The organism is Oceanobacillus caeni (assembly GCF_042678465.1).
GTDB lineage: Bacteria > Bacillota > Bacilli > Bacillales > Amphibacillaceae > Oceanobacillus > Oceanobacillus caeni.
In genome coordinates, this window is the sequence record NZ_JBHTKV010000020.1 from 1 (window position 1) to 48,049 (window position 48,049).

Here is a 48,049-nt window from a genome sequence, read left to right on the forward strand (position 1 = left end):
TTGCATGTATTAGGCACGCCGCCAGCGTTCGTCCTGAGCCAAGATCAAACTCTCCAAAAAAGTTTGTTTAGAATTAAAATAATTAATTCTAAGTCTTAGCTTTTAGAAGTTTTACCTTCTATTATCAAAAGAAAACGAGTTTCTTTTATCTTAACATACTGGTTGTTTTGTTCAGTTTTCAAAGAGCAAATTTCCTCGTCGCTTATCAAAAGCAACTCTATTAATATATCATATCGCAAATACTTCGTCAAGGACTTTTTTAGTTCCAAACTATGTTTTTTTGCGATGGAATTATATTATATATAAACTACTTTTAAAAGTCAACGGTTTTTTAAGTTAAATAGAATTATTTTATTCACCAACAGGCTTCCATAACTCCTGCCTTTTTGGCGACAAAAACTATCTTAACATCTTGTTGTTAAAAAGTAAATATATTTTTATTCATTACCACTTTTCCCTTTAAAACCACTCTACTCTCATCATATTAACTATAAAGAAAGGTGTTTAATTAGATAGAGTTTTAAACACGTATTTAAAAAGGAGGATAAAGAAGACTTCCATCAGTGAGGATTTCCCTTCATCCCCCACTGATGGTTACAGGAAGTTGATCTCCCACCTACCTTCTTTGTTCCCCAGAAGCTTGAGGCGGGATAAAAATACAAGTATCTTTGTCCAAATACGGTATTTACCTATTGAAGTGAAAAGTCTATTTTGCGATAACAAAGAGAAAAAGATTAATAATCGTTGTTTTAAATCATATCTTGTTATCATTGCATTCATAACTAGCTTAAAAAACGAAAAACTCTTGGCAGCCAATACTAGCCAAACCAAGAGTTTTGGGTTTATCGAATGTTATTTACATGAAACCACCGTTGTGCATAGAACTGTCTAATCTATGATTCACTATCTGCCCATTTTATTCCTGTCCCCTGGAAGCGAAAAGCTTAATAATCGTCAAACACACGTTGAATTTCCGAAACATCATTAGAAATAGAAAGGGATAACATAAGTAGGATCCGTGCTTTTTGTGGATTCAAGTTATCAGCTGTCACGCAACTAAATTCTTGAAAACTTTCAATCGGAACTACTCTCCCGTCCCCAACCCGACTACTGCGCACCACGATTAATCCATTTTCTACCGCTTCTTTAAGTGCTTCTCCTTCCTGAGCTGAACAGCGACCTGCACCCGTTCCAGCAACAATGATTCCATCATAATTACCGCTATTTAAAATATAACGAATCAAGTCACCATTTGCTCCAGCATAGGAATAAACAATTTCAACAGCAGCCAGTTTTTCTAACGAAAGCTTTGAAAACTGAGAGTTCGTTGTATGCCGTCGTTGTGGTGAGCGATAAAATTGGACTGTTTGATCAGCATCTACATACCCTAGCAACCCTAACGTACCAGATTGAAAGGTTTCTAAACGATACGTACTCGTTTTTGAAACCTCACGTGCGCTATTGATTTCATCATTCATTACAACAAGTACCCCTTTTCCAAATGAAGACGAATTCGCGGCTACACGAATAGCAGCAACTAGATTTGTCCCTGCATCTGAACCAAGTGCCGTAAAGGGGCGTTGAGCTCCAACACATACAACAGGTTTTTCACTGTTAACTGTTAGATGTAGAAAATAAGCAGTTTCCTCCAATGTATTGGTTCCATGCGTGATAACTACTCCGTCATAGTCCGCTTCATTTAGCGCCTCTTCAACGAGTTTTCTCAATTCCAACCAATGCTCCGTTTGTATATGTGTACTACTGAAGTTAGTCAACTGCGTAACATCGACATCTGCTATATTCGAAATTTCAGGTATATGTTTTATAAAATCCTTTCCTGTATAATAACCTGATTGGTAATCCTTTAAATCCATTCTATCTGTTCCACGTGCAGAAATAGTCCCCCCTGTTGCAATAAGTTTGATCTTTTTCATTAAAATCCCCCATATTCTACTCTAATAATATGATGAAGGAAAAACTTCTCCTGCTTTCTTACTAATTTATGTTGACGATCATTTTGTACTTTTTCTTTTTTCCCTAAAGTCTTTTACAATTGGAACGAGTAAAGATAGGAAAGCAATGAACAACAAGACAGCTGCGACTGGGCTTGTTACAAAAATAGAAAGACTTCCATTTGAAATGGTTAATGATTGACGAAATGCTTGTTCCATCATGCTCCCTAGAATAAATGCTAACAAAAGTGGTGCTGCTGGAAACTGAATCAAACGCATAACATAACCAATAATTCCAAATGCCAATAATATATATAAATGGAACGTACTAAAGTTAACGGCATAAACACCGATGATACAAAAGAAGATAACTAATGATATTAACAATGGTCTAGGAACTAACAATATTCTCGATATATACGGGATTAATGGTAAATTCAAGATTAATAGAATGACATTGCCAATATACATACTTGCAATCACACCCCAGAACACATCGGTATGATCTGTCATCAATAACGGTCCAGGTTGGATTCCTAGAACGATCAATGCCCCAAGCATAACAGCAGTCGTACCCGAACCCGGGATGCCTAGGCTTAACAATGGAACAAACGCACCGTTATTCGCAGCATTATTTGCTGTTTCAGGAGCTGCTACTCCTTTTATCGACCCTTTTCCGAATTCCTCTGGATTTTTAGATATTTTCTTCTCAAAAATATAAGCGAGAAAAGAAGATATAGTTCCGCCAGCACCTGGTAAAACGCCAACTAGAAAGCCAAGAACTGACTGTCTTCCCATTGTTGGAGCCAACTCTTTATATTCTTTCTTCGTAATCTTAAGACTTCCTATCTTCTTCATATCTTTTAATTTAGCACTTCTGTTCAGAATAAGGGATGTCACTTCAGCAAGAGCAAATAATCCTAATGCGATAACAATAAAGTCTATTCCTTCCATAAGATGTGGGGTACCGAAAGTGAATCTTGGTGTACCAGTTTGGTCATCAATCCCAATTGTTGCAATCATAAGTCCAATGACACCTGAAAGTAGTGCCTTAATCGTCGACCCTTCCGAAAGACTGGCAATCGCCATTAACCCCATCAACATAAGTGCAAAATATTCCGGCGGTCCAAATGAAACGGCAACATTGGCAAGCAATGGCGCAAAAAGCGTTAAAAATATAACACTAATCGTTCCCCCAACAAACGATCCAATGGCAGCAATGGCAAGGGCTTTTCCAGCTTTTCCTTGCTTCGCCAATGGATATCCATCAAACGTTGTCGCTGTAGCTTCTGAAGTCCCTGGGGCATTTAACAAAATCGACGCTGCTGCCCCGCCATAAGCTGCACCATAATAAACACCGGCCATTAAAAGTAGAGCGATTGCCGGATTCATCCCATATGTAATAGGAATCATGACGGCAATGGCTGTAATCGGACCAAGTCCCGGTATCATACCAATAATCGTTCCGGTCGAAACACCGATGAATACAAACAATAAACCTTGCATACTAAAGGCAACTTCAAATCCTTGGACTAGTCCTTGAAAAACATCCATAATGCTACCTCCCTTTTAAAACGGCAATATCCCAGACGGCAGTTGTATTTGTAAGAACGAATCAAATAACAAATAAACGAAAGTAGGGATAACGAGTGAAACGATACCATTTATTACATACTTTTTGTAACCAAGAAACATCGAGCAGAAAAAAAGAAATAGAACACTAACTAGAACAAAGCCAATTATTTCTAAGAGGGAAATATATATTACAATAAGGCCGATAACGCCTAAGACAATGGGTAATTCTTTTTTCGGTATCCGTTCATCGTCTTCTTTCTTTTCCTGATCTTTGGTAAAATAAAGAATGCCAGCCAAAATCAACAATAGAACTCCCAGACAAATTGGTACCAAATCAGAATCAACCGGTACATAAGCATACTTTGGAAGCCGGAAGCTTAGGATGAGATAAATAATTCCAAGAAGAATTAAAAAGATAGATACCTTTTTATTCGTTGTATTGAACATTTTTACACCACCTTATTTACTGTTTTCATGGAAGGTTGTAATTCTCCAAGCATTCTTCGCTAAAGAACAGTTTGTACCACCTTTGAAAAGAAAGAGGCTGGAACAAAAGTGTTTTTTATTAAATAAAATCTGAACATGATTGGTCATATAAACCCCTTCGGAAATATACTCAGCTTAGTGCGTAGTTCGTTTTTTTCATTTAAATTCCTTAGTTATGTCCCGACCTCTTTTTTTAAACTATTATTTTCCAAGCCCTAATTCATCTAACAATTGTTTTGCTTCTTCTCTTTGTTCATTTAGAAATGTTTCATATTCCTCTCCACTCATAAACATTTCATCCCAACCATATTGCTGACGAATATCAGACCACGCCTCGGAATCACTTAATTCTTTAAATTTCTCAACATAATATTGAACAGCCTCTTCGTCCATATCTGAGGGACCGAAGAAACCTCTCCAATTAACAAATGAAGAATCGATTCCTTGTTCTTTAACCGTTGGATAGTCCGAAATAACTTCTCCCTCTAAACGCTCTTCCGAAGTAACCGCTAACACTTTTACCTTTCCTGCTCGAACTTGTTGCACGGTTTCAGCAACCCCTGTGGAAAAAACATCAACACTACCATTCAATAGGGCCGTAAGTTCTCCACCGTCTTGTTCGGATACATATTTAATCTTCTGGATATCAACACCCGCTGCTTTAGCAACTTTTACAAATTGGATATGATCCATACTTCCCGGAGAAGAAGAACCGATTACAGTAATACTGGAAGGATCCGCCTTCATATCCTCGAATAAATCATTTAAGTCTTCCCATTCAGAATCTGCTCTTACAACAAATGCTCCATAGTCCGCAATCAAATTTGCAATTGCTGTGAAGTCTTCATGATCATACTCAGATTGTCCATTCAAGGGAACGTCTATTAATGGTGGTGAGGCTACAAACAAATGATGTGGATTACCTGCTTTTCCCGCAACATATGCCCATCCTACAGCACCACCTCCACCAGTTTTATTAACGACCCCTATATCTTGATCAATAATTCCTTCTTCGTTAAATACCTTCGCAGCCATACGAGCTGTCGTGTCCCAACCGCCTCCTGCACCAGATGGAGCAACAAATTCTATGGATTTTTCCGGAGACCAGCCCTCATCTGAGTCAGAACCCGATTTTTCATTTCCCGTTTTTTCACCTGAGCATGCTACAATGAACAAAGTCAGAAATGAAAAACATAAGATTAAAATAAATCGTCTCACTAAAACTCCCCCTCACTTCATTTTTTTGTAAATGCTTCTCTTTTTTCGAAAAACTATTCGTTTAAAATCTAAAGTTCAATATATTGTAATAATATAATTATAATACTCAATTTTCCCTTTATTACAAAAATATCTCTTGCCCGATAAATAATAAAATCAGAAGCGATTTTTTAACACTAAAGAGAACATCCATTCCATGATTATATAAAAAAGAAGGCATTCGCTATTAGACTTGGCGAATACCTTCTTATTACAGAAAAGAATAATTATTTTTTGTCCCTAAGACCAACACTCTCACACTTAATATGTTTCCACCTTTATATTTGTATTAATTAAGTTCGTACAATTTTCACCAAACGTAGCTTTCCATTGTTGTTTCCATTCACCTACTTCCGCTTCCGTATCCGTAAATGCGAATAACGTTTCAAGCATATGAGAAGGCACGGAGAGCGCTCTTACACCAGCCAACGCAGAATCATAGATTTCACGTTCATGATGAAAACCTTCTGCTATAATTTGACATAGCCATTCATCATGAAGAAACATTTGAACCATATCTTCTATAGCTTGTACACCATTACCAGTTAAGTTATCGAATCGGTTAACATTCAAGGAAACATATTTTGCTCCAGCCTCGGCTGCCATGAGTGCTTGAAAAGGTGTATAAATCGTTGTTGCTAGAGTTGGGATATTTTCATGTGTTAATTGTTTGATTGCCTTTATTCCTTCGTTTGTAGCAGGAATGGTCAGAATTCCATTACCCGAAACAGCCTCCAATAGGTATCTCCCTTCTTCCACCATTTCTTCTGCTATATCACCTAAAGCTTGGACGAAGATTTCCTTTTTATCACCAATCATCGTGCAAATTTCTCTCAACACTTCTAAATACGGTTTTCCTTCATTTGCAAGAACTCTTGGATTTGTTGTTACTCCGGTAATTGGATATTGATCCTTTAATTGTTCAACTTCCTTAACATCTGCTGATTCGATATACAATTTCATTGATACGTACCTCCTAAAATAAGATGGATTTCAACTCTTTTTTCTATTTAAAGTACGTCTTTCTTTTTTCTGTTTACCCAAATAGCAGGTTTGGAAAACGTTTGAATCATTAAAGGTTCTTTTTTAAAATTCCCCTCCACGATATCTTTTCGCTAAGCGGATGATGGCTTCCGCACTCACTTGTGGTCCGGTTAGAACATTATGGAAGGTCTCATTGTCTGATTTAACTGCTCTCGCCATTGAATATTGGGCAAGTACTGTCATTCCTTTGTTTTCATTTTCTTTAATGGCATCACGGATCAGTTGGTCGTGCAGCTTCCCATTCCCGTTTTGCAGAGCATTAAACGCTTGTGGAATAATACGGACTTGAACCGTAACATCTTTGCCTTTTTTTAGAGCTATTTCCTGAATGACCTTTTTGGTAGTAGGCCCAGCTGCTTTGACCGTAGCAATAACAAATATGTTCTTACTTAACTCGACAGCTTTTTCTAACATACTAATATCAGAACTTAATACTGGAACTGGTACTAATTCAGCAATTTTGGGAACATATGGAGTAAAGGTTGAGCACGTAAACTGAATAGCGTCTACTTGACTCTCAACAGCTTTTCCTGCTAATTCACTCAGACGCATAACCATTCTTGTTGTTACCGTATTTGTTTCGTTAAGTTCGTAAATGATCCCCTCATCCATGAAATTCACAAGTTCAAAATCATCTTCAATAGTAGAAAATGCGTCAAGTATAGGTCTTACAGAATTGATTGTCGCATGAATGAGACCGATTCTTAATTTCTTCAATAGACTCTCCCCCTTCTCATTTAATCAAACTCACAACCTTTATTAAACCTATCCAATGAAAAACTAGAGATATCTAAAGCGAATGATCCATTTTCTATCATTTCACTAAGAATCTCTCCAATCACACTTCCAAACTAAGGCATTCGCCCAAAAGTTTGGCGAATGCCAGGTTTTCCAATATCTAGAAATTATTCGGACCCTTCCCATACCTCATTCATTTCTAATATCCCATTGACTTTTTAACATAGAAAGCGTAAACTAAAAAATCATAACATACTAAATTGATAGGGATTAGGGGTGTTTAAAATGTCTACACAGGCACAACCAATTTCCGAACAAACAGCAACAACGGAAAAGGCTCCAAATCTGAATCCTCCACAGAAAAAACTGGTGGCAGGTGGAATCACCGTTGCATTCATTCTTACCATTTATTTAGCAGCCACGCAACATGTCGTTCAGCCATTGTTATTATTGATCGGGCTGCTGCTTGGATATACGTTGTTTCATGCACGTTTTGGCTTTACATCCGCTTTTCGGAGACTCGCTTCGGTAGGTAATGGCCAGTCCCTTCGTGCGCATATGTTCATGCTGGCGATTGCATGTACATTATTTGCACCTATTTTGGCATTTGGGTATTCCTTTTTCGGTGGAACGCCTTCTGGTAATATTTCGCCAATCGGTATCAGCCTGATTGTCGGAGCCTTTATGTTTGGCATCGGCATGCAGCTTGGCGGGGGCTGTGCCTCTGGTACGCTTTACTCAGTTGGTGGTGGCAGAACCGTTATGTTTATTACCCTGTTGTTTTTTATTATCGGTTCGACCATTGGTGCTGCTCACTCCACATTTTGGATGGAAGATTTACCATCGGTAGAACCTTTCTCACTTGCAACGTCAACAGGGCTAGGTTACGGGGGAGCTTGGGCAGTTTCCTTAATGATTTTTGCCATCATTGCCTGGATAACCATTTTTATTGAGAAAAAACGGAAGCCTCCTAAAATGGCGCCACTTCCTTCTGAAAAAGGATGGAAACGAATTTTCCGAGGTTCTTGGCCTCTTTTCGCAGCTGCTGCAGCACTAGCTGTTTTAAACGCTCTTACATTGCTCACCCGTGAGAAACCATGGGGCGTTACTGCAGCATTTACACTGTGGGGTTCGAAAGTAGCAGAAGCACTTGGCTTTAATGTGGAAAGCTGGGGCTACTGGGCGGGAAATACAGAAGCTCTCCATGCTTCTATTTTCGCTGATACGACAACCGCTCTTAATTTCGGTGTTATCTTAGGAGCTTTCATTGCTTCCGCAGCAGGAGGATTATTCAAGTTTACGAAGATTACCAAAGGAAACACTGCTGCTTCTATTATCGGCGGTCTTTTGATGGGTTATGGCGCACGTCTTGCTTTTGGTTGTAATGTCGGCGCTTATTTCAGCGGTATCGCTTCCTTTAGTGTCCATGGTTACATTTGGGGTGTGATGGCACTTGCGGGCACCTTCCTTGCTTTATATTTGCGTCCGTTATTTGGTCTTTCGGTGCCAAAACCACACGATTCATTTTGCTGAAAACTGGGACGATACAAGCAGATTCCTGTAGTTATTTCAACAAATGAAGCCAACGAACTTCATAAAGGGCAGGAAGCTCTTCTTCCTATTGATAATAGAAAAACACGGGAATCCCCGTGTTTTTTCTATTTTAAGTATTGTTTGACATCTTCTATTATTTCAAATTCACCCATACGATTCATGATTGTTTTCCAACGTACTTAATCCTTGTTCGTGTATTTTTTTCTTTATAGGTACATGGCGAACATCATGACCCCCCTCACAAACGAAGAGTTTGAAACCATTTTCAGGATCTCCACAATCATGAAATCCCTCTACCTTCTTAGTGACAATTGACGAATTCTCTCTCCATATTTTAATATCTACCACAGCCAAAAAGACTGTGGTAGGGGGAAATTTTTATACTATCTTTTTAAAAAAGAGCATCCTATCAGGAAGCTCTTTAATATTAATCCACCAATTTAACTTTAACTGGCACTCCAGTTTTTAAAGATTCATTCGCTGCAGCTGCAATACGTTGAGCCATGATTCCATCTCGGAATGAACATGAAACCTCTTTGTCATTGCGGATAGCATCGAAGAATTCAGAAGTCTCTTTAATATAAGCGTCATTATATCTTTCTAGGAAGAAATGTAGTGGATTGTCACCTTTCACTCCATCTTTAGAAGATACTTCAACCGTTGATTCTAGTTCATTTTGAGCTGTTGCAGCACCGTTTGAACCGAATGCTTCAATTCGTTGGTCATACCCATAAACCGCTTGACGGCTATTATCGATAACACCCATTGCACCATTAGCAAATTTCAATGAAACAATTGCAGTGTCAATATCTCCTAGTTTACCAATTTCAGGGTTTACTAGAGAAGCACCTTGTACGTAAACCTCTTCTACTTCTGAACCCGAAATGTAACGTACGATATCAAAGTCATGAATAGCCATGTCCATGAACAGGCCGCCAGAAGTTGGAATATATTCTAATGATGGGGGCTCAGGGTCTCTTGATGTTACTTTAAGGATGTGAAGATCTCCAATTTCTTTTGTTTCTACTAACCTGCGAACCTTGGAGAAGTTACGGTCAAATCTTCTGTTAAATCCGATTTGGAATTTAACTCCAGCTTTTTTAACTGCTTCATATGCCTCAAGAGTCTCTTCATCAGAGAAACTAATTGGTTTTTCACAGAAAATGTTTTTGCCAGCCGCTGCAGCTGCTTTAATAATTTCAATATGTGTATTGGTTGGAGAACAAATCATAACTACGTTGATTTCAGGGTCATTGATAATATCCTCGTAGTTCTTCGTTATTTCTTCCACACCAGAGGTTTCGAACCATTCCCCTAAATGATCGGCGAATACATCAGAAACCATTTTCACGCGAACATTTGCCATATTTCTCATGTTATTTATATGTAGTTTACCGATTCTACCAGCACCAACTACGCCAACAACGATATCTGCCATTCTCATTTCTCCTTTTGATAGAGTTACAGCTTTTTTAGTAAATATATGGCTGTTTCTCTCCTGTTTATCAAATTATTATTTTTTGATTTAACTTAGGTAGTTTATTCATAAGGGATACACTTTCAACTTAAGTTATGATTATATTTTAATACTGTTAGCGCTTTCGGTCAAGATTAATTGTTAGATTACGATAAACTTTTCATTGTTTTTGATTAACAGTTTATCAATTCGTAAGTTTATTTCAATATTGGATGTTCCTTTTTTGAAAAAATAGATGGAAAAGCAAATTCATGTTGTGTATAATTTCTCTTAATAATTGAAAGATTCCCGTTTGTATAAGAGCGGAAGATATAAAGAAGACTTCCATCAGTGGGGGTACCTTCTTTGTTTCCCATGAAGCTTGAGGTGGGATAAAACTATATACCTATTAAACTAAAAAGGAGAATTCGATGATTAAAGCTGTTATTTTCGACTTTGACGGTCTAATTGTAGACACGGAGACTGCTTGGTATGATGCGTTTAAAGAGACCATGGAATTGTACCATGTAGAGCTACCCCTTGAGCAATTTGTCAAAGGGATCGGTTCAGATGATATTGCTCTCTTTCAATATTTCAAAGAACAACTAGGCGAAAGATACAATCCAGAAGAGATACAAAGTAAAGCTGACCGTATACATAAAGATAAAATGACAAGTCCGCACACACGAGAAGGAGTACGGGATTATTTGGAAGAAGCAAGAAAATTAAATTATAAAATTGCCCTTGCTTCCAGTTCTCCTAAAGATTGGGTAACTCATTATTTAAAAGAACTTCAACTCTTACACTATTTCGATGAATTGATCACTCGAGATGATGTTGAAAATGTGAAACCTGAACCAGATTTATACCTTAAGGCTATAGAAGCTTTAAACATTAGCCCGAAAGAAGCTGTTGCATTTGAGGACTCACTTAATGGGCTCAAAGCTGCCCTGACTGCAGGATTAAAGTGTGTCATCGTTCCAAACCCCGTAACGGATGCATTGCCTTTTGAAAATCATCACCTACGCCTTACATCCATGGCGGAAATGAGTCTATACCGAGTCATCCAACTTATAGATAAAGATTAGTATAAACTAGCAACCGGCCTAGCTCGTTATGAACTAGGCCTTTATTTATTCCTTCACTACGACGTCACTTGCACGGATTAAGGAACAAATGTATCATTTATGAAGATCAAATCATTCTTGTGAGATTCAATTACGAGAAATTATAATGATAGAATCTTCAAGGTATAAACATAAACGAGGTGGAACTATGACAGAGAAAAATGTCTGCTGTATTGGGGAATTATTAATTGACATGTACTGTACAGATGTCGATGTTGCTTTAAAAGATGGTGATAATTTTAAAAAGATGGCTGGTGGCGCCCCAGCTAATGTTGCAGCAACCATAGCTAGATTAGGTGGCAGCGCTTCTTTCGCTGGGAAGGTAGGTAAAGATTCCTTTGGCGACTTTTTAATAGAAACGCTAGAGCAATACGATGTGAATACAAACATGATTAGTAGAGATGAAGCCCTGCCTACAACGATTGCTTTTGTTTCGTTGACAGCTGATGGAGAAAGAGACTTTCAATTTAACCGTGGGGCTGATAAAAACTTAACGATGGCTGATTTGTCAGAGGATCAGATTCTACAGTCAAATGTCATTCATTTTGGTTCGGCAACAGCACTCTTAGAAGGTGAAACACGAAACACTTATTTGAAGTGGATGGATAAAGCGAGTGAAACAGGAATCTATATTTCTTTTGACCCTAACTTTAGACAAGACCTATGGAATAAGAATGAGGAAGAATTTGTGCGTTTATCGAAGGAAGCTATCTCACGTGCAAACTTTGTGAAAGTTAGTCATGAAGAATTAGAGTTAATTACAAATAAAAAGGATGTATCCGAAGGGGTTGCAGAACTTCATCGCCTTGGGGCAGACCTTGTAACTGTAACAATGGGGAAAGAAGGATCGTTCCTATCTAATGGTAAAGAACAAGAAATTGTTCCTAGTATTGAGGTTAAAGCTATTGATGCAACAGGTGCAGGTGATGCCTTTATCGGTGCAGTATTGTATAAGTTTGCTAATTCCGAAATTGACATGGGAGATTTCTCTCAGTTAAAAGAAGTAGTTCGGTTTGCGAATAAAGTTGGGGCAGTTGTTTGTACGAAAATCGGATCCTTGACCGCACTACCAACAATGGAAGAGGTTAAATAGCTTGGATTACAAGAAACACGTTGGGAAAACCTCAACGTGTTTTTTTATTTTCGTAACTAACGGACTGAAATCACTGTGGATGATAAAATGTTCACTTTAATCAGGGTAAAAAATTCATTTGACAAATAAACGTATTGACAACCTTTTTGAATCCCTTTACAATAATAAAAGTAAACGATTACGTAAACGATTACCTAAAGAACACAGTAAATTCCTAAAATAGGAGGGAAAAATGTGAAAACTTTTTCTAATAGTAAATACTGGTTTTCGTCTGGCTATTTATTTTTATTCTTTATAACCTGGTCAATCTGGTGGTCTTTTTATGCAATATGGTTAAATAATACGCTTGGCTTAACAGGATCACAGGTAGGAACCATTTATTCTTTTAACTCTGCTGCTGCACTAACTTTCATGTTACTTTATGGCATCATTCAGGATAAATTGGGCATCAAGAAAAATTTAGTCTGGTTTCAAAGTATCATTCTTGTTTTCATAGGGCCCTTCTTAATTTACGTGTATGAACCGTTACTATTAAACAATTTCTATCTAGGAGCGATATTAGGCGCAATCTACCTAGGAGCCGGATTTGTAGCAGGGGCTGGATTTTTAGAATCCTATACGGAAAAAATCAGTCGGGAATACAACTTTGAGTTCGGAAAAGCTAGAATGTGGGGTTCTCTGGGCTATGCCGTGGCTGCGTTTGGTGCAGGGACACTGCTAAGCATTAATCCACATATTAACTTTTGGCTCGCTTCGGTCGCAGGGGTAGCTTTCTTTATATTAAATTTCATATTTAAGGTTGATGCATCAGTTAAGGAAGAAAAAAATTCTAGTAAAATTTCTAAAAAGGATTTCATGTTAATCTTTTCAAATAAAGTATTTTGGTTTTTATTGATTTATTTATTCGGTACAGTCTGTATCTATACCGTGTATGATCAACAACTATTTCCTGTCTATTTTGTTCAACAGTTCGCTGATCAAGCAACTGGGAATCAAATTTATGGTTACTTGAATTCTTTCCAAGTATTTGTGGAAGCGCTGTTCTTATTCTTGGCACCATTTATTGTTAATAAATTAGGAGTTAAGCGATTCTTAATATTTGCAGGAAGTATTATGGCAATTCGAATTGTCGGCTCTGCTTTTGTAACGAGTACATTCGGGATTTCATTTGTGAAGTTACTTCATGCTGTAGAACTTCCAATTCTATTAATTGCCGTGTTTAAGTATATTGCTATTAACTTTGATTCCAGATTATCGGCTACAGTATATCTCGTTGGCTTCAAAATTTCTAGTGAGCTAGGCGTCATTGTTTTTTCAGCACTGGTTGGATATATTTATGACTTAACAACCTATGAAACTACCTTTTATATACTCGGTTCCATTGTATTTATTTTTGTCATCATGGCTGTTTTTACATTAAGTAAAGATGATAAAACTTCAACAGAGAAAATAAATAAAACTATAAATAAGGGAGAGAACTTAGCTTGAATAATCACAAAAAAGCAATCGACAAGGCAAACACATATATCGAAGAAAAAATAAAGGAAAAACAGGAAAGAACATTTCAACCGTCTTATCACTTTACAGCACCTGTTGGTTGGCTTAACGATCCAAATGGATTAATCCAACATAAAGGTATATATCATTTATTTTATCAGTTCCATCCATATTCAGAAGACTGGGGACCTATGCATTGGGGACATGCGACTAGTAAAGATTTAGTCCATTGGGAACATCAACCCGTTGCACTAGCACCATCCGAAGATTATGAACTAGGGAAAGCTGGAGAAGGATATGGCTGTTTCTCGGGAAGCGCAGTTACAAACAATGACCAACTAGTACTCTTTTATACAGGACATATTGATAGTAAAAATCCAAAAGAAGTCCAATGCATGGCGACTACAGAGGACGGGATTCATTTTGAAAAACCTGCAATAAATCCAATCATTCCAAACCCACCAGAAACACTAAGTGCAGATTTTCGTGACCCTAAAGTTTGGGCTTATGATGGAGTTTGGTACATGGTTGTTGGAACAAGTGAAGAGGGTCACGGCGGTGCAGCTCTTTTCCAATCAAAGGATTTAATGGATTGGCAGTATTGTGGACTTGCCGCTAAAAGTGACGGAACATTAGGAGATATGTGGGAATGTCCGGATTTATTTCCTATCCAACATAAACATGCCTTGGTTGTGTCGCCAATGAATATGAATGGTGGAAAGAATATTATGATGGTTGGTGACATGGATTATAAACTCCACCGGTTTACGAAAGATTATTTTGTTGAAGTTGACGAAGGCTTTGACTTCTATGCCGCTCAGACGTTTTTAGATGAAAAAGGAAGACGTATATTATTTGCATGGATGGATCAGTGGGAAACAGAATTCCCTACTAAGAAAGAGGGATGGGCTGGTGCTATGACAGTACCTCGTGTCGTTTCGCTTAATGATGAAGGGGAGGTGCGGTTCCAACCAGTGGAAGAGTTACAGCTTTTACGGAAAGGAAAGGAACAGCACAAACATGTGGAACTAACTCATTCCTTTACACCTGAGACTAGTGGCCAATCATTAGAACTGAAAGTAAACTTTGACCTTTCTAATACGAATAGTGAAGGAATTGGATTACATGTATTAAAGTCAGAAGATGGGAAAGAGTACACCGAGATCAAATATGATACTAGTTCTGGCGAAGTACTGGTTGATTTAAATAGAGCGGGACAAATTTCAGGTATTGCTTCAGCTAAGATAAAGGAATGCGATGAACTATCACTTCACATATATGTCGATCGTTGTTCAGTAGAGGTATTCATAAATGATGGAGAAAAAGTGATTACAAATCGCGTTTACCCGGATAAAGGAAGTAATCGTATAGAACTTTTTGCAGACAGTACAGTGAATGTTAGTGACCTGCAAATATGGAGCCTTGAGAAATAAAAGATTTTAATAAAAGTAGCCAGTTTTACGTATAAACTGGCTACTTTTATGTTGATTTTCTTTTAATTAACGTTGGCTTTAAAACCGTTTGTATAGGTTCATTATCTGGTGATTCAATACGTTCAAGAATGATGTTTGCTGCCTCTACTCCCATTTGATAGGCTGGTTGTTCTACTACTGTTACGGATGGGGAGATGATTTGTGTCCATTCCGTATTATCAAAAGTTATTACCGCGATATCTTCGGGAATCGAGATATCATGTTCTACTAAGTAGTGCATAATTCCTGTTGTAAGAACATTATTTGCCGAAAAAACAGCATCCAAACCTTGCTCGATTAATTTAGAAGCTATTTGATAACCGTCTTCATAAGTAGGTCTACTTATAAAGATTCTATCTTCCAAATCTGCTTCAGGTTGTAGTATGTCCCGGAATCCCTTCAAACGTTCTTTAGCTGTGCTAATCGATATATCAGCCCCAGCAAAACCAATACGACGATAACCACTTTCCTTCAGATATTGGATAGCTTCAACAGTTCCCCTATAAGAATCAATAGTTACAGAGTCTCCATCATATCCATTTGGGATTCGATCAATGAGAACTAATGGATGGTCTTCTTCTAAATAGTCCTTTAGTTCATCAAAATCATGACATGTTGTAGCTAAAATAATCCCATCTGTAATTTGATGATTTAATAACTGAACCTGCTCTATTTCATGCTCAAAGTCTTCTTTTGAGTTACTGATAATAACATGATAACCTCTTTTTCTCAAAGTCTCTTCTAGTCCTTCTGCAATGGACATGAAGAATGTCTTTGAAGTATCTTCTTTATGAACAGGAATGATAAATCCAATTGTATTCGTTTTTGAACTTCTTAAACTCCGTGCTGCATGGTTAGGACGATAGTTTAATTGTTTCATTGCATGTAAGACTCGATCTGTTGTCTCATCTGAAACATAACGGGTCTTATTTATAACATGAGAGACTGTTGCTGTTGAAACACCAGCAACTTTAGCTACGTCTTTAATTTTAACTTTTGACAATTGAATTACCACCTATAAATATATGTATGCATTCTGCTGAAATGGTCGTTCCTATAACGCGGAACTACTTATATTATTATACGTCAAAAATATTTGTTTTCCATCAAAAAGAGATTGAGAATCATAGAATTTTTAATCGAAGGGACATAAAGAAGACTTACTTCAGTCGGGGGGTTCCTCCCCCCCACCGATGGTTAGGCGCACTTATTGGACCTTTAGGGGGAAATTAATCTCCCACCAACCTTCTTTGAGATGGTAAAAAAAAGCAAGATATCCCACAGTCTCGCTTTCCATCAGGTAGAAGAACCTACCCTACTATTTCTTGAAGATATAATCACAAGTGAAATCACCAACAAAATACCTACAACCTGCACAACGACTGGATAATGAAAAACCTTGATCGTATAAAATTCAATTACAATCGCAAGGCTAGTGATTTGCAGCAAAGTAAATAAAAGCTTATGAATTGGTTCACGATTCGTTTCCTTTTCGATCACCGTAAAGGCTATATAAGAGAATCCACAAGCTGCAAGTAACATGATGATCCCTATGTTACTATAAGGATAATAAAAGCTCGGTACACTAGTGAAATCATATGCCATGAGATAATTTTTGCCGATTACATACATCACAGCGAAAACAATAATTCCAATTAACTGGTACATTACTCTTCTATTCAACATCTATACACTCCTTATCATAAAAGAACATAAATTTCCTTCATGTCCTATCCTATTTTTGATAACAGTTTTCCCTATTACATTAGAATCGATACTTTAAGGATTTAAGTTATCCCATTATATGACACAAGTTTTTTCCTAGAATGACTTAATTTTGTGGTACCTTCTATGTCCACCCAGAAGATTGAGGTGGAAGTCAACTCATTTTCTTTCAAAAAAACTAAACCGAAATCGGGTAAAAAGTACTCTATTCCTTCTTCTAACATTGGTGTTAAACTAGTAAAAGTGAAAAACTGACTTAAAGGAGTAGGAGATTTTGAAAAAATTACGAAACATCATTGCCCTTTTTATCATTCTATTAGCCGGATGTAGTATGGAAGGGGCTGGGTTAGATACCGATTTTACGAATCAAACAGAAAAAGCAGAAACACAGGAAGAGCCGGTAGTAGAGAATGAAACCTCTCCAGCCGATTCCAAAAATGCCCAAGAAACTAGCACCGACAAAAAATTAGTAAACGTCCAATTAGTCAAACCAATTGATGGCGATACCATCAAAGTTAACATCGATGGCAAAGAAGAAAATGTACGATTTTTATTAGTTGATACACCTGAAACAAATCACCCACGATTAGGGGAACAGCCCTATGGACAGGAAGCGAAAGATTTTACTAGAAAAATGGTAGAAAGTGGACAAGTGCAATTAGAATTTGATATTTCGCATCGAGATAAATATCAAAGATTGCTAGCTTATGTCTATGTCGATGGCGTTTCCGTGCAAGAGGAATTATTAAAAAATGGATTGGCGAGAGTCGCATATATTTATGAACCTAACACGAAATATGTGGACCAATACAACGAAATACAAAAAGAAGCGCAGCAACAAGCTATTGGGATATGGAGTGTAGAAAATTACGCAACAGACCGTGGCTTTGATGCATCTGTTATCAACTCTCCTAAAGAAGAGAAAGAACCTTCTAGTAACTCAAGTAGTTGCGACATTAAAGGAAACATAGCAAAAGATGGAGAGAAAATCTATCATATGCCAGACCAACAATTTTATGAGGTGACGAAACCGGAAGAAATGTTTTGCACGGAACAAGAAGCTGTAGATGCTGGGTTTAGGAAATCAATACGGTGATAACCCCTACTTCATAAACAAGCCATGGCCTCTCATGGCTTGTTTTCTTACTTTATTTCTTCTCCCCTATTTTATTTTGGTGATCATAGTACAATTTTACCATGATACTTTATGCATATTTTAATATAATAGTATTGTATGATGGTTTTTATGGTAGTTTTTGACTTTTTAGCAGATAGGACAACCAAATTTATGTCGTGGGATAATCACCGTCTTATTGTCCCAAAGGAGAACGTATGAAATATTACGGTAGGTTTATTTTATTAATTTTGTCGTTGACTTCTACATTGGTATATTCGATAGTAGGAAGAGTTGATATCATTCTTTTCACTATCTTTACATTCATACATGCAGGTTTTTCATGGTTTATTGGAAGTTGGTATGATAAGTTCAGATACCTATCCTATCATGACCCGCTAACCGGTGTTTATAATCGCAGGTATGCCTACATCTATTTTGAAAAGCAGTTAAAACGGGCAAAATGCAAGAATGAAAGAATCGGAATTTTAAATATTGATATAGACAATTTTAAAATGATTAATGATTCCTATGGCCATCATTATGGTGACTTCATTTTGCAACAATTATGTAGGTCGATTACGAAAAATATTCGTAAAGAGCACATACTTGTTCGCTGGGGCGGAGATGAATTTATTGTATTACTCAACCATATGGATTGTACTTCTGCACAAAATCTGATTAATCAAATGAACGAGTCGATTAGGGCCGAGTTGAACCATTGTCAAGAATCTAGTAAATCAGGTGTAACTTTATCCATCGGTCATGCCATCTATCCAGAAGACGGGCAAAATATTTCAGAATTATTATTGATTTCCGATAAACGAATGTATCAAATAAAATCCAATACTGTGGAAGTTAGCCCATCATGAGTCAAGTATACTCCCATCGTCCTACAGTCAATCGGAACAACATTCATCCGGCCACTCCATCGTTGGTTAGTGAGGTAAATAGATGAAAAATACGTCATTATTACAAGAAGAAAAAAGGGCTACCTTATTATTTATGTGGTTATTTTATATTGTATTCTTTTTATATGATATATTTTATTATAATTTTTTGCCCTTTTTTCCATGGGCATTAGAATTACCAGATAAGATTTGGTACTATTTAAGTTTCGTTAAACATTTCATCATTATCTGTCTTATCCCTGTTACCATATATTTCTTTAAAAAGGGTAAACCTGAAAATGTAAAATATATTCTCGTTATCACCTATTTAATCACAAACTTAGTGACTGATATTTATTATTACTTTGGTAATCAGGAATCATATAGTAGTGGTAATTTAGTAGAAGTAGTGATTATATTATTTTCTCCTATTTTTATCAATAAGCGGTTTTTCTATCTAGTTACATTGGGAATTATCTTAAAGTACATAGTGGTAGGAGTATTCATACAAGACCCTGTCGTATTCTTTCCTGTTATTCTCAATATCTTATTAGCTTTTATTGCCTATATGCTTCTTCATCGTTTTTTAATATATGTACAGGCACTGAAAGATTCTTACAATGAACAATTAGCGGGAATTGTTAAAGGAGTAATTGCCACTTTGGAGTTAAAAGACCCTTATACTCGTGGTCATAGTGAACGCGTAGCAGAATACGCAATAAGTCTAGCAAAAGCAACCGAACAAGTGAAAGAATCCAATTATAATCATTTTTATTATGCGTGTCTTTTACATGACATCGGTAAAGTGAATATTCCCGACTCCATTCTGACAAAATCTAGTAAACTAACAGATGAAGAATATGAAATCATTAAAACTCATCCCGTTGTGGGGGCGAAAGCAATTAAAGATGTAGAAGGTATTGCTGATCATATCGCTGTAGTTTATCATCACCATGAAAGATGGGATGGCAAGGGGTATCCAGATGGACTTAAAGGAGAGGAAACACCTCTTGTTGCAAGAATCACAGCTATTGCAGATGCTTTTGATGCGATGACTTCTACAAGGTCATATCGACCAGCACTTCCTTTTGGTGAAGCTTATCAACGTGTTATAGATGGCAAAGGAACGCAATTTGATCCTAAATTAGTAGAAACTTTTAAACAAGTGTATCCAGATTGGATGACAATCTTTAAAAAATATAATAAAGACCAATCTTTAAAGGAGGGTAGCAACCATGAAAATCCGTAAACTAAAAAAAGTTAAAGCAACATGTTGGTGGTGTTTCATCATTCCAAAAGGTTAAGTAGTTTTAGATATAGGGTGCATTTGCATCCTATTTTCATTTCTAAAGAACGGTGGTGAAAGGCTTGAAATTATCATTAGAATCGCAAATCACCCTATATCCATTGTCCATTCAAAAAGATAGGAAGAATTATATCGTGGAGGAACCTGTTTCTGGTGATTTTTTTGAAATGCCGGAGATTTGTATTGATGCAATTGAAAGGATAAATGATGGGCAACTATTAGGTGAAATCGAAAGTAAATTACAGAAAAAGTATCCGAAAGAAAAAGTAGATATAATTGAATTTGGCGGGCAGCTAATGGAATTGGGTCTCATTCAAGAGGTAAATGGAGAAAAAGTCAAGTTAAAGAAGGGGCTTTTAACTTGAAAAATTTAATTATTGCTTTCATCGTTTTGTTTGCACTTTGGTTAATACTTCCGTTTTTCGGCATAAACACTTCATTTATAATACTTCATGTAATAGAGTGGTCTACCAAGTTTATTTTCCCATGGATAATACTATATTGGATAATTAGATTATTTAAAGTTTTGGAAAAGGGGAAATAAAGAGACGGGGCTCAAGTGACGGACCTCCCTCTTCTCAAAAGACAGAAAGTATGATACTATCATGAGTAAATCGAATAACGTGACCACAAGGGGAGCGAAAGCTGAGAGGGAACAAATTGTTCTTACCCTTCGAACCTGTTAGTTAATTCTAGCGTAGGGATGTGGTGAATAGTTTACTAGTTGTTTATGCGTAATGTGAAATCTATCTAGTAAACTAGGTAACTATGTCTTCCTTTTGGTGCGTTAAAAACACAATTAGGAGGCTTTTTTTAATGAAAAAATTAGGTTTACAAACGCTTATTGAGGTGGCCATTTTTGCGGCACTTGCCCTTGTGCTCGATTTATTGCCATCACTCCGTATTGGACCGTCCATCTCCATTTCCTTTGCGATGGTGCCGATATTCATCATCGCATTTCGCAGAGGATTTTTAGCGGCAATTATCAGTGGATTCCTTTGGGGATTATTACAAATTGCCATTGGGGAAGCATGGATTCTAACACCATTACAAGCGTTCATAGAGTATTTCGTAGCTTTCGCATGTGTCGGTTTTGCAGGACTATTTATCAACCCAATTAAAAATAACTTAAGAAGCAAAAACATGGGCAAGGCTATTGTCTGGATAATTATCGCAACCTTCGTCGGTGGATTTGCCCGTTACTTCTGGCATTTCCTTGCAGGTATAGTTTTCTTCAGTGAATATGCAATTGAAGCAGGCCAGGCGCCAGTTATTTATTCCTTAATTATGAATGGCATCTCTTATATTTCTTCTGCTATTGCATGTTCCATTGTATTAGCGTTGGTGCTTTCGAAAGGATCAAGACTGGTTACATCTGTGAGCACAGAGAATAGAAGTAAACGAGCAGCGTGAGACAAAGGAACAGGTTCGAGACTACTGTAAAAGCACCTTTTTTTCAGTGGTCTCGACCTGTCCCTATAACCCCTATTCCCTATTACCAATATGCGCTTTTACTTTGACCTCTGCATAGCGTTTGAGATCTTGTTCTTTTGAGTAAATCGTACCAAGGTAACCTCCGAGAAAGCCTAGTGGTACACTAACAAGTGCTGGATTTTCTAATGGAAAGATTGGATTTCCGACAAATAACGCTGCCCCCGCTTCTGGCGAGAAAACACTCGGGCTCATCGATACTAAAACTAATGCAGAAATTAGACCGAATAATACTGCTGAAATCGCACCAGTCGTATTAAACCGCTTCCAATATATCGTATAAAGAATGACAGGTAAATTGGCACTTGCTGCGATACAGAAAGCAAGCGAAACAAGGAATGCAACATTAAGGCTTTGCGCACCTAAGGCTAAAATAATCGATAACACCGAAACTGCTAATGACGCATAACGTGCAGCTAGCATTTGTTCTCTATCCGTAGCTTTCCCTTTTTTAATAATTTGACCATATATATCATGGGCAAAAGCGGAGGCTCCAGATAATACAAGACCTGCCACAACCGCTAGAATGGTAGCAAACGCAACAGCAGATATGAAGGCGAATAAAATATTACCTCCCAACGCCTCTGCAAGTAGCGGTGCCGCCATGTTCCCACCCGAATTAGCTGCAAGTATTTCATTTTGACCAACGTATATGGCCGCTCCAAAGCCTAGAAATAACGTAAGAATATAAAAGATACCAATCGTCCAGGTAGCTGTAATAACTGAACTTCTAGCTGTTTTCGCATCTTTTACCGTAAAGAAACGCATCAAAATATGTGGTAAACCGGCTGTACCGAGAACAAGCGCAATCATTAAGGAAATCGTTCCTAATGGATCATCATATTTTAATCCCGGTTCTAAATAAGCAGCGCCATGGCTTGTAGCAGTTTTCACCTCAGTAAACATGGCAGCTATATTAAAATCAAATTTCCAAAGAACAAGAAATGCCATAATAACCATTCCCGCCATTAAAAGAACAGCCTTCGTAATCTGCACCCAGCTAGTGGCAATCATTCCACCAAAAAGCACATAAATGGTCATCATAACACCAACAATTAAAACAGCAATCCAATAATCAATATGAAATAATAACTGAATGAGTGCACCCGCTCCTACAAGCTGTGCAATCATATAAAACAGAACGATTGTAATCGTACTTAGTGCAGCCGCACCTCTTACCTTTTTCGAATCAAATCGTGAATGAATCATATCAGCAAGTGTATATTTCCCAAGATTACGCAATGGCTCCGCTACTAAAAATAAAACAACTAAATAAGCAATTAAAAATCCAATACTGTAAAAGAATCCATCAAAACCGTTTAACGCAATCGCCCCAGCTATTCCAAGGAAAGATGCAGCTGATAGGTAGTCACCGGCAATGGCTAATCCATTTTGCCAGCCAGTTAATCCCCCACCAGCTGTGTAGAAGTCACCAGTTGATTTGGTGTTCTTCGCGGCAAAATACGTGATTACCAAAGTTAGAATAACGATAGCAATGAAAAGGATGACAACGATTGGATCCATTAGGCTTTACCTCCTTTATTAATTTGGTCGTGAATAATAGCTTCAACTTTTTCATCAAAGGAGTTTGCCTTTCTCACATAAATCGTACATAACACCCAAGTCATCACAAATTGGGCAACCGCAAATATCCAGACCCACGAAATATCCCCAAATGCCGGTGTATTTAAGAAGGTGGTGTAAGACGTACATATAGGAAGCAAAAAGTAAAAGATGAGAAAGAAAACAGTCATTGGTACCGTAAACCTTCTTTTATCTTTCATAAAATGCTTAAATTGCTCACTTTCTACGATACTTTCATAATCCACTTTATTATTTTTGTGTAAATCAGCCATCTAATACCCCCCTTTATTTAATATCCTTACAGCGTTCGCATTAAAAAATACTAACTCACCCCTCTTGTTTAGAAAACGCTTACTATTTTGCTGCCACACTTATGATTTATGAATGATTCATTTAAATTATGATAAAGAAAACGTACCAGGGGTTCTTCCTCCCTAAGAAAAACAAACCACTAAAAAACAGGCAACCTTTGTAGTTTGCCTGTTTTTTAGTGATTATTTGTTATCCTTGAATTCTATTTTCGTGCCATCTTTAAATTTAATTTCTAATTCTATTTCCTTGTAATTTGACTCTAGGGAAAATGCATCTAATGCTTGTTGAATAGCATCGTCTTTATTCGTATTCTGTTCAATCGTTAGCTCTTTAACTTTTGGATAAACCTCGTCAAATGCCTCTTGACCGTGAATATCAACTCCATTAATTTCATCTTCTAAATCCGCTTCAACACTACCGTCTTGATTTTTTTCTAGGCTTGCTTCATATTCTTTATCCCCGTCATATTTGACAGATAACTCGAAATCATCATAATTCAATTCATCCATTTTAGCCCGCATGTCTTCGGTCCCATTGTTATTGTTAGTTGCTGTGTCATTGGTATCGTTGCCGGCTTTATCATCAGCTTCATTGGTATCTTGATTTTCGTTGTTTGTTACATCGGCTCCCTGATTGGTGGTCGTATCATTATTATCATTGTTATTGCCACCACATGCTACTAAAGTTAAAGCTAAAATAAATATTGAAGCTAGAAATAAAATTCGTTTCATATTTTTGCCTCCTATTTTTACCTTAATTTATTTAATAATCTTCCCATTTAATCAAAAATTAACCATAAAGGTTTAGATTACATGTTGGGTGTTGTAGGGATCAGGTTGGAGGGGTAGATAAAATCCGTTCTTTTCGATGAGTTGCGATTTGAACGCTTTTCTTACGTCTTCCGCCACTCATACCATCGTTAAGCATGTTTCTTTTTACTTTTGAATACAATAAGATAGGTTGTCCGTCTATTGAATAGAATGCAGCCCTATTTGTAAGGAGGATTTTTATTGAATTCATTTATGTTAAAATTCGGCTTAGTTGTAGCAGGGGGAGCTATTCAAGGGCTGGGAATGGGGGTATTTTTGTTCCCCCATTCCATTCCTTCTGGTGGGGCTGGTGGGATTACTGTTCTCTTGGGTTATTTGTTTCACATTGGAATGGGACTAGCACTATGGATAGTGAATGCTTCTTTATTATTTTTAGGTGTTAAATATTTAGGAAAAAGATTCGCATTGTGGACGCTTCTTTCCATTACGGTGACATCTTTATCTGTTGATTTTTTTGAACAAATTATTTTCGTGAAAAATCGAAGCTTACTTTTGGATCTTTTATTTGGTTCCGTTTTTTTAGGTACGGGAATCGGAATATTAATGCGTCAAGGTGTTTCGAATGGTGGTGTCGGTGTCATCGCAATAATTATCTCCGTCAAAAAAAGAATTTTACCTGGTAGACCGCTCTTTTTCCTTAATTTCTTTATTTTTCTATTTGTAGCGTTGATAATCGATTGGAAATTAATCTTTCTTGCATTGATTAGCCAATAGATTTCAACCAAGGTGGTGGATATGATTTGTGAAATATCTTTTCAAAAGACCTATACACTTGGATGGCGAAAGAAGCCATGAACTTACGTGTATTTGTATCGAATATTACTTTTTTTCTTTTCTTTCCCGTCTTTCCCTTTAACATGGACTAACAATAGTACTAACAAGGCTACAAGTAGGGTAAAAGCAGCTATGGAAAGAAACATTCCCGTTCGTGACCAATCCATTAAACGGGTAAAAACGGGTGGCCCAAGTGCTACACCTATAAAACGAACAGAACCATATAAAGAGGAGACAAAGCCTCTGCGTTCTTTTCCGACTGCACCCGTAATGAGACTGTTGACACATGGTAGGACAAGTCCTGCGCCAATACTGCTAATGGCAAGGACAATAAGAAAAGGAATAAGCTTTTCAAATAATACAAGAGAACTATAAGATAGCGTCATCAGAAATAAACCTAAAACCGAAAGCCACTTCATCTTTTCTAAGTTTTTTCCAATTTTACTACCTGTGATATAGGATGTACAAACCATTACTAGAAGCGGAATTGCAAGAATAAGGCCCTTTGGAACTCCATTAATATTGTATTTTGTTTCAAGGATATCCGATAAATAAAAAAGGATTCCGAAAAGCGTAAATAGACAAGTTCCACCAGCTAAATAGATTGTGAATAGCCATCTGCCTTCATGTTTAAAGACACTTAAAAGCCCTTTTACATATTTTTTAAAAGGGGGAGGCGCTTGGAAATTTCGTTTTTCCTTAATAAATATCCAAACCAATAAAATAGAGATAAGACTAATCACAGGAAAGGCAAAAAATACTGAATACCAAATAATGAGAGCCAATAAAGAACCGAGAATCGGCGATAACACTTTTCCTAAACCATTCGATGCCTCAAATATTCCGAGTACTCTACTACGCTCTCCCCCTCTGAATAAATCCCCAATTAAAGCCATAGCAATTGGTGCAGTTCCAGCCGCACCGATTCCTTGTAATATTCTTCCTAAAATAACCCAAATATAAGAATTGGAAAAAACGGCTGCTCCTAAACCAGCTAATAACGCTCCTCCACCAAATAACAGCAATGAAGGAATAATAACCATCTTCCGTGAAAAACGATCAGACAAATACCCTACAATTGGGATAAAGATAGCAGCAGCAATAGAAAAAACCGTTATCGTTAAGCTTACTTGTAACTGAGTAAGATCCAATGATGATTTCATTTTTGGGAGTATCGGAATGAGCATCGAATTTCCCAATGTCATCATAAGTGGAACGGATCCGATGGCAGCGATGACCATCCCTTTATTTTTCTTTTTCAAAGCCTGTACACTCCTACTTTACATTAATGGGTGGAGAAACAATCCAGCCTTTTTGTTTAGATAAATCAAGGAGTTTTTGTTCGTATTCTTCCTTTTGGGTATGAAATTCCCCAAATAAAGAACGAATGTCCTCCCTTATTGCTACTCCTGTGACAAAACTACATAATACTCGATCTGTCATTAACTCATTTTGAACGATAACAGCGATTTCTGGATCATGAAACCTTGCACCTGCCGGGATATCTTCTACTTCCACATTCGGTCTATCAGGAGGTGCTGGAGGTAACCGAATTCCCGATTCTTTTAGGATAGCTTCCACTTGCTGTTCTTCTTGTGTAAGGCAACTTTCTACTAAATCCTCTAAATATGTTTTTAAATCATGATCACCAGTATGATTGATAAGTACTTGCATCGTAACTAAAATGTTTTTTGCATTATATAGATAGGACCATAAATGGTAAACTTCTCCAGGTGGAAGAAATAACAGAAGATACCATAAAGGAACAACAGGAAATTGCAGATACATTTTATCGTTTAGAGATTATTCCTAAAGAAATAAACGTAGAAGAGGTTATGAAATAAGGGGGAAATGACAAATGAAAAGAAGTATCAAAGGACCTTTGGAAAAATTCTTTCCCTGGTTTATTCCACTTTTCATTATTGCTGCGTGACAATTATTGTCGTGGTCCGGAGCTATACCTGAAAGAATATTACCGGCCCCATCCCAAATCATTCAGGCGGGTATTGACTTAACGATTACAGGGGAATTATCCGAACACATGGGGATTAGCTTATGGAGAGCTTTAGTAGGCTTTTTAATTGGGGGAATTGCTGGATTTGTTTTCGGCTTATTAAATGGCGTATTTCGCTTTGCCGATTTAATCTTTGATACCTCGATTCAAATGTTACGTAATATTCCCCATCTTGCGTTGATCCCTCTCGTTATTATGTGGTTTGGAATTGGTGAATCTTCCAAAGTATTTCTTGTAGCATTGGGCGTTTTGTTTCCAGTCTATATTAATACGTATCATGGAATAAAGTCTATTGACAAAAAGCTTATTGAAATGGGTAAAGCATATGGATTAAATGGGAAGGAGCTTTTTTTCCAAATAATTTTACCAGGGGCTATGTCTTCCATTCTCGTTGGTATACGGTTCTCACTTGGGGTCATGTGGTTAACCCTGATTGTTGCGGAAACTATTTCTGCCCAGTCTGGTATCGGTTATATGGCGATGAACGCTAGGGAATTTATGCAAATGGATGTCATTGTTTTAAGTATTATTATTTATGCGTTGTTTGGAAAAATTTCAGATATGATTGCTAGGTATTTTGAAGGGAAATTATTAAAGTGGAATAACTAGTTTTAGGCGGTATTGGCGAAGAAATAGGGGGAGTGCAAATTGAATTCATATGATTTACAAGGAGTAGATGTTACGATTCATCAAGTTAAGAAGAAATATGATAAAAGGGAGGTATTGAAGGGACTGGATTTACAGATTAAAGAAGGTGAGTTTGTAGCGATCGTCGGAAAAAGTGGTTGCGGAAAAAGTACATTGTTACGTCTAGTAGCGGGATTAGAAAACATGAATGACGGCTCGATTAAATTAGACGGAACACCATTGAATGGGTTGAATAAACAAGCAAGAATGATGTTTCAAGATGGTCGGTTACTTCCTTGGAAACGAGTAATGGATAATGTTTGTTTAGGATTATCTTCTGATGCAAAAAATAGAGCAATGCAAGCCATCACACAAGTAGGACTGAAGGAAAGGATACATGATTATCCATCTAAACTTTCTGGGGGACAGAAACAGCGTGTAGCACTTGCAAGAGCATTGGTACATGATCCTTCCTTATTACTTTTAGATGAACCTTTAGGAGCGCTTGATGCTTTGACACGCTTAGAAATGCAACGATTGATTGAATCATTGTGGTTAGAAAGAAAATTCACCTCTATTCTTGTTACACATGATGTAGAAGAAGCAGTAGCTATTTCCGATCGTGTCATTTTAATTGAAGATGGAAAGGTAACGTTAAATCAACCGATACATTTAACTAGACCAAGACAACGTACAAATCCCGCCTTTTCCATGTATGTGGAGGAAATTTTAGCACGAATTATGAATCGAAAAAGTAAGAAAAACTATAGTATGCTTGTCAATACGGAGATGGAATCACTTTTTGACCCCGTAAATAATTAAAGCTACTCCGAGAAAAATCCAAAAAAATTTACCAAAAGATATTTTATCAGAGATACCAACAATTCCAATTGTGGTTGTAATGATAAGAATTAAAGGCCCAATAAAGGCAAGTGAACTATTAATAACAAGGGCCTTTTCCACATCATTCATTTTAATCATCAAATATGCGGCAAAGACCTCAATGGATCCAGATAAGATACGAAATAATGCCATGGCAACAACAGCTTTTTCCAATAAGGTAAACATCTTCTTCCTCCCGAAATGTAGACTCTAGACATTATATGTTTAACTTGTCCAGATTAGGACAGTGTTTTTTGGGAGGGACATGGTCCATGAGTATCGAATTATAAGTAAGGGCGATTCTCTTATCGCCCTGTTCATAAATCAAAATGTAATTCACTGGCTCTGCTCCCTTATCGGTCGGACAAAGGACCTGTTACCATGGCTCAAACCGCTACCGTATTTCCCTGTTCCACAATTTCCATATCTATGATAAAAAATTGATCATCCATTTCCTCTAGCTCGTAGATCACAGTCTGTTTCACCATTTCCTCGGAGTAATCCGTGTAATCTATTAAAGAATGTTCTTCATATACAGTCACACTATAACGATTTCCTTCTAATTTTTTAATATCTGTTACTTCATGCGTTAATAGAACTCTTCCCAATTGATTCTCATACATAGTCATAATAGAATCAGCTAATTCACGATAAAGCTCACTATCAGGATCAATGTAATAGTCAAGGTTCTGAAGGTCTCCTGCATCCGTTGCATACGTCATCATATACAAAAAATCCTCTATGACCGTCTCAATCTCCATGTTACCTTCTTCCTTTTGATCGTCATTCACATAACTTTCCGCTTCCTCTTTCGTTGATTTCATTATTGTATAATCGCTATCGTTATCGTTAAAGGATAACGTCTCATCATCTATTTTCGTAATCGTGACAAAATCATTCTCTGATGAAGCTGCAATCGAATTAAATTCGGCATAATCCACTGTAAATATTTCCTTTGTCCCGGCTAAATAATCCGTAATCGTTCCATCCGCATTTATTTCAAAGAAAATGGCTCCTTCATCATTTTCCAACTTCCACATACCACTAATATCTTCAAAAGTTAGTTGTTTGGAGAATACCGTCAGATTTTGATAAGTAACGGACGAGAAATCGCTAATGTCTTCGATTACTTGATCCCCTTTTAAATTCTGCATGAGGACTAATTCATTATCCTTTGTCACGTATACAAGATTACCATGAAAAAATGCATACATATCAACGTCATCAGTTACCTTCGTATCGTCTATAAATAATTCATTCTCCTCTGTTAAATAAACAATCCTTCCATCTGTATGGACATTAAATTGGTATACCTTTTTTGCAATCTGTTCCTTACCCTCCGCACTAGTTATCTGATAAACATTGTTATCTTCATCCGTATAATAAACGGTTCCTTCCACTAAATAGAAATAGTTTACATCACTCGCTAATTTCGTAGCCTTTTCGTCACTATCTCCTTTTTGATAGAGATTATTATCCTCATTCACGTAATAAAATCCACTTTTGTCATAATCTGCCAAATAGACATTAGATGCAATTTTTTCCGTTTTTATATCTTTGGATAACGTACTGGAATATAAATCCATTGCTCCTTCTTCTTCATAACTTAAGTAAATTAAACGGTCATCTACGTTTTTAATGTAGTAAGGATCAATCTCCTCACCCGATATTTTCACACTACTTTCATCTGCCTTTTTATAAAACAGCATATAATCGTCATTGGTATAAACAAGATCCCCATCACGATTTAAAATTTTAAAATGAAAAACATTATTAGCAATGTTACTTTCTTGCCTACTCTCTATGTTATAAACCGAATAGTCTCCATCCGAGTCAATGAAATATAGATTTCCATCCACCAAATCATATTGAGTAACTCCATTGCCTATCTTTTCCTCGTTCCCATCCTCATTGATTACGTACAAATTACCATCCGTATCCTCATAAACGATAAAATCCTCCGCGTTAAATCCATCGAAAAACTGTACATCTTCCGCGAGTTTTACTTTATCTTCCCTCTGGCTGAACGCATACAACTTATTTTCCTCATCCACAAAAAGAACCTTATCTTTATCATTCAAATATACAAAACCATAATTTTTCACATTACTAGCAATTTTCTCCAACTCTCCATCTTTCGTTTTAATGGACAATTCCCCAATACCTTCCCCGTTCTCATTCACATAACTCTCCGTATAGAATAAAAATTTATGATGAATCGTATCCGGCTTCTTACTTCTCTCCTCATCTAATGACACTGGCTGCGTACACCCCGCCACAAGCACTACCGCTAACATAAATAAAAAAGCACTTAACGATCTACGCATATGCAATCCCCCTGCTGTCATAGTTAAACCAATCGTTAAGATCCCATATCTACCTATCTCCAGACATGAAAATTCCCCCTGTACGTCATTGTATGAGGCGGATGGGGAAATATGACAGGAGGACAGGTTTCTTGTCCTAATTTGGTATTTATTTGACATGAGACTTTTACCTAACATTTGAAGGGGGGTGAATGCTGATAGGTGGGGGGGAGTGCTGATATATGGTGTATGAGTACTGATATCCTACCAGCGTTTGCTGATATATGGTGCACGAGTACTGATATCCTGCCAGCGTTTACTGATATATGGTGCGTGTGTACTGATATCTTTCCAGCGTTTACTGATATATGGTGCATGAGTACTGATATCTTTCCAGCGTTTACTGATATATGGTGCGTGTGTACTGATATACGGGCGTGATTACTAATAAATGACGATCCAACGCTGATATCCCTATGCCGGAAGGGTCGGTTCCCCCGTCACATTCTCCACCAATCTTTAGAACAAAAAAAATAGTGAAATACTTTGTGCATTTAAACAAAGTACTTCACTATTATCTATTACGGAACATTCAACCTACACTTCGTTTACTAGCTCTTCAACCAGTTTTACTACATTTTCTACAGTAAACCCATACTCCTCCATAACTTTATTTCCTTCACCTGAAGCCCCAAAGGTATCAATCCCAAGCACTTTTCCTTCATCCCCAGTATAGCGTTCCCAACCAAATGGAGATGCCATTTCAACTACTAAACGTTTCTTCACTTGAGGGGAAATGACTGAATCTTTATATGCTTGATCTTGTTCTTCAAAGCGATCCCAAGAAGGCATGCTAACCACACGTACATCGATATTTTGAGATTTCAACTCATTTTGAGCTTTGATAGCTAGTTGAACTTCTGATCCTGTTGCAAGAATTAATGCATCAGGAGTTTCTTTTTCTGAATCACTTATGATGTAGGCACCTTTTTTCACACCTTCATAAGCGCGTTCAGCTGTACCTTTTAACGTTGGGAGGTTTTGACGAGTTAATACCAATGCGGTTGGTTTATCCGTTGACTCTACAGCTAGTCGCCATGCAGCCTGTGTTTCATTTCCATCGGCTGGGCGGATGAGTGAAACTCCCGGCATGGAACGATAGGATGCTAAATGTTCAACAGGCTCATGTGTTGGACCGTCTTCCCCAACTGCGATTGAATCATGTGTCCAAACGTAGGTTACAGGTGCTTTCATGATGGCAGATAACCGAACCGCTGGGCGTAAATAATCGCTAAATACAAAGAATGTACCACCGAACACTTTTAACCCGCCATGTAAAGCCATTCCGTTTAATGCTGCAGCCATTGCAAATTCTCTCACACCAAACCAAATGTTTCTTCCGGCATAATTTTCTCGTGAAAAATCTCCGCCATCTTTAATCGTTGTTTTATTAGATCCTGCTAAATCAGCACTTCCTCCGAAAAGGTTTGGAACTGCTTTTGCAATCGCATTTAGTACTTCTCCTGATGAAGCGCGAGTTGCTAAGGTGTCCTTATCAGATTCATAGATGGGCAAATCCTTTTCCCAATTCTCCGGTAATTCACCATTGATTGCTGTTTCTAATTCTAGACCGAGTTCTGGATATGCTTCTTTATAATCAGAAAGGAGCTTGTTCCATTTTTCCTCCGCCTTGATACCTTTTTCTACGACTTTTTCTTGAAAATCAGCATATACTTCCTCTGGAACGAAGAATGGTTCATGTGACCAATGGTAATTTTCTTTGGTTAATTTAACTTCTTCTTCACCAAGTGGTGCACCGTGGGCATCTGAAGATCCTGATTTATTTGGTGACCCATATCCAATGACCGTCTTTACTTCAATTAATGTTGGTTGAGCTGTGTTTTGTTTCGCTTCCTTAATAGCAGCTTTTAATTTATTGACATCGTTACCGTCTTCTACACGAATAACTTGCCAGCCATAAGCTTTAAAACGCTCTTCCACATTTTCAGAGAAAGATTTATTTAAATCTCCGTCTAAAGAAATATCATTAGAGTCATATAGCGTAATTAGTTTTCCTAATCCTAAATGACCTGCTAAGGATGCGGTTTCATGAGAAATTCCTTCCATTAAATCCCCATCACCTACAAGGGCATAGGTATAATGATCAACAACTGAAAAACCTTCTTTATTATATTTAGCTGATAGATGTGCTTCTGCCATTGCCATACCAATAGCGGTAGAAATCCCCTGACCTAATGGGCCGGTTGTTGTTTCCACACCGTCTGTATGATGCACTTCTGGATGTCCAGGAGTTCTAGATCCCCATTGACGGAAGTTTTTTAAATCATCCATGGAAACATCATACCCAGATAAATGCAATAAACTATATAAAAGCATGGAACCATGACCTGCGGATAATACAAAACGATCACGATTAAACCATTTCGAGTTTTTTGGATTATGGCTCATAAAATCTGTCCATAATGTATAAGCCATTGGAGCCGCACCCATTGGTAATCCGGGATGTCCTGAATTCGCTTTTTCAATTGCATCAATAGAAAGGGTGCGAATCGTATTAATTGATAGTTGTTCTACAGCTTGATTAACTGTCGTTGTCACCGTTATCATCCTTCCTTATGATAGTGTTTCAGTTTTTTAGGAACCTTCTTAGCACCTGCTATTGCCGCCTTTTCTAAATGGCTAATAGTACGAATACCAGCTGTGATGATTTCGATTTCAAAATCGTAGTTTACTAGAAAGGCTGTTTGATTGGATAGGTACTCTTAACATATCGGACTTGTTTTTCCCTACCATTAACAAGAATAGAATGGGTAATAAAGTTACTATATTCTGTTTCAATTCCATCAATAATTAAGTTATCGGTAATTCCTGTTGCAACAAACATACAATCATCCGAACTTACTAAGTCATCAATGGTTAAAACGCCTTCTAAATTAGTAATCCCCATCGCTTTACATCTTCTTATTTCATCATTGTTTCTTGGTAAGAGTTTTGCTTGCATTTCCCCGCCAAGAGAACGAATAGCAGCTGCCCCTAATACGCCTTCTGGTGCACCGCCAATGCCTAGAAAAATGTCAACACCTGAACGTTCAATACAAGTTGCTGTTGCATAAATGACATCACCATCATTAAATAATCGAACCTTTGCACCAGTTTCTCGAATTCTATCAATATATTCTTTATGTCTAGGTCGATCCTGTATAAACACATTTAATTCCGTAATTTCTTTGCCATTTGCTTTTGCTACTGCTTTCATATTGTCTTCAATTGGTGCATCTAAATCAATTTTCCCTTTCGCCCTTGGACCTACAGCGATCTTTTTCATATACATATCCGGTGCATGTAGTAAAGTTCCCTTTGGTGCAGCAGCAATGACGGTAATTGCATTTCCTTGTCCATTTACTGTAGGCGTTGTTCCTTCAATTGGATCTACCGCAATATCTACCTCATGACTTCCACCCTTACCAAGCTTCTCTCCGATATAAAGCATTGGTGCTTCATCAATTTCACCTTCACCAATAACAATCGTACTATGCATCTTCATTTTATTTAAATTCTCTCGCATTGCATTTGTAGCAGCTCCATCAGCTGCAATCTTATCACCACTACCAACCCATGGAAGTGCTGCAACTGCTGCTGATTCGGTTACCTTTAGAAAGTCTAATAATAAGGATTGCATGCTCCCTCTCCCCTTCGTTAACACGTTTAGTTAACGCTACAATTACTTCCTGCTACTGCTTCTTTATAATTTTGGCTTACAAATTGTTCTTCTTTTTCAATAATTTTATCCACTTTACGTTTAGATCCTTCTGCCCACTCTACGTTTAAATATGCTTCTACCACTTTTTTCGCAGCTTCAGGTCCAATAATTTGAGATCCCATTGTGATAATTTGTGCATTATTACTTAATTGCGCTCTTTCCGCAGAGTATACATCATGTGCTAAAGCTGCACGGATTCCAGGGTATTTATTTGCTGCGATACATACACCAATCCCAGTCCCACAGAAAATAATTCCTCGTTCCGCTTTACCCTCACTAATAGCTTGAGCAATTTCAAAAGCTACGTCTGGATAATCTACAGCATCTTTGGAATGGCATCCATAATCAACTACTTCATGTTCTGTATCAGATAAAAATTCCTTTATTGTTTCTTTTAAATCAAATGCGTTGTGGTCACTACCGATTGCGAGTTTCACTTTTAAATCCCCCTAATATTTTTGTATAGTTTCATTTTATTTCACTATTTATTATATGTCAATGCTATATTTTCGTTTATTTTCATTTTACATCGATTTATTACTTTTGTTTATTGTCGATTCTGTAAAAGTCAAAAAAATAGAATCAGAAACATAACTCTGATTCTATTTACTTTCATTTGTTACCATTTCTTTTCTACTAACGAACCTCTACTTGACCTTTAACAAAGTTTAAGAACGTTGATAAGATTAAATATGCAGAAGTTGCACCAGGATCCTGGGCACCTATAGAACGTTCCCCTAAACGGCTTGAACGGCCTTTTTTGGATACAATATCTTTCGTTGATTCCATACCTTTTTTCGCTTCTTCTACTGCAGTAGTGAAAGCTGGAAGGAATTCATTGGATTCAGCAAATTGTTTTTCCAGACTAATAAAAAACGGTTCAAGTGTATCAATCATTGTTTTATCGCCAACTTCAGCTTGTCCACGCTCTTTAATTCCTTTTGCAAAGGCAATCCAGTATTCAGCTAAATCATTATCGTTCATTTCTGTTTTACCTTTAACAGCTTTAGCACCTCTCATAAATCCTGTAGCATAAAGTGGACCTACAGATGAGCCAACAGCGCTAAGGAATGTTTTACCTACTGTTAAGCTGATTTTTGCACAATCTTGTTCTTCTGCAAGTTCATTGTTTAATTTTTCATTTACTGCCTGCCAACCGATAGACATCGTAACACCATGATCTCCATCACCTAGTTTACGGTCAAGTTCACAAAGATAGTCTTTTTCCTTTTCAATCATTTCTACAATTTCTTTAAAATAATCTTTTAATTGTTTAGCTGTTAAATTCATCGTTGTTTCCCCCTATTGTATTCTTACTTTTGAACGAACATTGGGCAATCTACTGGGTGGTCGATTGCTCTTTCTAACTCTTCGTCTAATTTCATTAATGTAACGGAACATCCTCCCATTTCAAGAGAAGTAATATAATCACCAACGTATGAACGGTAGATTTCGATACCTTTTTCACGTAAAATTTGTTCTACTCTTCTATATACAATATATAGTTCCATTCTTGGTGTAGATCCAAGGCCATTCACTAGAACCGCTACTTTATCTCCTGAGTTAATTTCAATATCAGCTAAAATATCATGCACAAGACGATCTGCTACTTTATCAGCTGATTCTATAGGACCTTTTTCAATTCCGGGCTCACCATGGTGACCTAATCCAATTTCCATTTCATCATCACCGATTTCAAAGCTTGGCTCACCTGTTTGCGGTAATGAACATGGAGATAAACCAACACCCATAGAACGTGTATTTTCATTTGCCTTTTTTGCTACTCTTACAACGTCATCTAGGTTGTAACCAAAGTCTGCTGCTGCCCCCGCCGCTTTATAGATAAAGAATTCTCCGGCGATACCGCGACGTTTTTCTTTTTCTTCTTTTGGTGCAGATGCTACGTCATCTGACGCCAATGCTGTACCAACCTGAATATCTTCTTCTAGGTCAGCCATCTCTGCAGCCATACCAAAGTTCATTACGTCTCCAGCATAGTTACCATATAAATAAACAACTCCCGCACCTTTATCGATAGCTTTCGTTACTTCCAGAATTGGATCTGGAGATGGAGAAGCAAAGATGTTACCTACTGCTACACCGTCAGCCATTCCATCGCCAACATAACCCATAAATCCTGGCTCGTGACCTGAACCACCACCGATAAGAACGCCCACTTTTCCTTCACGAGTTTCTCTTGCTGTTACTAGTGCTCTATCATTTTCTGGAAGTTGTTTTATATGATTAGGATGTGCTTTTACATACCCTTCTACCATTTCTTCTACGACATATCTAGGATCGTTAATTAGTTTCTTCATGGATAAAATTCTCCTCGTTCCTTTAATTTGTTCACTTAACTAACTAAACATTTCGATTATAACATGTTATATTCCCTATAATGCTATAACACACGGGATGGCTTATTAAACATGAAGCGGGGTAATATACCTCACTTCATGCTTAAACACTTATTAAGCTGCACTGTTTTTCGCCTTTGCATTTTCTTCATGAGGTAGTTTTAAGAACCTTGTCAAAATAGCTGCGATAAAGTATAGACCAGCTAAGATCCAAATAGTACCTTCCGCATCAACTAAATCGTAGAATAAAGCAACTAATGCAGGTCCAACGAATACACATAATCCAGCTCCAAGGTTAAGAATAGCCATAGCTGCACCTTTGTCCCCATCTCCAACTAGTGAAGGAGTTAATGCTGATAAAGGAACGAATCCTGCGATACAAGCTCCCCATAGCATTCCTATGAATCCTACTAAAAAGACATTCCCTTCAAAGAATTGTGGTGTGTAGAATAACATTAAAGTAAAGACTCCACATCCAACAGCTCCGAACCAGGTAACGGTATTCTTCCATCCAAATTTATCTCCAACATAACCGAATATTAAGTTGAAAGCGATATTGGAGATGAAAATAATCCCCCATATATTCAACCAAACTGTTGTGCTAATCCCTTTATCTGCTAGATATATAGGTAAGAATAATGGGAAGGCATATTGGGAAGACTGGTTAATAATACGTACAATACCAGCAATGCCAACTTTAGGTTCCTTTTTAACAATTAAAATACCGTTGATTAATTCTTTAAATTTATTTGTTTTGTCCGCTTTTTCTTCTAGTTCAAATTTGTCCCGATTAACAAAAACAGCAAAGAAAGTTCCTACTAATACCCAAACAATGGCACTCCATAATGTTGGAATATGTCCAATCAAGCTAATGGACCAACTAGAGTAAAATGCTCCTAATACACTTAGTCCGCCAGTAAACACAAACCAAAACCAACCAACAGCTTTACCCAACTGATGCTGCGGTGTACGGTAAGTAATCCATACTAAGAATGCGTATGCAAATAACGGATACCCAAATCCCCTTAAAGCATAAGTTGGAATCATTAAGCCATAATGTAAATGAGGTAATGCAACTCCAACAAATAATGCATGTCCGATTACATAAAACGTTGTTCCAATTAACATTGTCTTTCTTGGTCCGATTGCTTCAACTAATACCCCAGACAACCAAGCAGCGATAGCTATTGTTACACCATAAGATGTAGTTAAAACAGCAGCTTGTTGCACTGTTAGCCCTTGTTCCACAAGATATGGACTGAGCCAGGCTAATTCTAGTCCATCCCCCATCATAAAAATCATAACCCCAAAGAATCCCCAAGCTAGATGTGATGGAATACCTATTCTATCTAAGAATGATTCATTGCCTGATAAATTTGACATCTTTCTCCCACCTTTCTAGTAATGTTTCCTAGTAATTTATGGTTTTAAAATAACCTTTAATGATTTGTCCCCTTTTTTCATTAAATCAAAGCCTTTTTCAAATTCTTCTAACGGTAATTGATGTGTTACTACACCTTCAGTAGGGAAATCTCCATTAGAAATACCTTCAATTACTAGTGGGTAGCAGTACGGCCCTAGGTGAGAACCTAATAAATCTAATTCTTTACGGTCACTAATAATACTCCAGTCTACAGTTACAGGTTCGCCGAATACACTAAACTCAACGAAAGTTCCTAGTTTTCTAATTGCATGTAAACCTTGTTCAACTGATGAAGGATGTCCAGAAGCTTCAATGTAAATATCACAACCATAGCCTTCAGTCATCTCTTTAATTTCTTTTACTGCGTCTACTTTAGCTGGATTCATTACAATGTCAGCACCGAATTTTTTAGCTAATTCTAGACGGTCTTCTTTCATATCTAGTACTACTAGTTTGCCAGCACCAGATTTCTTAATAGCACCAATCATACCTAGACCTAGCGTTCCGGCACCTGATAATACAACAAAATCACCTAATTGGATGTTCGCTCTTTGTACAGCGTGTAAACTACATGCATATGGTTCAATTAGAATAGCTTTTTCAATCGGCAGATCTTCAGGTACTTTATAGTTAATACCTTCTTTCGTAAACTTCATGTATTGAGCCATGCCACCGTTTACATTGTTTTGGAAACCATATAGATCATGTTTTTCACACATCCAGTATTGACCACGCTTACAGAAACGGCACTCTTCACAAGGAACAATTTGTTCTGAAATAACTCGATCACCAACTTCGAAATCTGTAACAGCGTCACCTTTTTGAACAATGCGTCCAATGAACTCATGACCAGGGATCATAGGAGCTTTAATATAAGCAGGTTGTGTTTCATCCCCCCAGAAACTTGGCGCTCCATCATATGCTTTAATGTCCCCAGCACAAATACCACAAGCTTCCACTTCAATAATAATTTCTTGATCATTCTCTAATTTAGGTGTTTCTACTTCTTCATATCTATAATCTCCAGGACTGTACGCAACAACAGCCTTCATTTTTTTTGGAATCTCTAAGTTTTGTTTCTTTTCTACTGTTTCTAACATAACGATTCTCCTTTTATAGTTAAGTAATGAAGTTATAAAAAATTTTAAACGCTTGGAATTGATGGAAGTCTGCAATCGTTTCCAATCGATACTTTTATTCTATCATTTATTTTTGTTTCGTCAATATTTTTTTTTATTACTTTCAATATCAATTAAATATTTGGTTTTTTTCGCAATTATTTTAGCAAAATGATAAAATAAGAAAAAATATATTTATATGGATTGATAATCTGTAATAAATGCAATAATATAAAAGTAGTAAAAAAGTAAGGGTGACGTTTCATGAAAATGTTTGCAGCAGAGAGAAGAGATAGAATTATTGATCTCTTACAAGAACGAAAAAGAATAACAGTAAAAGAACTGTCTTCGGAAATGGGGGTTTCCGAAGCTACGTTACGTGCCGATTTAAATAAGATGGAATTGGATGGCTTATTAACAAGAACACACGGCGGAGCTGTCCTTAACGATGAGAAGGATAACGAAACTAGCTTTAACGTCCGTCAGAAAAAAAATAAAGTGGAAAAGGCGAAAATTGCTGCAAAGGCATTTCAACTTATAGAAGAAAAACAATGTATTCTTCTGGATGCTAGTTCTACCGCTTTAGAGCTTGCACAATTAATTAAAGATACTCCAATCCGCTTAACAATTGTGACGACTGGATTGCAAACAGCTTTAGAATTAAAAGAAAATCCTGATATAACAGTCATTCTTGTCGGAGGGGTTGTTACCAATAAATCAACTTCTATTGAAGGTACACTAGGACTTGATATTTTAGATTCTGTAAATATCGATATCATGTTTACATCCGCTAATGGATTTACAGTAGAAAATGGCTTAGAGGATTTCAATTTATACGAAGTACAGTTAAAACGAGAAATTGTAAAAAGGGCTTCGAAAGTAGTAGCATTAATAGATTCTTCAAAAATCGGAAAATCTTCAAGTGCTGTTTTTGCTAAAGTAGAGCAAGTTGATAAATTAATTACAGATGAACCCATTCATGATGATATTCGAAGTCAACTTTTAGTAAAAAATGTTGAAATAATTATTGCTGATTAACATGAAAGGAGATGGTAGCTTAAAAGCAATCTACTATTCCTTTTTAATAACTAATATGAAAGCGCAGACAGAAAAAATAAGCGAAAGAAGGATGTAACATGGAATTCAAAGGCTTTGACAAAAACTTTAACATTACTGATAAAGTTGCGATTGTAACCGGGGGAGCAAGCGGTATTGGAAACGCAGTTGCTGAGTTATACCTTGAAAAAGGTGCGAAAGTTGCCATTTTAGACCTTAAAGAGGATGTTAATGATGTCGCTAAAAATATGAGTGCTGAAAATGCAATAGGCGTACATTGCGATGTAACTAATGATGAAAGTATGACTCAGGCAGTTCAAGCAGTAAAGGATCATTTTGGTAAAATTGATATTCTAGTAAACTGTGCAGGAATTGCTTTACTAGATGATGCAGAAAACATTTCAGATAACTACTGGCAAAAAACACTCGATATTAACTTAACTGGTACATTCAAAATGTCACAAAAAGTTGCCAATGTTATGATTGAACAAGGTCATGGTGGAAAAATTATTAATCTAGCTTCTCAAGCAGCAATCATCGCTTTAGATAATCACGTTGCTTACGGTGCAAGCAAAGCTGGTGTGGTAGGAATGACAAAAGTTCTTGCATTAGAATGGGCACCATTCAACATTAACGTAAATGCAATTTCACCAACTGTTATACTAACAGAATTAGGTAAAAAAGCATGGGCTGGAGAAAAAGGGGAAAAGGCGAAAAAGGAAATTCCTCTTGGTCGTTTTGGTTACCCAGAAGAAGTTGCCGCAATTGCACTATTCCTAGCATGTGATGCAACTAACTTAATTACAGGTGAAAACATCGTTATTGATGGTGGAAATACGATTAAATAATAAAGAGATGTATCAAACTATTGTAGGGCGAAGGGGGAGATGGGTCCCATTTCCTCTATCTATGAATGATCTAAGTGCATGTTGATATGCTCCCCTTAAGGTAGACAGATTAAAAAATAAAAAATCTGTTCTACCTTAAGGGGAGTTTCTTATGTCCTACAAACCCTTATTCTGGTGAATTTAAATATGACGTAACAATGGCTTATAGAAATGAAGATTATATGATTAAAGGAACTATTTTCAAAATATTAAATTGGTAAAACGACTCTTCATCTTCCTACGATTGCTACGCGAATGCTTATTTCCAAGCCATGATTACTGATATTCTGGGTGCGAATGCCGATATTTTGTGTGTGGTTGCTGATATTCAGTACACGATTGCTGATATCCTGCGCGTGAATACTGATATTCAGTATACGATTGCTGATATCCGAGGTGTAAGCACTGATATATGCAGCCGTTTCTCAAAAAACTAGCATGTTACATCAAGCAGGGATGTAGGGTAACTCAAATATACAAAGACTAATTTCCCGAGTTACTTTAGAAGAGCTTCAGAATGAACCATTCAAAATAGACTAAGTGCAGATTACACTTAGTCTAATAATTGCATACCGTATTTTAATAATTTTGCAAGGACATTGGACCTGCCCCCCCAACTCAAAACCGAAACGTCTGCACAAGATCTTGCAAATCAGTTGCCATTTCTCTCAGCATTTGGGAGGATGCGGAGATTTCCTCCATGGAAGCTGTTTGCTCTTCAGAGGCAGCTGCAACATTTTGGCTATTTGCGGAGGCTTGATCGGAAACCGTTGAAATCGTCTCTACTAATTCCACCATAGACTGTGAGCCATTATTGACCTTCTCAATAATGTTAGATACATGGACAGATTGTTCCGCCACATCCTCTACCATACTCGTAATCTCCTTAAAGGTATCACCTGTTTGATTTACCAGTTTAATTCCTTGATCTGTAGACTCTTTTCCTTCCTGCATCGAGTCTACTACTTTCCTAGTTTCATTTTGAATTTCCTCAATAATTTCACGTATATGGGCTGTTGCTTCGCCAGATTGATTAGCTAGTTTTCGTACTTCTTCCGCTACAACTGCAAATCCTTTTCCATGTTCCCCAGCTCGAGCCGATTCAATCGCAGCATTTAGGGCTAATAAATTCGTTTGTTCCGAAATTTTAGCAATAATTGTCGTTATTTCTCCGACTTCATTGGATTTTTCACTTAATACTTGAACAATTTCATAGGTTTGTGAGACCTTCTGCTGGATTTGTTCCATCTGACGGGTCGTATAGTTAACCACCTGCTGCCCATCCGCAGCCTTTTCACTTGTCTTAGAAGTAAGTCTCGCCACCATGCCCATTGATGATGAAGCTTGGTCCATACTGGCAGACATCTCTTTCACCACCGTTGTAGCATTTTGGGTACTGTCTGCTTGATTCTCCGCTCCAACGGCAATTTCTTGAATAGCGTCACTGATTTGCTCCGATGCTTGACTTGTTTGCTCTGTACTTGCCGTTAGCTCTTCGCTCGTTGCCGCAAGCTGCTCTGCATTTTGTTCTACTTTATATAAAACTTGATGTAAATTATCCCTCATCAAATTAAAGGAACTTGAAAGATCACCAATTTCATCATTATTTTTTATTTCTATTTTTTCACCCCTAATATTTCCATTTGCAATTTCACGAGCCATATTCGAGACTTGCACAATTGGCTTCACAATCAATCTTGATACCGCCATCCCTATCACTACTAACAACCCCAATGAAACAACGGCCGAAATGATTAATAGAATAAAAGTTTGCTGAACCTTTTCCTTATTATCATGAATGGCTACTTCAATTTCTTTATTAGTAGATTCGGCTAATATTTTCGACTCATCTACCATTTTAGTAGCCATTATACTCGGAATGTCCGCTAATGAGGAAATTAATTTTACTGGAGAATTACTATCTTGATACGGAATTGCTACAGTCGCAGCATCTAAAAACAACTTATTCATGATTTCAATTTTGCGTAAACTATCCTTCTCATCTTGAGTATTCACAAGTTCCCTTGAAGTATTAATCATCTCCTGTACATTCTGATTGGCTTCTTCCATTTCAGCCACTAAATCGGTATTCCCAGATAAAAAGAACGCACGTAAATGGTCAATTTGACTTTTCGCTTGGATTTGGATTTCATCAATGTGTTCTAAAATAGCCACATGCCGATTCATGATTTCTGAATTAGATTTTTCTACCGTCTTCAATTGGATAAAGTAAATAGCTGAAGCACTAAAGAATACGATACCTATTACTAAAAAACTCAAGACTATTTTTTTATTGATCGAAAAGAACCTACTCTTTTCTTGTTTATTTTTTCCCATCTGCCTACCCCCTCTCAGCCTTTATTTATACTTGTCTACATTATCTTTCACAATTAGTTCTGCCGGAATGTAAATCGGTTCTTTCACTAATGTTTCCCCTTTAGCCATACGTAAAGCTGCATTCATCCCCGTTTGTCCCTGCTCTTTTGCATCTTGCAAAACAGATACTGCTAATCTCTTTGACTCGATATACTGAAGGCTATCTGGTGTTCCATCAATACCAGCAAAAATGATTTCGTCACGAACCCCAGCTTCCTCAGCAGCTTCTATAGCTCCAATCGCCATTTCATCGTTGTTAGCAACGATGGCATCTATTTTGATACCGGATTCAATCCATGTATTCATAAGACTTTTCGCTTCATCTCGGTTCCAGTTTGCCGTACCTTCTAATACAACCTTCATCCCTTTATGTTCTTCGATGACCTGTTTATTTCCCTTAGTCCGGTTTACTTGGGATTCCTGCCCCATTGGACCATTCATAATGGCAATGTTCCCTTTTCCTTTTAACATTTGTGCGATTCTTTCCATCTGCATAACGCCGAAAGATACATCATCCGAACCAACGAATACACTTTCCGTTTCCAAACTAGAACGATTCATTAATACAATTGGAATTTCTGCTCTTTCCGCTTTTTCTAAAATTAATTCAGCTGCAATGACATCTACAGGGATAAGCATAATCGCATCTACTCCTTGCTCAATAAATTGTTCTGCCTGTTCAATTTGCTTATTGGAATCATTCCCGGCATCTATGTATTCCGCTTTCATTTCATTGGAATGTTCGTCTACAAATTCTTTTACCCCATCTAACAATAAATTTAAGAACGTGTCCTCATAATTGGCATGTGCAACCCCTATCACAAGCTTGTCATTTTGGTTTTCTACTCTTGTTGTCGATACATCTTCAGCCGAACTACAACCTGATATCAGAACTGTTAAAAGAAGAATAATAGAAAAAATGACTTTCTTCCACCCCATCACTTTCACTCCAATGTATGTATAATTTAGATATTTTGTACTAGTTCAATAGTAATATTAATGCAATTTTTGACAAATTACAAGAGCCTGGAAGGAACAGTTCCTTATGGCTATGTGATTTCAAAATAAAAAGGATTAGAAATTAATCTAACCCTTATCTTTAACTCTAACTAAATTAAATTGAAATGTTAAAATGATTTAAAACAATAACTAACCCAACTTCTTTCATGAAATCATACACTTTGTAATTAGATTACATGAACCGCTGGGACAGAATACTCGTGTAAGTTGAAAAAGCTAAATAGCCAGAGGGACATGGACTGTCCCTCTGGCTGTCTTTATCCTACATGCACCGACTTAGTATTCGATGATTGTGTATCCGCAATTACTTTATTTTCCCCAGATTGAATTCCAGTAATTAAAATAATAATCGAAGCAACAATAAGCATGAGTAGTGGAACTTGCCAGCCGCTCGTAATATCGTGAAGCATACCGAATAATGTAGGTCCGATTGCTGCTAAAAGGTAACCGAACGATTGTGCCATGCCGGACATTTCGGCTGCTTGTTTTCCATCACTCGTTCGTAGACTGAAAAACATCATGGACAAGCTAAAGGCACTTCCGCCAGCAATACCGATTAGAATAACTGAAATTACTAGGAGAAAATTACTATTTGCCAGTAGTAACCCAGTGATTCCAGCGGCAAATAAAATAGCTGTGATGACCGATATTGCCTTTTGATTAGTCATTTTTTCTGCAATAACAGGGATGATAAAGGTTATCGGAATAATAGCAAACTGCATCAAAAATAACATCCAACCAGCAGCACTAGAGCTATACCCATTAGCTTGTAATATTTGAGGTAACCAAGTAATCAGTGTATAGAAAATCAATGATTGCAATCCCATAAACAGTGTAATACTCCATGCCAAAGGCGATTTCCAGATGGAGTTCCCTTTTTTCGTTGGACTTTCAGCTGTTTGTAGTGATTCACGCTCTTTTTGTTTACCTAGTTGTGGAATCCACACCAACAGTGCAATGAAGGAAAAGATTCCCCAAAAGATGAGCGACCCTTTCCATCCGAACTTTCCAATCGATGAAATAGGGACGCTTAAACCAGAAGCCAAAGCACCAAATAGGTTCATGAAAACGGCGTATACCCCTGTCATTATCCCAATTTTTAAAGGAAAATTCATTTTAATAAATCCAGGTAATAACACGTTGCCAAAAGCGATAGCTATTCCAATAATCATCGTTCCGGCGAATAGGGAGACAGGGCCAAATAAAGACCGTACGATTATCCCAAAGAGTAAAAGAATTAAAGAAATAAAAATAGTCCATTCCATCCCAATCCGATTTGCTATTTTCGGAGCAAATGGGGAAAGAAGAGCAAATGCCAGTAAGGGTAAGGTTGTAATCATTCCGGCTACCCCATTACTGATGCCTAAATCATCGCGAATATAGGAGATTAATGATCCCACAGATGTTAATGGCGCCCGTAAATTTGCACCAATTAATATAATACCGATGAATAATAGCCAAGTTTTGTTTCGTTTTTGTGTATTTTCTAAGGATGTTGATATGTTTTTACTCAAAGCCTTACCTCCTTAACTTTCAAAAATAAAAACCCTACAATCGTTGTTTAAACGCATGAATATATTCATTCACATATTTTCTAGCCCCTGCGACATCCTGTTCTCGAATCGCTCGGACTAGTTCATGGTGAATTTCTTTGTCATAATCGAATGGTATGTCCATGATCATGATGTCACGAATAGACGAATGTAAAGGGTCTGTCATATACTCATATAAATCCTGTAATAATTGATTATTGCTTGCTTTTACAATAGCTTTATGAAATGTAATATCCGCTTTAACGAATTCTTCTATGTCGTTTTTTTTGGCTGCCGCCTGACAATGTGCCATACATGCCTCAATTTCTGCCACTGCTTCATCTGTTCGATGTTTGGCGGCCATCTCAGCTGCCTCTCTCTCTAGAGCTAGTCGCACTTCAAGTGTCTCAATTAAATTGGACTTTCCGATATGGCGATTGAAGGCTGCTTCCAAAGCGCTTGACGAACGAACAACAGTCCCGCTTCCTTGTTTTGTTTCCAATAAGCCCGCATGTACTAAAGCATGAATGGCCTCTCTTAATGTATTACGACTAACACCAAATTCCTCCATAAGTTCCATCTCCGGTGGTAACTTTTCACCTATGGGCCACTTTCCGCTTTCAATCAGATGCTCTATTTGGGAAACCACCTGATCCACTAAGGATACTCGATTTGTCTTTTTTAGCATTTTTTACACTCCAAATTTGTAGGATGATTGGGATATTGGATATGTTATCATAACTAACATTCATTGTAAATGGATCCAGAAAGAAAATCCTTGACATCCATTTTCAAATCGTATATAGTTGATTCAATCAATTTAATATTCTTAATATTTCTTATCCAGAGAGGTGGAGGGACTGGCCCTTGGAAGCCTCGGCAGCGGACTTGTAAAAGTACTGTGCCAATTCCAGAAGCAATAAGCTTAGAGATAAGAAGAGTGACTTCGTTTATTTGTAGTAAACTCTCTTCTTATCTTTAAGAAGAGGGTTTTTTGTTTCTTAAAATTATTTAATCAATCGAGGTGGTTTAATGTCTTTAACAAAAACAGAGAATGAACTTTTAAATGCCATTGAATTACTTAAAGGCAAACAATGGGTAGATTTGACACATACTTTTGGCCCTGATTCACCGCACTTTGCTGCATTTGATGACGCGGAAATTAAAACACTCTTTACACATAATGACGGATTTTTTGCACAACGGTTTATTTTTCCTGGACAATACGGAACGCATATTGATGCACCAATTCATTTCGTTCCAGGGGACAAACGTTACTTGGAAGACCTTGAGTTAAAAGAACTAGTCCTACCACTTCTATGTGTAAAATAGTTCTCGGGGATTTGAAACAAAATTCTAGAAAAAAAAGAAAAGGCGCTCTATCATAAATGTA

Annotated in this window: 41 protein-coding genes, 1 rRNA gene, 3 pseudogenes and 2 riboswitches; of the genes and pseudogenes, 16 read left to right on the forward strand and 29 right to left on the reverse strand. The window is 37.2% G+C overall.

What is annotated here, in order from left to right; genetic code table 11:
• The 7 genes from ACFQ18_RS13455 to ACFQ18_RS13485 form a co-directional block, all read right to left on the reverse strand.
• A 16S ribosomal RNA gene (locus ACFQ18_RS13455) occupies positions 1-60 on the reverse strand; the annotation flags it as partial.
• An 884-nt stretch (positions 61-944) separates the two neighbouring features.
• Positions 945-1,934 (reverse strand): asparaginase, encoded by a 990-nt coding sequence (locus tag ACFQ18_RS13460; RefSeq protein WP_052771742.1) that lies wholly within the window; start codon positions 1,932-1,934, stop codon positions 945-947.
• Positions 1,935-2,012: 78 nt separating this feature from the next.
• Positions 2,013-3,506, reverse strand: coding sequence for a tripartite tricarboxylate transporter permease (locus ACFQ18_RS13465; RefSeq protein ID WP_047185681.1), 1,494 nt, complete (start codon positions 3,504-3,506; stop codon positions 2,013-2,015).
• A gap of 15 nt (positions 3,507-3,521) precedes the next feature.
• On the reverse strand, positions 3,522-3,974 hold the full coding sequence (locus ACFQ18_RS13470) for a tripartite tricarboxylate transporter TctB family protein (protein ID WP_047185680.1): 453 nt from the start codon (positions 3,972-3,974) through the stop codon (positions 3,522-3,524).
• A gap of 240 nt (positions 3,975-4,214) precedes the next feature.
• Complete coding sequence (locus ACFQ18_RS13475) at positions 4,215-5,231, reverse strand: tripartite tricarboxylate transporter substrate binding protein (RefSeq protein WP_060669114.1); 1,017 nt, start codon at positions 5,229-5,231, stop codon at positions 4,215-4,217.
• A 300-nt stretch (positions 5,232-5,531) separates the two neighbouring features.
• On the reverse strand, positions 5,532-6,233 hold the full coding sequence (locus ACFQ18_RS13480; RefSeq protein WP_047185678.1) for a transaldolase family protein: 702 nt from the start codon (positions 6,231-6,233) through the stop codon (positions 5,532-5,534).
• Positions 6,234-6,356: 123 nt separating this feature from the next.
• Entirely contained in the window at positions 6,357-7,031 is a 675-nt protein-coding gene (locus ACFQ18_RS13485; RefSeq protein WP_060669112.1) for an aspartate/glutamate racemase family protein, read from the reverse strand.
• Between the two features lie 306 nt (positions 7,032-7,337).
• Between ACFQ18_RS13485 and ACFQ18_RS13490 the strand changes: the two genes are divergently transcribed.
• A complete protein-coding gene (locus ACFQ18_RS13490; protein ID WP_047185676.1) occupies positions 7,338-8,585 on the forward strand; it encodes a YeeE/YedE family protein in 1,248 nt (415 codons plus the stop codon).
• A gap of 219 nt (positions 8,586-8,804) precedes the next feature.
• Here ACFQ18_RS13490 and ACFQ18_RS18100 read toward each other — a convergent pair.
• Together ACFQ18_RS18100 and iolG are read right to left on the reverse strand one after the other, a co-directional pair.
• Positions 8,805-8,941 (reverse strand): annotated as a pseudogene (locus ACFQ18_RS18100) (IS91 family transposase); the annotation flags it as partial.
• Positions 8,942-9,033: 92 nt separating this feature from the next.
• Entirely contained in the window at positions 9,034-10,044 is a 1,011-nt protein-coding gene (gene iolG, locus ACFQ18_RS13495) for an inositol 2-dehydrogenase (RefSeq protein ID WP_047185674.1), read from the reverse strand.
• Positions 10,045-10,493: 449 nt separating this feature from the next.
• Between iolG and ACFQ18_RS13500 the strand changes: the two genes are divergently transcribed.
• From ACFQ18_RS13500 to ACFQ18_RS13515, 4 genes are all read left to right on the forward strand, one after another.
• Positions 10,494-11,150, forward strand: a complete 657-nt coding sequence (locus ACFQ18_RS13500; RefSeq protein ID WP_047185673.1) for an HAD family hydrolase — start codon at positions 10,494-10,496, stop codon at positions 11,148-11,150.
• Between the two features lie 187 nt (positions 11,151-11,337).
• Positions 11,338-12,282: a carbohydrate kinase family protein gene (locus tag ACFQ18_RS13505; protein ID WP_047185672.1), complete on the forward strand. Its 945-nt coding sequence runs from the start codon at positions 11,338-11,340 to the stop codon at positions 12,280-12,282.
• A 234-nt stretch (positions 12,283-12,516) separates the two neighbouring features.
• Entirely contained in the window at positions 12,517-13,770 is a 1,254-nt protein-coding gene (locus ACFQ18_RS13510; RefSeq protein ID WP_111014479.1) for an MFS transporter, read from the forward strand.
• Positions 13,767-15,212, forward strand: coding sequence for a glycoside hydrolase family 32 protein (locus ACFQ18_RS13515; RefSeq protein ID WP_047185670.1), 1,446 nt, complete (start codon positions 13,767-13,769; stop codon positions 15,210-15,212). The genes ACFQ18_RS13510 and ACFQ18_RS13515 overlap by 4 nt, the downstream gene beginning before the upstream one ends.
• Before the next feature lie 46 nt (positions 15,213-15,258).
• Here the strand turns inward: ACFQ18_RS13515 and ACFQ18_RS13520 are convergent, their stop codons facing one another.
• Entirely contained in the window at positions 15,259-16,254 is a 996-nt protein-coding gene (locus tag ACFQ18_RS13520) for a LacI family DNA-binding transcriptional regulator (RefSeq protein ID WP_204798527.1), read from the reverse strand.
• A 293-nt stretch (positions 16,255-16,547) separates the two neighbouring features.
• Entirely contained in the window at positions 16,548-16,937 is a 390-nt protein-coding gene (locus tag ACFQ18_RS13525) for a hypothetical protein (RefSeq protein ID WP_204798526.1), read from the reverse strand.
• Positions 16,938-17,250: 313 nt separating this feature from the next.
• Between ACFQ18_RS13525 and ACFQ18_RS13530 the strand changes: the two genes are divergently transcribed.
• The 5 genes from ACFQ18_RS13530 to thiT all read left to right on the forward strand — a co-directional run bounded on the left by ACFQ18_RS13530 (position 17,251) and on the right by thiT (position 21,699).
• Positions 17,251-18,072: a thermonuclease family protein gene (locus ACFQ18_RS13530; protein ID WP_052771741.1), complete on the forward strand. Its 822-nt coding sequence runs from the start codon at positions 17,251-17,253 to the stop codon at positions 18,070-18,072.
• A 236-nt stretch (positions 18,073-18,308) separates the two neighbouring features.
• Entirely contained in the window at positions 18,309-18,962 is a 654-nt protein-coding gene (locus ACFQ18_RS13535) for a GGDEF domain-containing protein (RefSeq protein ID WP_047185667.1), read from the forward strand.
• 82 nt (positions 18,963-19,044) lie between these two features.
• On the forward strand, positions 19,045-20,229 hold the full coding sequence (locus tag ACFQ18_RS13540) for an HD-GYP domain-containing protein (protein ID WP_047185666.1): 1,185 nt from the start codon (positions 19,045-19,047) through the stop codon (positions 20,227-20,229).
• A gap of 119 nt (positions 20,230-20,348) precedes the next feature.
• Positions 20,349-20,651: a hypothetical protein gene (locus ACFQ18_RS13545; protein WP_052771740.1), complete on the forward strand. Its 303-nt coding sequence runs from the start codon at positions 20,349-20,351 to the stop codon at positions 20,649-20,651.
• Positions 20,652-20,908: 257 nt separating this feature from the next.
• A riboswitch (TPP riboswitch) is annotated at positions 20,909-21,007 on the forward strand.
• Between the two features lie 95 nt (positions 21,008-21,102).
• Entirely contained in the window at positions 21,103-21,699 is a 597-nt protein-coding gene (gene thiT, locus ACFQ18_RS13550) for an energy-coupled thiamine transporter ThiT (RefSeq protein ID WP_047185664.1), read from the forward strand.
• A 72-nt stretch (positions 21,700-21,771) separates the two neighbouring features.
• Here the strand turns inward: thiT and ACFQ18_RS13555 are convergent, their stop codons facing one another.
• The 3 genes from ACFQ18_RS13555 to ACFQ18_RS13565 all read right to left on the reverse strand — a co-directional run bounded on the left by ACFQ18_RS13555 (position 21,772) and on the right by ACFQ18_RS13565 (position 24,404).
• A complete protein-coding gene (locus tag ACFQ18_RS13555) occupies positions 21,772-23,301 on the reverse strand; it encodes a solute symporter family protein (RefSeq protein ID WP_204798525.1) in 1,530 nt (509 codons plus the stop codon).
• Entirely contained in the window at positions 23,301-23,633 is a 333-nt protein-coding gene (locus ACFQ18_RS13560) for a DUF485 domain-containing protein (protein ID WP_047185662.1), read from the reverse strand. Before ACFQ18_RS13560 ends, ACFQ18_RS13555 begins: the two co-directional genes overlap by 1 nt.
• Positions 23,634-23,855: 222 nt before the next feature.
• Complete coding sequence (locus tag ACFQ18_RS13565; protein ID WP_052771739.1) at positions 23,856-24,404, reverse strand: YusW family protein; 549 nt, start codon at positions 24,402-24,404, stop codon at positions 23,856-23,858.
• 279 nt (positions 24,405-24,683) lie between these two features.
• On the opposite strand from ACFQ18_RS13565, the gene ACFQ18_RS13570 reads away from it, so the two are divergent.
• Entirely contained in the window at positions 24,684-25,217 is a 534-nt protein-coding gene (locus ACFQ18_RS13570; protein ID WP_257456493.1) for a YitT family protein, read from the forward strand.
• Between the two features lie 83 nt (positions 25,218-25,300).
• On the opposite strand, the gene ACFQ18_RS13575 is transcribed toward ACFQ18_RS13570, so the two are convergent.
• Positions 25,301-26,518 carry an MFS transporter gene (locus tag ACFQ18_RS13575; RefSeq protein WP_111014480.1) on the reverse strand — a complete coding sequence of 406 codons (1,218 nt, stop codon included), beginning with the start codon at positions 26,516-26,518 and terminating at the stop codon, positions 25,301-25,303.
• Between the two features lie 34 nt (positions 26,519-26,552).
• A complete protein-coding gene (locus ACFQ18_RS13580; protein ID WP_204798524.1) occupies positions 26,553-27,065 on the reverse strand; it encodes a DUF3231 family protein in 513 nt (170 codons plus the stop codon).
• A 70-nt stretch (positions 27,066-27,135) separates the two neighbouring features.
• Between ACFQ18_RS13580 and ACFQ18_RS13585 the strand changes: the two are divergent.
• A pseudogene (locus tag ACFQ18_RS13585) lies at positions 27,136-27,900 on the forward strand (ABC transporter permease subunit).
• Positions 27,901-27,939: 39 nt separating this feature from the next.
• Positions 27,940-28,740: an ATP-binding cassette domain-containing protein gene (locus ACFQ18_RS13590; RefSeq protein WP_204798523.1), complete on the forward strand. Its 801-nt coding sequence runs from the start codon at positions 27,940-27,942 to the stop codon at positions 28,738-28,740.
• Here the strand turns inward: ACFQ18_RS13590 and ACFQ18_RS13595 are convergent.
• From ACFQ18_RS13595 to ACFQ18_RS13635, 9 genes are all read right to left on the reverse strand, one after another.
• Positions 28,714-28,986: a YqhV family protein gene (locus tag ACFQ18_RS13595; protein WP_204798522.1), complete on the reverse strand. Its 273-nt coding sequence runs from the start codon at positions 28,984-28,986 to the stop codon at positions 28,714-28,716. The two genes, ACFQ18_RS13590 and ACFQ18_RS13595, sit on opposite strands and share 27 nt — an antisense overlap.
• A gap of 200 nt (positions 28,987-29,186) precedes the next feature.
• Positions 29,187-31,127, reverse strand: coding sequence for a TcaA NTF2-like domain-containing protein (locus tag ACFQ18_RS13600; RefSeq protein ID WP_204798521.1), 1,941 nt, complete (start codon positions 31,125-31,127; stop codon positions 29,187-29,189).
• A gap of 576 nt (positions 31,128-31,703) precedes the next feature.
• Positions 31,704-33,725, reverse strand: a complete 2,022-nt coding sequence (tkt, locus tag ACFQ18_RS13605; RefSeq protein WP_338113674.1) for a transketolase — start codon at positions 33,723-33,725, stop codon at positions 31,704-31,706.
• 133 nt (positions 33,726-33,858) lie between these two features.
• Positions 33,859-34,806, reverse strand: coding sequence for a class II fructose-bisphosphatase (gene glpX / locus ACFQ18_RS13610; protein WP_047185652.1), 948 nt, complete (start codon positions 34,804-34,806; stop codon positions 33,859-33,861).
• Between the two features lie 26 nt (positions 34,807-34,832).
• The gene (rpiB, locus tag ACFQ18_RS13615) at positions 34,833-35,324 is read right to left on the reverse strand and encodes a ribose 5-phosphate isomerase B (RefSeq protein ID WP_047185651.1); all 492 of its coding nucleotides are present in this window, start codon (positions 35,322-35,324) and stop codon (positions 34,833-34,835) included.
• A gap of 199 nt (positions 35,325-35,523) precedes the next feature.
• Positions 35,524-36,177: a dihydroxyacetone kinase subunit DhaL gene (gene dhaL / locus ACFQ18_RS13620; RefSeq protein ID WP_060667666.1), complete on the reverse strand. Its 654-nt coding sequence runs from the start codon at positions 36,175-36,177 to the stop codon at positions 35,524-35,526.
• Between the two features lie 23 nt (positions 36,178-36,200).
• Positions 36,201-37,205 (reverse strand): dihydroxyacetone kinase subunit DhaK, encoded by a 1,005-nt coding sequence (locus tag ACFQ18_RS13625; RefSeq protein ID WP_047185649.1) that lies wholly within the window; start codon positions 37,203-37,205, stop codon positions 36,201-36,203.
• 153 nt (positions 37,206-37,358) lie between these two features.
• Positions 37,359-38,627, reverse strand: a complete 1,269-nt coding sequence (locus ACFQ18_RS13630) for an MFS transporter (protein WP_047185648.1) — start codon at positions 38,625-38,627, stop codon at positions 37,359-37,361.
• 36 nt (positions 38,628-38,663) lie between these two features.
• Entirely contained in the window at positions 38,664-39,767 is a 1,104-nt protein-coding gene (locus tag ACFQ18_RS13635; RefSeq protein ID WP_204798520.1) for an MDR/zinc-dependent alcohol dehydrogenase-like family protein, read from the reverse strand.
• Positions 39,768-40,049: 282 nt separating this feature from the next.
• On the opposite strand from ACFQ18_RS13635, the gene ACFQ18_RS13640 reads away from it, so the two are divergent.
• Complete coding sequence (locus ACFQ18_RS13640; protein WP_204798519.1) at positions 40,050-40,823, forward strand: DeoR/GlpR family DNA-binding transcription regulator; 774 nt, start codon at positions 40,050-40,052, stop codon at positions 40,821-40,823.
• Between the two features lie 98 nt (positions 40,824-40,921).
• Positions 40,922-41,689 carry an SDR family oxidoreductase gene (locus tag ACFQ18_RS13645; RefSeq protein ID WP_204798518.1) on the forward strand — a complete coding sequence of 256 codons (768 nt, stop codon included), beginning with the start codon at positions 40,922-40,924 and terminating at the stop codon, positions 41,687-41,689.
• A 657-nt stretch (positions 41,690-42,346) separates the two neighbouring features.
• On the opposite strand, the gene ACFQ18_RS13650 is transcribed toward ACFQ18_RS13645, so the two are convergent.
• The 4 genes from ACFQ18_RS13650 to ACFQ18_RS13665 all read right to left on the reverse strand — a co-directional run bounded on the left by ACFQ18_RS13650 (position 42,347) and on the right by ACFQ18_RS13665 (position 47,344).
• Complete coding sequence (locus ACFQ18_RS13650) at positions 42,347-44,065, reverse strand: methyl-accepting chemotaxis protein (protein ID WP_204798517.1); 1,719 nt, start codon at positions 44,063-44,065, stop codon at positions 42,347-42,349.
• 21 nt (positions 44,066-44,086) lie between these two features.
• Positions 44,087-45,043 (reverse strand): substrate-binding domain-containing protein, encoded by a 957-nt coding sequence (locus ACFQ18_RS13655; RefSeq protein WP_204798516.1) that lies wholly within the window; start codon positions 45,041-45,043, stop codon positions 44,087-44,089.
• Positions 45,044-45,381: 338 nt separating this feature from the next.
• Complete coding sequence (locus ACFQ18_RS13660; RefSeq protein WP_204798515.1) at positions 45,382-46,638, reverse strand: CynX/NimT family MFS transporter; 1,257 nt, start codon at positions 46,636-46,638, stop codon at positions 45,382-45,384.
• Positions 46,639-46,672: 34 nt separating this feature from the next.
• Positions 46,673-47,344, reverse strand: a complete 672-nt coding sequence (locus ACFQ18_RS13665; RefSeq protein WP_204798514.1) for a FadR/GntR family transcriptional regulator — start codon at positions 47,342-47,344, stop codon at positions 46,673-46,675.
• Positions 47,345-47,492: 148 nt separating this feature from the next.
• Positions 47,493-47,594: riboswitch (SAM riboswitch) on the forward strand.
• 94 nt (positions 47,595-47,688) lie between these two features.
• Between ACFQ18_RS13665 and ACFQ18_RS13670 the strand changes: the two are divergent.
• Positions 47,689-47,982: pseudogene (locus ACFQ18_RS13670) on the forward strand (cyclase family protein); the annotation flags it as partial.
• Positions 47,983-48,049 lie beyond the last annotated feature (67 nt).

Coding starts and splice junctions, on each gene's coding strand:
- ACFQ18_RS13525 (WP_204798526.1), bottom strand. CDS start 16,937: ATGTTGAATAGAAGAGTAATGTACCAGTTAATTGGAATTATTGTTTTC.
- ACFQ18_RS13580 (WP_204798524.1), bottom strand. CDS start 27,065: ATGTATCTGCAATTTCCTGTTGTTCCTTTATGGTATCTTCTGTTATTT.
- glpX (WP_047185652.1), bottom strand. CDS start 34,806: ATGCAATCCTTATTATTAGACTTTCTAAAGGTAACCGAATCAGCAGCA.
- ACFQ18_RS13470 (WP_047185680.1), bottom strand. CDS start 3,974: ATGTTCAATACAACGAATAAAAAGGTATCTATCTTTTTAATTCTTCTT.
- ACFQ18_RS13465 (WP_047185681.1), bottom strand. CDS start 3,506: ATGGATGTTTTTCAAGGACTAGTCCAAGGATTTGAAGTTGCCTTTAGT.
- ACFQ18_RS13480 (WP_047185678.1), bottom strand. CDS start 6,233: ATGAAATTGTATATCGAATCAGCAGATGTTAAGGAAGTTGAACAATTA.
- ACFQ18_RS13640 (WP_204798519.1), top strand. CDS start 40,050: ATGAAAATGTTTGCAGCAGAGAGAAGAGATAGAATTATTGATCTCTTA.
- ACFQ18_RS13595 (WP_204798522.1), bottom strand. CDS start 28,986: ATGTTTACCTTATTGGAAAAAGCTGTTGTTGCCATGGCATTATTTCGT.
- ACFQ18_RS13645 (WP_204798518.1), top strand. CDS start 40,922: ATGGAATTCAAAGGCTTTGACAAAAACTTTAACATTACTGATAAAGTT.
- ACFQ18_RS13600 (WP_204798521.1), bottom strand. CDS start 31,127: ATGCGTAGATCGTTAAGTGCTTTTTTATTTATGTTAGCGGTAGTGCTT.
- ACFQ18_RS13565 (WP_052771739.1), bottom strand. CDS start 24,404: ATGAAACGAATTTTATTTCTAGCTTCAATATTTATTTTAGCTTTAACT.
- ACFQ18_RS13490 (WP_047185676.1), top strand. CDS start 7,338: ATGTCTACACAGGCACAACCAATTTCCGAACAAACAGCAACAACGGAA.
- thiT (WP_047185664.1), top strand. CDS start 21,103: ATGAAAAAATTAGGTTTACAAACGCTTATTGAGGTGGCCATTTTTGCG.
- ACFQ18_RS13635 (WP_204798520.1), bottom strand. CDS start 39,767: ATGTTAGAAACAGTAGAAAAGAAACAAAACTTAGAGATTCCAAAAAAA.
- dhaL (WP_060667666.1), bottom strand. CDS start 36,177: ATGAATTTAACAGCTAAACAATTAAAAGATTATTTTAAAGAAATTGTA.
- ACFQ18_RS13555 (WP_204798525.1), bottom strand. CDS start 23,301: ATGGATCCAATCGTTGTCATCCTTTTCATTGCTATCGTTATTCTAACT.
- ACFQ18_RS13650 (WP_204798517.1), bottom strand. CDS start 44,065: ATGGGAAAAAATAAACAAGAAAAGAGTAGGTTCTTTTCGATCAATAAA.
- iolG (WP_047185674.1), bottom strand. CDS start 10,044: ATGGCAGATATCGTTGTTGGCGTAGTTGGTGCTGGTAGAATCGGTAAA.
- ACFQ18_RS13630 (WP_047185648.1), bottom strand. CDS start 38,627: ATGTCAAATTTATCAGGCAATGAATCATTCTTAGATAGAATAGGTATT.
- ACFQ18_RS13575 (WP_111014480.1), bottom strand. CDS start 26,518: ATGGTCATCGCTGCCATCGGATCCGTTCCACTTATGATGACATTGGGA.
- ACFQ18_RS13655 (WP_204798516.1), bottom strand. CDS start 45,043: ATGGGGTGGAAGAAAGTCATTTTTTCTATTATTCTTCTTTTAACAGTT.
- ACFQ18_RS13625 (WP_047185649.1), bottom strand. CDS start 37,205: ATGAAGAAACTAATTAACGATCCTAGATATGTCGTAGAAGAAATGGTA.
- ACFQ18_RS13540 (WP_047185666.1), top strand. CDS start 19,045: ATGAAAAATACGTCATTATTACAAGAAGAAAAAAGGGCTACCTTATTA.
- ACFQ18_RS13505 (WP_047185672.1), top strand. CDS start 11,338: ATGACAGAGAAAAATGTCTGCTGTATTGGGGAATTATTAATTGACATG.
- ACFQ18_RS13535 (WP_047185667.1), top strand. CDS start 18,309: ATGAAATATTACGGTAGGTTTATTTTATTAATTTTGTCGTTGACTTCT.
- ACFQ18_RS13500 (WP_047185673.1), top strand. CDS start 10,494: ATGATTAAAGCTGTTATTTTCGACTTTGACGGTCTAATTGTAGACACG.
- ACFQ18_RS13460 (WP_052771742.1), bottom strand. CDS start 1,934: ATGAAAAAGATCAAACTTATTGCAACAGGGGGGACTATTTCTGCACGT.
- ACFQ18_RS13560 (WP_047185662.1), bottom strand. CDS start 23,633: ATGGCTGATTTACACAAAAATAATAAAGTGGATTATGAAAGTATCGTA.
- ACFQ18_RS13665 (WP_204798514.1), bottom strand. CDS start 47,344: ATGCTAAAAAAGACAAATCGAGTATCCTTAGTGGATCAGGTGGTTTCC.